The organism is Pseudomonadota bacterium (assembly GCA_036339585.1).
Lineage (GTDB): Bacteria > Pseudomonadota > Alphaproteobacteria > UBA8366 > UBA8366 > UBA8366.
In genome coordinates this window covers 460,511-516,374 of the sequence record JAYZAS010000004.1, presented here as the reverse complement: position 1 = coordinate 516,374, position 55,864 = coordinate 460,511, and the positions used below count along the sequence as shown (strand labels likewise).

58 protein-coding genes and 2 tRNA genes (1 of these 60 only partly in view) are annotated in these 55,864 nt (G+C 45.4%); 29 read left to right on the top strand and 31 right to left on the bottom strand.

Annotated elements, in window-relative coordinates; all coding sequences use genetic code 11:
* On the top strand, positions 1-364 hold a 364-nt coding region (locus VX941_05425), incomplete at its 5' end, for an aconitase family protein (GenBank protein ID MEE2932848.1).
* A gap of 8 nt (positions 365-372) precedes the next feature.
* On the opposite strand, the gene VX941_05420 is transcribed toward VX941_05425, so the two are convergent.
* Positions 373-642, bottom strand: a complete 270-nt coding sequence (locus VX941_05420) for a hypothetical protein (GenBank protein MEE2932847.1) — start codon at positions 640-642, stop codon at positions 373-375.
* An 81-nt stretch (positions 643-723) separates the two neighbouring features.
* Between VX941_05420 and VX941_05415 the strand changes: the two genes are divergently transcribed.
* The 12 genes from VX941_05415 (at position 724) to VX941_05360 (ending at position 11,561) form a co-directional block, all read left to right on the top strand.
* Entirely contained in the window at positions 724-1,740 is a 1,017-nt protein-coding gene (locus VX941_05415) for a TauD/TfdA family dioxygenase (protein MEE2932846.1), read from the top strand.
* Between the two features lie 287 nt (positions 1,741-2,027).
* The gene (ccmA, locus tag VX941_05410; GenBank protein MEE2932845.1) at positions 2,028-2,678 is read left to right on the top strand and encodes a heme ABC exporter ATP-binding protein CcmA; all 651 of its coding nucleotides are present in this window, start codon (positions 2,028-2,030) and stop codon (positions 2,676-2,678) included.
* Positions 2,675-3,340, top strand: coding sequence for a heme exporter protein CcmB (ccmB, locus tag VX941_05405; protein ID MEE2932844.1), 666 nt, complete (start codon positions 2,675-2,677; stop codon positions 3,338-3,340). Before ccmA ends, ccmB begins: the two co-directional genes overlap by 4 nt.
* Positions 3,341-3,489: 149 nt before the next feature.
* Complete coding sequence (locus VX941_05400; protein MEE2932843.1) at positions 3,490-4,155, top strand: heme ABC transporter permease; 666 nt, start codon at positions 3,490-3,492, stop codon at positions 4,153-4,155.
* A complete protein-coding gene (gene ccmD / locus VX941_05395; protein MEE2932842.1) occupies positions 4,142-4,321 on the top strand; it encodes a heme exporter protein CcmD in 180 nt (59 codons plus the stop codon). Before VX941_05400 ends, ccmD begins: the two co-directional genes overlap by 14 nt.
* Positions 4,314-4,814, top strand: a complete 501-nt coding sequence (gene ccmE / locus VX941_05390) for a cytochrome c maturation protein CcmE (GenBank protein MEE2932841.1) — start codon at positions 4,314-4,316, stop codon at positions 4,812-4,814. The genes ccmD and ccmE overlap by 8 nt, the downstream gene beginning before the upstream one ends.
* Entirely contained in the window at positions 4,811-6,790 is a 1,980-nt protein-coding gene (locus VX941_05385; GenBank protein ID MEE2932840.1) for a heme lyase CcmF/NrfE family subunit, read from the top strand. The genes ccmE and VX941_05385 overlap by 4 nt, the downstream gene beginning before the upstream one ends.
* An 8-nt stretch (positions 6,791-6,798) precedes the next feature.
* Positions 6,799-7,335, top strand: a complete 537-nt coding sequence (locus VX941_05380) for a DsbE family thiol:disulfide interchange protein (GenBank protein ID MEE2932839.1) — start codon at positions 6,799-6,801, stop codon at positions 7,333-7,335.
* Complete coding sequence (locus tag VX941_05375; protein MEE2932838.1) at positions 7,335-7,805, top strand: cytochrome c-type biogenesis protein; 471 nt, start codon at positions 7,335-7,337, stop codon at positions 7,803-7,805. The genes VX941_05380 and VX941_05375 overlap by 1 nt, the downstream gene beginning before the upstream one ends.
* The gene (gene ccmI / locus VX941_05370; protein ID MEE2932837.1) at positions 7,805-9,208 is read left to right on the top strand and encodes a c-type cytochrome biogenesis protein CcmI; all 1,404 of its coding nucleotides are present in this window, start codon (positions 7,805-7,807) and stop codon (positions 9,206-9,208) included. Before VX941_05375 ends, ccmI begins: the two co-directional genes overlap by 1 nt.
* An 80-nt stretch (positions 9,209-9,288) precedes the next feature.
* Positions 9,289-10,371, top strand: coding sequence for an amidohydrolase family protein (locus VX941_05365; GenBank protein MEE2932836.1), 1,083 nt, complete (start codon positions 9,289-9,291; stop codon positions 10,369-10,371).
* A 20-nt stretch (positions 10,372-10,391) separates the two neighbouring features.
* On the top strand, positions 10,392-11,561 hold the full coding sequence (locus VX941_05360) for an alpha/beta hydrolase (GenBank protein MEE2932835.1): 1,170 nt from the start codon (positions 10,392-10,394) through the stop codon (positions 11,559-11,561).
* Between the two features lie 3 nt (positions 11,562-11,564).
* On the opposite strand, the gene VX941_05355 is transcribed toward VX941_05360, so the two are convergent.
* Genes VX941_05355 through mce form a run of 5 tightly spaced genes read right to left on the bottom strand, consistent with a single transcriptional unit; the run spans position 11,565 to position 15,745 of the window.
* On the bottom strand, positions 11,565-12,302 hold the full coding sequence (locus VX941_05355) for a CoA-transferase (protein MEE2932834.1): 738 nt from the start codon (positions 12,300-12,302) through the stop codon (positions 11,565-11,567).
* Positions 12,299-13,189, bottom strand: a complete 891-nt coding sequence (locus VX941_05350) for a CoA-transferase (GenBank protein ID MEE2932833.1) — start codon at positions 13,187-13,189, stop codon at positions 12,299-12,301. The genes VX941_05355 and VX941_05350 overlap by 4 nt, the downstream gene beginning before the upstream one ends.
* A complete protein-coding gene (locus VX941_05345; protein ID MEE2932832.1) occupies positions 13,190-14,395 on the bottom strand; it encodes a CoA transferase in 1,206 nt (401 codons plus the stop codon).
* Positions 14,396-14,400: 5 nt separating this feature from the next.
* The gene (locus VX941_05340; protein ID MEE2932831.1) at positions 14,401-15,270 is read right to left on the bottom strand and encodes an enoyl-CoA hydratase-related protein; all 870 of its coding nucleotides are present in this window, start codon (positions 15,268-15,270) and stop codon (positions 14,401-14,403) included.
* Between the two features lie 40 nt (positions 15,271-15,310).
* Positions 15,311-15,745, bottom strand: coding sequence for a methylmalonyl-CoA epimerase (mce, locus tag VX941_05335; protein MEE2932830.1), 435 nt, complete (start codon positions 15,743-15,745; stop codon positions 15,311-15,313).
* Positions 15,746-15,903: 158 nt separating this feature from the next.
* On the opposite strand from mce, the gene VX941_05330 reads away from it, so the two are divergent.
* Complete coding sequence (locus tag VX941_05330) at positions 15,904-17,088, top strand: M24 family metallopeptidase (protein ID MEE2932829.1); 1,185 nt, start codon at positions 15,904-15,906, stop codon at positions 17,086-17,088.
* 665 nt (positions 17,089-17,753) lie between these two features.
* Here VX941_05330 and VX941_05325 read toward each other — a convergent pair.
* Complete coding sequence (locus VX941_05325; protein ID MEE2932828.1) at positions 17,754-18,824, bottom strand: Gfo/Idh/MocA family oxidoreductase; 1,071 nt, start codon at positions 18,822-18,824, stop codon at positions 17,754-17,756.
* Between the two features lie 332 nt (positions 18,825-19,156).
* Here VX941_05325 and VX941_05320 point away from each other — a divergent pair, with 332 nt between their 5' ends.
* Positions 19,157-19,720, top strand: coding sequence for a flavin reductase family protein (locus VX941_05320; GenBank protein MEE2932827.1), 564 nt, complete (start codon positions 19,157-19,159; stop codon positions 19,718-19,720).
* Here the strand turns inward: VX941_05320 and VX941_05315 are convergent, their stop codons facing one another.
* Positions 19,721-20,842, bottom strand: coding sequence for a MaoC family dehydratase N-terminal domain-containing protein (locus tag VX941_05315; protein ID MEE2932826.1), 1,122 nt, complete (start codon positions 20,840-20,842; stop codon positions 19,721-19,723).
* Complete coding sequence (locus VX941_05310; GenBank protein MEE2932825.1) at positions 20,839-22,050, bottom strand: CaiB/BaiF CoA-transferase family protein; 1,212 nt, start codon at positions 22,048-22,050, stop codon at positions 20,839-20,841. Before VX941_05310 ends, VX941_05315 begins: the two co-directional genes overlap by 4 nt.
* A 253-nt stretch (positions 22,051-22,303) precedes the next feature.
* Between VX941_05310 and VX941_05305 the strand changes: the two genes are divergently transcribed.
* Both VX941_05305 and VX941_05300 read left to right on the top strand, forming a co-directional pair.
* Positions 22,304-22,447, top strand: coding sequence for a hypothetical protein (locus VX941_05305; GenBank protein ID MEE2932824.1), 144 nt, complete (start codon positions 22,304-22,306; stop codon positions 22,445-22,447).
* A gap of 9 nt (positions 22,448-22,456) precedes the next feature.
* Positions 22,457-23,194: a hypothetical protein gene (locus tag VX941_05300; GenBank protein MEE2932823.1), complete on the top strand. Its 738-nt coding sequence runs from the start codon at positions 22,457-22,459 to the stop codon at positions 23,192-23,194.
* A 434-nt stretch (positions 23,195-23,628) separates the two neighbouring features.
* Here the strand turns inward: VX941_05300 and VX941_05295 are convergent, their stop codons facing one another.
* The 5 genes from VX941_05295 to VX941_05275 form a co-directional block, all read right to left on the bottom strand.
* Positions 23,629-24,843 (bottom strand): hypothetical protein, encoded by a 1,215-nt coding sequence (locus tag VX941_05295; GenBank protein ID MEE2932822.1) that lies wholly within the window; start codon positions 24,841-24,843, stop codon positions 23,629-23,631.
* Positions 24,844-24,882: 39 nt separating this feature from the next.
* Positions 24,883-25,947, bottom strand: coding sequence for a GTP-binding protein (locus VX941_05290; GenBank protein MEE2932821.1), 1,065 nt, complete (start codon positions 25,945-25,947; stop codon positions 24,883-24,885).
* Positions 25,948-26,261: 314 nt separating this feature from the next.
* Positions 26,262-27,464 carry an acyl-CoA dehydrogenase family protein gene (locus VX941_05285; protein MEE2932820.1) on the bottom strand — a complete coding sequence of 401 codons (1,203 nt, stop codon included), beginning with the start codon at positions 27,462-27,464 and terminating at the stop codon, positions 26,262-26,264.
* A gap of 128 nt (positions 27,465-27,592) precedes the next feature.
* A complete protein-coding gene (locus VX941_05280) occupies positions 27,593-28,735 on the bottom strand; it encodes an alpha-hydroxy acid oxidase (protein ID MEE2932819.1) in 1,143 nt (380 codons plus the stop codon).
* A 145-nt stretch (positions 28,736-28,880) separates the two neighbouring features.
* A tRNA-Ala gene (locus tag VX941_05275) sits at positions 28,881-28,956 on the bottom strand.
* Positions 28,957-29,119: 163 nt separating this feature from the next.
* On the opposite strand from VX941_05275, the gene VX941_05270 reads away from it, so the two are divergent.
* Both VX941_05270 and folD read left to right on the top strand, forming a co-directional pair.
* Positions 29,120-29,410 (top strand): YggT family protein, encoded by a 291-nt coding sequence (locus VX941_05270; protein ID MEE2932818.1) that lies wholly within the window; start codon positions 29,120-29,122, stop codon positions 29,408-29,410.
* 46 nt (positions 29,411-29,456) lie between these two features.
* Positions 29,457-30,344 carry a bifunctional methylenetetrahydrofolate dehydrogenase/methenyltetrahydrofolate cyclohydrolase FolD gene (gene folD / locus VX941_05265; GenBank protein MEE2932817.1) on the top strand — a complete coding sequence of 296 codons (888 nt, stop codon included), beginning with the start codon at positions 29,457-29,459 and terminating at the stop codon, positions 30,342-30,344.
* A gap of 8 nt (positions 30,345-30,352) precedes the next feature.
* Here the strand turns inward: folD and VX941_05260 are convergent, their stop codons facing one another.
* The 8 genes from VX941_05260 to VX941_05225 all read right to left on the bottom strand — a co-directional run bounded on the left by VX941_05260 (position 30,353) and on the right by VX941_05225 (position 38,785).
* The gene (locus VX941_05260; protein ID MEE2932816.1) at positions 30,353-31,513 is read right to left on the bottom strand and encodes a YbfB/YjiJ family MFS transporter; all 1,161 of its coding nucleotides are present in this window, start codon (positions 31,511-31,513) and stop codon (positions 30,353-30,355) included.
* Positions 31,506-31,823 (bottom strand): DUF3253 domain-containing protein, encoded by a 318-nt coding sequence (locus VX941_05255; GenBank protein ID MEE2932815.1) that lies wholly within the window; start codon positions 31,821-31,823, stop codon positions 31,506-31,508. Before VX941_05255 ends, VX941_05260 begins: the two co-directional genes overlap by 8 nt.
* Before the next feature lie 29 nt (positions 31,824-31,852).
* Positions 31,853-33,067, bottom strand: coding sequence for an argininosuccinate synthase (locus tag VX941_05250; protein ID MEE2932814.1), 1,215 nt, complete (start codon positions 33,065-33,067; stop codon positions 31,853-31,855).
* Positions 33,068-33,330: 263 nt separating this feature from the next.
* Complete coding sequence (gene rlmN / locus VX941_05245; protein ID MEE2932813.1) at positions 33,331-34,461, bottom strand: 23S rRNA (adenine(2503)-C(2))-methyltransferase RlmN; 1,131 nt, start codon at positions 34,459-34,461, stop codon at positions 33,331-33,333.
* A gap of 12 nt (positions 34,462-34,473) precedes the next feature.
* The gene (locus tag VX941_05240) at positions 34,474-35,061 is read right to left on the bottom strand and encodes an invasion associated locus B family protein (GenBank protein MEE2932812.1); all 588 of its coding nucleotides are present in this window, start codon (positions 35,059-35,061) and stop codon (positions 34,474-34,476) included.
* Positions 35,061-35,585, bottom strand: a complete 525-nt coding sequence (locus VX941_05235) for an RNA methyltransferase (GenBank protein MEE2932811.1) — start codon at positions 35,583-35,585, stop codon at positions 35,061-35,063. Before VX941_05235 ends, VX941_05240 begins: the two co-directional genes overlap by 1 nt.
* A gap of 57 nt (positions 35,586-35,642) precedes the next feature.
* Positions 35,643-36,827 carry a pyridoxal phosphate-dependent aminotransferase gene (locus VX941_05230; GenBank protein ID MEE2932810.1) on the bottom strand — a complete coding sequence of 395 codons (1,185 nt, stop codon included), beginning with the start codon at positions 36,825-36,827 and terminating at the stop codon, positions 35,643-35,645.
* Positions 36,827-38,785, bottom strand: coding sequence for an acetoacetate--CoA ligase (locus tag VX941_05225; GenBank protein MEE2932809.1), 1,959 nt, complete (start codon positions 38,783-38,785; stop codon positions 36,827-36,829). Before VX941_05225 ends, VX941_05230 begins: the two co-directional genes overlap by 1 nt.
* A gap of 165 nt (positions 38,786-38,950) precedes the next feature.
* Here VX941_05225 and VX941_05220 point away from each other — a divergent pair, with 165 nt between their 5' ends.
* Positions 38,951-39,877, top strand: a complete 927-nt coding sequence (locus tag VX941_05220) for a DMT family transporter (GenBank protein ID MEE2932808.1) — start codon at positions 38,951-38,953, stop codon at positions 39,875-39,877.
* A 10-nt stretch (positions 39,878-39,887) separates the two neighbouring features.
* Here VX941_05220 and VX941_05215 read toward each other — a convergent pair whose 3' ends face one another.
* Together VX941_05215 and VX941_05210 are read right to left on the bottom strand one after the other, a co-directional pair.
* Complete coding sequence (locus VX941_05215) at positions 39,888-40,487, bottom strand: tetratricopeptide repeat protein (GenBank protein MEE2932807.1); 600 nt, start codon at positions 40,485-40,487, stop codon at positions 39,888-39,890.
* Entirely contained in the window at positions 40,480-40,803 is a 324-nt protein-coding gene (locus VX941_05210; protein MEE2932806.1) for a 4a-hydroxytetrahydrobiopterin dehydratase, read from the bottom strand. Before VX941_05210 ends, VX941_05215 begins: the two co-directional genes overlap by 8 nt.
* A 270-nt stretch (positions 40,804-41,073) precedes the next feature.
* On the opposite strand from VX941_05210, the gene VX941_05205 reads away from it, so the two are divergent.
* Positions 41,074-41,934: a TauD/TfdA family dioxygenase gene (locus tag VX941_05205; protein MEE2932805.1), complete on the top strand. Its 861-nt coding sequence runs from the start codon at positions 41,074-41,076 to the stop codon at positions 41,932-41,934.
* Positions 41,935-42,086: 152 nt separating this feature from the next.
* On the opposite strand, the gene VX941_05200 is transcribed toward VX941_05205, so the two are convergent.
* Positions 42,087-43,217, bottom strand: a complete 1,131-nt coding sequence (locus tag VX941_05200) for an FIST C-terminal domain-containing protein (GenBank protein MEE2932804.1) — start codon at positions 43,215-43,217, stop codon at positions 42,087-42,089.
* Positions 43,214-43,789, bottom strand: a complete 576-nt coding sequence (locus VX941_05195) for an arylesterase (GenBank protein ID MEE2932803.1) — start codon at positions 43,787-43,789, stop codon at positions 43,214-43,216. Before VX941_05195 ends, VX941_05200 begins: the two co-directional genes overlap by 4 nt.
* Before the next feature lie 133 nt (positions 43,790-43,922).
* Between VX941_05195 and VX941_05190 the strand changes: the two genes are divergently transcribed.
* The 4 genes from VX941_05190 (at position 43,923) to VX941_05175 (ending at position 48,509) form a co-directional block, all read left to right on the top strand.
* The gene (locus VX941_05190; protein MEE2932802.1) at positions 43,923-44,621 is read left to right on the top strand and encodes an ATP-binding cassette domain-containing protein; all 699 of its coding nucleotides are present in this window, start codon (positions 43,923-43,925) and stop codon (positions 44,619-44,621) included.
* A gap of 7 nt (positions 44,622-44,628) precedes the next feature.
* Entirely contained in the window at positions 44,629-47,178 is a 2,550-nt protein-coding gene (locus tag VX941_05185; GenBank protein ID MEE2932801.1) for an FtsX-like permease family protein, read from the top strand.
* A gap of 126 nt (positions 47,179-47,304) precedes the next feature.
* Positions 47,305-48,030 carry a Bax inhibitor-1/YccA family protein gene (locus VX941_05180; protein ID MEE2932800.1) on the top strand — a complete coding sequence of 242 codons (726 nt, stop codon included), beginning with the start codon at positions 47,305-47,307 and terminating at the stop codon, positions 48,028-48,030.
* A 119-nt stretch (positions 48,031-48,149) separates the two neighbouring features.
* Positions 48,150-48,509 (top strand): cyclic nucleotide-binding domain-containing protein, encoded by a 360-nt coding sequence (locus VX941_05175; protein ID MEE2932799.1) that lies wholly within the window; start codon positions 48,150-48,152, stop codon positions 48,507-48,509.
* Between the two features lie 17 nt (positions 48,510-48,526).
* Here VX941_05175 and VX941_05170 read toward each other — a convergent pair.
* The 5 genes from VX941_05170 to hemC form a co-directional block, all read right to left on the bottom strand.
* Positions 48,527-48,602 (bottom strand) — tRNA-Thr (locus VX941_05170).
* Positions 48,603-48,877: 275 nt separating this feature from the next.
* Entirely contained in the window at positions 48,878-50,212 is a 1,335-nt protein-coding gene (locus VX941_05165) for a heme biosynthesis HemY N-terminal domain-containing protein (GenBank protein MEE2932798.1), read from the bottom strand.
* 16 nt (positions 50,213-50,228) lie between these two features.
* Positions 50,229-51,677, bottom strand: a complete 1,449-nt coding sequence (locus VX941_05160) for a hypothetical protein (GenBank protein ID MEE2932797.1) — start codon at positions 51,675-51,677, stop codon at positions 50,229-50,231.
* A 6-nt stretch (positions 51,678-51,683) separates the two neighbouring features.
* Entirely contained in the window at positions 51,684-52,436 is a 753-nt protein-coding gene (locus VX941_05155; GenBank protein ID MEE2932796.1) for a uroporphyrinogen-III synthase, read from the bottom strand.
* On the bottom strand, positions 52,429-53,370 hold the full coding sequence (hemC, locus tag VX941_05150; protein MEE2932795.1) for a hydroxymethylbilane synthase: 942 nt from the start codon (positions 53,368-53,370) through the stop codon (positions 52,429-52,431). The genes VX941_05155 and hemC overlap by 8 nt, the downstream gene beginning before the upstream one ends.
* 74 nt (positions 53,371-53,444) lie before the next feature.
* Here hemC and tsaD point away from each other — a divergent pair, with 74 nt between their 5' ends.
* The 4 genes in view from tsaD to VX941_05130 are tightly spaced (at most 56 nt apart) and all read left to right on the top strand, a layout consistent with a single transcriptional unit that may run on beyond the window.
* Positions 53,445-54,485 carry a tRNA (adenosine(37)-N6)-threonylcarbamoyltransferase complex transferase subunit TsaD gene (gene tsaD / locus VX941_05145; GenBank protein ID MEE2932794.1) on the top strand — a complete coding sequence of 347 codons (1,041 nt, stop codon included), beginning with the start codon at positions 53,445-53,447 and terminating at the stop codon, positions 54,483-54,485.
* Between the two features lie 3 nt (positions 54,486-54,488).
* Positions 54,489-55,493 (top strand): NAD(P)H-dependent glycerol-3-phosphate dehydrogenase, encoded by a 1,005-nt coding sequence (locus tag VX941_05140; protein ID MEE2932793.1) that lies wholly within the window; start codon positions 54,489-54,491, stop codon positions 55,491-55,493.
* A 56-nt stretch (positions 55,494-55,549) separates the two neighbouring features.
* Positions 55,550-55,852, top strand: a complete 303-nt coding sequence (locus VX941_05135; GenBank protein ID MEE2932792.1) for a YciI family protein — start codon at positions 55,550-55,552, stop codon at positions 55,850-55,852.
* 3 nt (positions 55,853-55,855) lie between these two features.
* Positions 55,856-55,864, top strand: partial view of a YciI family protein gene (locus VX941_05130; protein ID MEE2932791.1) — the 5' portion only. The gene runs 606 nt beyond the window's last position; only the first 9 of its 615 coding nucleotides appear in the window; the start codon lies at positions 55,856-55,858; its stop codon lies beyond the right edge, outside the window.

Genomic DNA, 55,864 nt, shown 5'->3' with positions numbered 1-55,864 from the left:
GTTGAAGGAAGAGGGGGATTGGAGCATCCTGCAGAAATATGCAGGCTTTATATTTGACGATGATGCGCCGAAAGAGGCCAATCGTGTTAAATATGACAACATACTGTATTTGGAGCGACCCGGCTGCAACCTGTGTATGGGCAATCAAGAAAAAGCAGAGAAAGGTGACACAGTTATGGCAACATCGACGCGCCTATTCGAAGGCAGAGTAGTCGAAGATGCCGATGACAAAAAAGGCGAGTCTCTTTTGGCATCAACACCTGTGGTCGTGCTTTCTACGATTCTAGGGCGCACGCCAAGTATTGAGGAATATAAGTCGGCTGTAGACGGGATTGATTTGACTAAATTTGCTCCGCCAACGTAAATCAAAAATTAAATACCAACGGCCGGCTTACAACCCAAACACACTTGTGATTTGAGGCTTAGGTCCTTTCCCTCCACAATCCTCAGAAGCGTGACCGAAGCCACGAATAAATAAAAAAAGGCCGAAGTTATCTTTATTGCAAGATCAAAAAGAGTTGAACGATAGGGTTCCCCACGGAAGGTGCTAAGTGCAAGATCAATAATGACTGCTCCATAAAAAAAGACAACATAAATCCCGCGTTTCTCACCGTCAGCAGGTCGTTCGTCATTTTGATGCATTCATGATCCTCAAAACTAGGCTAATTGTGATATCAAGTGTAAACTATGATCACATAAAAGATTAAACAGTATTTACGTAATATGTCCAAACTCTCAACTTCTAAACTCGAAAATGATCCCGCTGCTTGGCGTGGACAAGATATGATGGGGCGCGATGATTGGCGCGTACCAATCAATGCTATGCATCGTAAAGAGTTAAATTCTGCTATCGAGCATGCAAAAGGGCTTGAAAAAAATATCGTTGCTTTAACACAAAGTGATTTCCAGTTACCTACCCTTGGTCCCCTCCTTTCTGCACTCAACAACGAACTTGAGGGCGGCCGCGGTTTTGTAGTTATAGAGGGGGTGCCAGCACTGGAACTAGATGAAGAAACCGGGAAGATCGCACTCTGGGGGATAGGGCAATATTTAGGTTTACCCGCCAAACAAGATGGTGCGGGTAGTTTGATACATTCAGTTCGGGATATTGGGGCATCAGTTGAAAGCACTTATAATATTCGTTCGTATCAAACGGCTGACCCTATTTCATGGCACAATGATGGCGCAGACATATTTATGCTCTATTGCTTGCGCACTGGGAAATCAGGAGGCGAGAGTAGGCTTGTGAGTGCTGTTGAAATCTTCAACGAAATAGTTCGTCGGCGTCCCGATCTTGCAGCAACATTGGAGAGGGATTTCTGGTTTGACACACGAGGGCAACGCCAGGACGGTGCGCGTGTCGAAGTAATGCCTGTGTATAACCGCCATAACGGCTTGCTTACTGCAAATATGAAATACCGTTATATCCATACTGCTCAGCGATTTGCGGATGTGCCGAGACTTACCAAACGTCAGCGCCAATCTCTTCAATTGGCCCAAGATATTGCAAACGAGCCAGGCATGGCGATGGAATTCCCGCTAGCACCGGGAGATATTTTGATTGCCAATAACTATGTCACCTTCCATGGTCGCAAGGCTTTTGAAGACTGGAAGAAACTGGAAGACAAACGGCATATGCTTAGACTCTGGCTTACCATTCCAAATGGAAGGCCGTTACCCAGTTGTTTCAAGGACTCCAGGATTTATGGCGAAGCCTATGAGCGACGCACGAGGAATTGATATTCAAAGGAGCGGGGTAACAAGTCCAAAAGCACTGCCGTAATATTGCCTCAATTTAAGCAAATGATTGCCATAGTTAAGTAAGATTTTTCAAAATCTGAGACATCCCCTCTCAGTCGAGGCTATGTACGTTTGGCCTCAACGAACGACACGTGTCGTTTCAAAAACTAGGCGGCTGCCGGCCACCCTCGGCAGTCGTCTTTTTATGTAAATAATCATACAAATAAACAAAACCAATTACGTCTATGCTATATATGCAAACTTGTGTGAACTCTGAAATTGTTCTTATGACTAACTATTTTCAAGCAAAGAACATCTCCTGTAATCGAGGGGGAAAATGTGTTTTTAAAGGACTTTCATTCTCACTTCAAAGCGGGGGTGCATTGATACTGCGCGGTCCAAATGGAAGCGGCAAGTCGAGTTTATTACGAATGATGGCTGGCCTGAGTGCTCCAGCGGCAGGGGAGTTACTTTGGAATAAAGAGAGTATCTCGCAAGACCCCTTTTTCCATAGAGATCGCATTCATTACCTAGGGCATTTTGATGCGGTCAAACCTGCACTTACCGTCAGGGAAAATCTTGCAGTTTGGCAAAAATTAAGAAGTTATGGTTTATCAGGCAAGCAGGGAGAAAAAAAAGCTCTAGAGCGTGCTTTAGTAGCATTCAATATGCTTCACCTAGTGGACCTTCCAGCACGGTTTTTATCGTCTGGCGAGTCGCGAAGATTAGCTCTAGCACGTCTATTAGCAAACAAAGCAGCTTTGTGGCTATTGGATGAACCAGCAAATGGACTTGATGACAGCTCTCGGCATGCTTTAGAGGAAATCGTGTCGGAGCATCAAGTAGCTGGTGGTATGGTAGTAATATCAGTACACGGGCCATCAAATCTGAAAAATACACACACCTTAAACCTCTCTTTGAATGCTAGTCTAAAATGAGAGTGTTCTTGGCATTGTTGGGCAGAGACCTTCGTTTAGCCGTGCGACAAAGCAGCGATGGAGTTACGGTTTTATCTTTTTACATTATCACAATAGTCCTTTTCCCGTTAGGCCTTGGTCCAACCCCCCAAACACTTGCGTCACTTGCGCCGGGACTTTTGTGTGTCGCTGCACTACTAGCTGCAATATTGTCTCTTGAAGGGCTTTTCCGTTCAGATTACGAAGATGGTTCGCTAGACCTTATGGCCATCAGTCCAAACGACCTAGCCATTCAAGTATTCGCAAAAATTACGGCACATTGGATAACCACGGGACTTCCTTTGATTTTGGCTACGCCATTTTTAGCATTGCTACTTAACTTACCCATACAAGCTTATTTTACCCTGATGCTTGCTATGGTGTTAGCCACACCAAGCCTGAGTCTAATCGGTGCGGTGGGAGCGAGTCTTACTGTCGGCGCCCGGCGAAGCGGCGTGTTAATATCAGTACTCGTTCTTCCACTTTATATTCCCGTACTTATATTCGCTGTGTCAGCTATTGATGCAGCACTATTAACACACTCTCCAAAACCTCACCTAATGTTGCTAGGAGCTATTTTTGCAGCAGCTCTGCCGTTGTGTACAATAGCTTCTACGATAGCGTTGCGGCAGGCACTTGAGTGAATAGGACTAATGGTCACAGTTTTTTTGATTGGGTAAGCCAAAGCAAGCCCTATATAAATAAGTAAGGATTATTTTTTATGCACCGTTATGCAAACCCTAGCCGATTTATTAGGATTGCCGACACCATTTTCCCGTGGGCGGGGGGGATAATGGTCGCGACGTTTGTGATCGGGTTATATCTGGCTCTTCTCAACTCTCCTGCAGATTACCAACAAAGCGAAATGGTGCGGATAATGTATGTACATGTACCAGCCGCGTGGATGGCACTTTTCACATACGCATGTATAGCGCTTTCATCCGCCGCCGCATTGATTTGGAAGCATCCACTAGCGCTTTTGACTGCAAAGGCTGCAGCTCCCATAGGGGCCTCTTTCACGGTGATATGCCTAGCGACTGGTTCACTATGGGGGAAACCTATGTGGGGAACATGGTGGGTATGGGATGCGCGGTTAACCTCGGTTCTTATATTACTGTTCTTGTATCTTGGTTATATCGCACTTATGAATGCCTTCGATGAAACAGAGAGGGGAGGTAAAGCGGCATCTTTGCTTGCATTAGTTGGCGCGGTAAACCTACCCATTATAAAATATTCGGTAGATTGGTGGAACACACTTCACCAACCCGCCAGCGTATTTCGTCTAGAGGGCCCTACCATACATCCCGATATGCTTTGGCCACTTATCATTATGGCCATAGCTTTTAAAATGTTCCTCCTCACCACCCTTATTATTCGAATAAAAAGCGAATTAATTGCTGCGCGAGTGCGAAATATTCAACACAGTCTGCATGGAAATTTAGCTGATGGCAGAGGTTGAAGCCTATTTGGGAATGGAGGGGTATGGGTCCTTCATTTGGGCTGCATATTTGCTGGCCACATTGATTTTAGTTGGATTATTAGCACAATCACGCCGTGTGCTAAGAAAACGAAAGGCCTTGCTTCTTCGTCTAAGGTCTATGCGGCGAGGCAACAGTGATGACTGATTCGCTTGGTCTCAAACGCACCCGTCGACAAAAGAGCCAAAGGTTTTACACACTGCTTATTGGGCTCACGATGCTTGGGCTTGCCACGGCTCTTGTATTGAACGCACTCGAAGATAGCATCGTTTTCTTTTACAGCCCAAGCGATCTGAGGGAACGGAATATTTCTTCGGAACAGCGTATCCGGATCGGTGGGCTCGTTGAATTGGGTAGTTGGAAAAAAACTAAAAGCGAAACAGCACATGAATTTACCGTTACTGATGGGAAAAATAAAATTACAGCTATGTTTTATGGAATTCTTCCAGATCTTTTTCGTGAAGGACAAGGGGTAATAGCCGAGGGCCGACTAAAAAATGAGGGGTTATTTATAGCTGATGAAGTGTTAGCCAAACACGATGAAAAATATATGCCTCGTGAGGTCGCTGACGCTCTTAAAAAGTCAGGGCACTGGAGTCAAAACGCTGGATCAAGCAGGAGTCCGGAGGAACCTAAATGATAGTAGAATTAGGACATTTTACGCTAATTCTTGCGTTTGTTTTTTCAATAACGCAGGCTGCTTTCGGCTTTGCGGGTGCTGCTGCCCAGCGGATTGATTGGATTAGTGCCGCTAAAATCGCTGCACTAGTGCAATTTTTATTTACTGCCTTGGCTTTTGCGGCATTAACTTACGCATATGTGATCAGTGATTTCTCAGTTCGAAATGTCTTCGAAAATTCACACACATTAAAACCGTTGATCTACAAAATTTCCGGGGTGTGGGGTAATCACGAGGGGTCTATGCTGCTCTGGGTTCTGGTCTTAGCACTGTTTGGAGCTGCGGTTGCTAGATTTGGGAGTAACCTACCTTCAACCTTACGTGCCCGAGTTCTTGGCGTTCAAGCACTTATTGGCATAGCATTTCTTGCCTTTATTTTAGCAACCTCAAACCCTTTCGAGCGTATAGTTCCTGCACCAGCAGATGGTCAGGGCCTTAACCCACTTCTTCAAGACCCCGGCCTTGCGCTACATCCTCCAATTTTATACGTGGGCTATGTAGGATTTTCAGTTGCGTTCTCTTTCGCTATCGCAGCTCTGATTGAGGGAAATATAGATGCATCTTGGGCAAGGTGGGTGCGCCCTTGGACACTTTTAGCTTGGTCATTTCTCACGGGAGGCATTGCACTTGGAAGCTGGTGGGCTTATTACGAACTTGGATGGGGAGGATGGTGGTACTGGGACCCGGTAGAGAATGCTTCCTTGATGCCTTGGCTAATCGGCACTGCGCTTTTGCACAGTTCAATAGTGGTAGAGAAACGCAATAGCCTGAAAAGCTGGACAATTTTGTTATCAATACTTACCTTTGCCCTAAGTTTGATAGGCACCTTCCTAGTACGGTCTGGTGTTCTGACATCTGTCCACACTTTTGCCACTGACCCTGATCGTGGAGTTTTTATTCTCGGTATTTTGTGCCTCGCGATTGGTGGTGGTCTTACTTTATACGCTTGGAGAGCTCCGCACCTAAAGGGAGGTAGGTTATTTCACCCAATTAGTCGCGAGGGAGGGGTGTTGCTAAACAATTTGCTGCTTACAACAGCAGCTGCAACTGTATTTCTTGGCACGATTTACCCGCTCGTGCTTGAGGTTTTCAATGGCTCAAAAATCTCTGTTGGGCCTCCCTACTTCAATGCTACGTTTGTTCCGCTTATGGCACCATTAGTGGCTGCACTAGCAGTAGGGCCATTACTTGGATGGAAGCGAGGAGATATTGCTGGAGCGTTGTCCCGTTTAAAGGCTACAGCTGTTACAGCAATAACGGTATTTATTTTTATAGCATGGACAGCAGGCCAGAACAGTGTTTGGGCAGCACTCGGAATTTTTCTGGCGGTTTGGCTTGCTGGCGGCGTGATTACAGAATTAGGCAAAAAAATCAGCTTGGGCCGGAGGTCACCCATGGAAAGTTGGCGGCGCTTAATTAAAATTCCACGAAGTTCGTGGGGCATGTCTCTAGCGCATTTTGGGCTCGCGGTATTTATAATAGGCGCGACTGGTCTATCCTTTTGGAAAGAAGAGAAAATCGTTTTAATGCAGGCATCTGAAACTACTGAAATAGGGGATTATAGGGTCACATTCAATGGCTTACGAGATCAAAAAGGGCCTAATTATATTGCACGACAAGCCCTTTTTACCGTGCAGCATAAAGATAAAGAAAAATTCAATATGACAGCAGAAAAACGTCGATATTCGGTTTCCCAACAAGAAACAACTGAGGCCGGAATAAAAAATGGCTGGCTTGGGGATTTGTATGTCGTGATCGGCACTAATGATGATAAAAACGGCCAAACGGTTCGCATCTACCTTATGCCTTTAGTGGGGTGGATCTGGATGGGTGTCCTTATGATGGTATTTGGAGGGCTCTTTTCACTAACAGATCGGCGCTTTCGGATAGGTGTCCCAGAGAGTCGAAAGATTGCTGAACCATCCCCAGCCGAGTAAGTATCCATATGCGCCAGTTATTATTTCTCTTGCCATTATCCACCTTTATCTTACTAGCAGCATACTTCGGACTAGGACTTACAAAGGATCCAAGATTAATACCGTCTGCACTAATCGGCAAGCCAGCCCCAACGTTTGATCTGCCTTCATTAATACCAGGAGAAAAGGATATCAATGAGCATGATTTCAAAGGGAAGATATCAATTGTAAATATTTTTGCATCATGGTGCGTACCTTGTCTTGCTGAGCATCCTATTTGGATGCGAATTTATAATAACACATCGATACCGATATACGGGATTGCGTGGAAAGACAAACGAGAATCTGCAATGCGTTGGTTGGAAAAACACGGGAATCCTTATACCAAGATAGGTTACGATCCTCTAAATGTCTTTGGCATAGAATGGGGAGTTTACGGCGCACCTGAAACCTACATAGTCGACAAAAATGGTCGGGTTAGGTTTAAGCATGTTGGGCCTATTTTCCCAAAATTATGGCAATCGGAAATCTTCCCTTTGGTCAAAAAAATAAGGGCAGAAAAATAATGAAGTTCGCTCTGTTACCCTTAATTTTAATAATGCTATTTACTGTGTCTGCTAAAGCGGTTGAGCCTGATGAGTTATTGGAAGATCCACATCTTGAAGCTCGTGCTAGGGCCTTATCTATAGATATTAGATGTCTTGTTTGTCAGAACCAATCGATCGATGACTCCGATGCCGATCTGGCCAAAGACCTTCGTAGGCTTGTGCGCAAAAAATTAAAAGAAGGCGCCTCTGATGAGGATATAAGAAAATATCTTGTAGCCAGGTATGGCGAATTCGTATTACTACGCCCTCGCATCAAGAGCGACACCTACATCTTGTGGTTTGGACCCGTTATAATCTTATTAGCTGGTGTCATTGGTATATTTATATTCTTCCTGCGACATTCCAAAAACAACTCCATACAACCCTCACTAATTTTGAGTGAAGATGAAGAGAAACGGATTTCAGAACTAACTAACAACAGAGGCTAATAAAGATTTTCTGGTTATTTGCATCGATACTACTAGGCATTGGCCTCGGCGCCATGCTGTGGCCACTTTTAAGCTTGCATTCAGCAAAAAGCGATTTTCTCAGAGATGATAAGAAAGTTTACATGGCACAGCTTAACAAGCTTGAGCGTGATCATAGAGAAGGCAGATTAAGCGATATTGAAGCAAAAGCAGCCCGAACTCATTTCGCGCGCCGACTCTTGGGTTCTACCAGCCACGCCGAAGATGACATAGAACCCCGCTTTTCAAACAAACTGCGGGATATTATTCTCGTAACTACGGTAATCCTGGTTCCTGTGGTTTCATTTGGACTTTATATTGCCATTGGTAAGCCTAGCCTAGTTGATCAAAGATTTACCATACACCCAAAGGCTGAGACCCAAGCAGGTTCCGCTAGTTCGAATAATCTCGAGGCTATGGCCCAAGGCTTGTTGCAGCAGTTACAAATTGAATCAAAAAACACTCGCGGCTGGGTAATGCTGGCACGCTATTACATAAATCTTGGAAAGTACGAAAAAGCTGTGCGTTCCGCAGAGAGGGCTATTAAAACCAACAAACGAGACTCAGAAGCCCATTCTGTTTATGGGGAAACTCTTTATTTTGCTGCTGGCAAGATATTTACACCTATCGTTCGATCCACATTTGTAACCGTTTTAGAAAATGAGCCCGCAGAACCAAGAGCGCGCTACTACCTAGCCTTAGCCGATGCAGCCGACGGTAAAGAACCAGAGGCTTACTCAGCACTACAAACCTTGATCGACGAGAGCCCTATTCAGGCACCATATCTACCAATCCTTTTCTACACTGCGGATACTATTGCAAAAAAGATTGGGCTGAAGCCTATACTGTCCGCTCAAGCAATGCGCCTAATGCGAGAATTACTGAAAAGTTCACCGGCATGGTGGATAACCAAGAAAGATCTCAGCGCTGCCACCGTAATATCCGAAGCAGACCAGAACCGGGTGGTTAGATATATAGTCGGACGACTGGAACACAAGCTTCGTAAAAATCAAGATGATTTGAATGGCTGGGTAAAAGCTGCAGATGCATATCGAGTACTAGGTGAAGTTTCCAAAGAAGCGGAAGCTTTGCGACAAGCAGCTTACATTGCCCCAAAAAACGTAGAAATCCTCCTACGCTATGGACGCCTATTACGCAAGGTTTCGGAGAACAAACAGACTAAAGAATCTGTCGCGTTGATGCGTCAAGTTCTGACAGTTGACCCAGATAATCTTGAAGCACTATTTCTCGTAGGGCGCGCAGAAGCTGCAGCGGGTCACATTGATATCGGAAAAGCATTCATGATGAAAGCGCTCCGTAAGATTCCCAAAGACACCAAAGAGTACATTGCGCTTAAAAACCAAATCGACTCCATTACTAAATAAACTCGAGACCGTACGGCTTGCACCTCTGTGAGAGCTCAGTTAGCTTGCTCGGCAGGAATTTGTAAAAAGGAGGGACAATGATGTCCGAAAGCGTCGAATATTTCGGCTGTGAGCTAACCTATCGTTCCGATGCACCGTGTTTTGAAAGAAACCCGTCGACGCTGACATCTGAAACACCACGCCCTATTACCGTCAACGGTAAGAAACAACTTGTCATCGATATGCATGCGCATTGCCAATTTCCCGAAATCATGCCCCTAATCAAAGATAGGCCAGAGTTAGGTGGCAAAGATCCGTTTAGCCACGGCGGATGGGGAAAGGAACAGGAAATCGAAAGGCGCTTGAACGCCATGAACGCCATGGGCGTTGACATCCAAGTATTGTCGATAAGCGTTTTTCATCATCATCATTGGGCGGAGTACAACCTAGCCGAAGATTTGTGCCGAATTCAAAACGAGAAAATGACAGAAATTTGCACACTTTATCCTAACCGCTTTGTGCCACTCTCGATAGTAGCACTGCAACACCCCAAACTTGCAGCGACTCAACTCGAGTATAATGTAAAGCAAATGGGGCACCGGGGAGCAATGATTACTGCTGCGCTTGATGGCGAAGAGTTATCGGATGAACGTTTCCACCCCTTCTGGGCCAAAGCAGAAGAATTGGATGTTCCTATCTTTATCCATCCTCGTCACTTCCGAGAAGGTGCTCCGCGTTTCAAGGGGCAAGGTTTCCTTTCAAATATAATCGGTAACCCGCTTGACACCACCGTCGCATTAGCACACTTAATTTATGAAGGCACGCTAGATAAATTCCCAAAACTTAAAATCGTCGCCGCCCATGGCGGAGGGTTTTTAGCCTCCAATATAGGTCGCTTTGACCATGGTCATAACAGTGACGATCGCGGTGGGCGAGGTGCTGAAAAAAAAGCACCAAGCGAATATCTTAATCAACTTTATTTCGACACAGTAGTCTTTGGCAGCGAAAATCTAAACCATCTCATTCGTGAATGCGGTGCCGGTCAACTAGTCCTCGGTACTGACTACCCCGCCGGAATGAGCAATATCAATCCAGTTGCCCATTTGCTGAGTGTCGAGGGCTTGAGCGACGAGGATATAGAAGCCATCCTAAGCGGTACAGTTAAGAAACTTTTAAAAATATAGAAAACTTTAGGGATACCAAAATGAAAAACCCGATCCGCGCTCGTGATGGTCAACAGTGGATATATGACTATGTGCTCAATACTTCCGGCCGGGCCGTTCACTACGAGTACGACGTACGTGATATGCCTAAACAGGCAAAATCGATTCGCATGGTATCGAAATACTTGCTGAAAGAAGCACAACACTCTGAGAAAATCGCCCGCGGAGCAGATGCGGCCGGGGATACACTCAATGCACGAAAGCTGTACGAGATAGCTGCCGAGCATTATAAGGAAGCACAGCATTTTTTTATTCCACCAACGGACCCCAAACGTTGGGAAATTCTTGGCCGTGCCCATGATTGTGCCCGACGTGCATTTGCCCTAGCTGATTACAAAATCGAACTAGTGGAAATTCCTTACCGTGATTCAACTATTCCCGGTGTTTTACATTTAGCGCCGGGACACGGGGAAAAACCAACAGTACTGTTTATTCCTGGGATGGATAACACAAAGGAAAACTATCCGAAAATCGATAGCAATCCATTCATTGCACGCGGCATGAATCTGCTATGCATTGATGGGCCAGGCCAGGGCGAAGCACTGATGCAGGGAATCCATGTCCATCCTGGTGATCACTCAATAGCTGCATCTAGTGCTTTCAACTTTCTTAAAAAGCGTGATGACGTCGATGAAACACGGATTGGCATTTCGGGACGCAGCTTTGGCACCTATTGGTCACTGCGAGCGGCTGCCGAGGACGGTCGTTTCGCATGTGCTGCTGGCGCTGTGGCTTGTTACTTCTGGGATAGCATGGTTATTTTTCAGGAGGTTACCATTCGCTTCAAGCAGGTCTTCATGGCTATGGCGGGTACTGAAGATGAAGAGGCTTTTGATGAAGAAATTAAAGGGTACACCCTAAAAGGGTTTGCGGACAAAGTGAAATGTCCTGTCCTGATGGGGATTGGGGAATTTGATCCATTAAACCCCCTCGAAGATGCTGAGAAAGTTTACAACGCACTGAGCTGCCCTAAGGAAATGTGGGTATTCGAGGATGAATTCCACCGCATTCGTGCACCAAAAAACCTCGGAGGCGGTGTCACCTTTGATTTGATCGCGCAGTGGATGCTAAATGCCATGAATGGCAACTTCGCAGCAGGTTATAACAAAAAACGGTTCATAAAGCTAAATGGCGACGGATTCTACGATTGAAAATTACTTGCAGAGATACTTAAGGCACGATCTTGCCGCTACCAGCTCTTTATTTCCAAATTTTTTTATCAACTTAAAGTCCGGTGTTTTTTTTACTTCCCACGATAGGCCCTCGACCGCGTCTTCTTCACCGTAACCCGGCATAATTGCAGAGAGCGCTGCCGTGCCACTTTCAAAAGAGAATCTAGCCCTCTCGGTGATTAGCGAAACCGGCCCCGGGGGTAGCTTCAGGCCAGAACGCAAGTCTGACAAGCCAGGACTAGTAATAAAGTCTACTTTTTCTTTAAACCTCCTCGGGTCATGCGGCATCAGAATAACGAGCCGATTCACAAGACAGGCAATATCATGCGCACCTCCTGACCCGACCATGCGAATCTTCGGGCTGTGATATGAGCCGATCACCGTACTATTAAGATTTCCGCACGGGTCGACCTGTGCAGCCGACAACAGCCCCACGTCGATGCGACCAGCTTGTAATTCAGAGAAAACTGCAAGTCCATCAGCAATCATCTTGGCTCCTTGAGAAACTGATGGGCTCCCAGTGGAAAGTGGCGGTTTCGAAATCGGGTCGGAGTCGACAACGCCGGATTCGTAGATCAGGGTCATCTCCGGGGCGTGACTGTGCTTAGCGAGCAAAGCAGCATCGGACGGATTACCAATCCCAACGAAACAGATCTCGCCATCTACAAGTTCTCGCGCAGCAGCAAGTGCCAGTCTGATGGCTACGGGGAGATCGTTCATGCGATTTTCCTACTGCTCGATTGTGCCCTTAGCTCAGCGAGCCGTTTCTTGCCGACCGTCTCGATATAAGCCGCATGATCGGCGCAGTTATAGACATAGCGCCTAATATAATCGGCCAGACCTTTTTCCATCCGAGCCTCACGGTCATACGCACGGAAATGATCATCGTCACGGCCGTAAGCCCCTTCAACATAGGAAGGATAGGCCCCCCAAGCTTGCTTCGCCACACCAGTCGTGCGGTATCCGGGTATACGAGTCACTTCCGGCATTTTTTCAACTTCCGCGGTCTCAACAAACTGTTCTACCGTCACGAGAATTTTAACTGAAGCCATCGCTCCGGTAACCGTGTCACCATCAACACCAATCATCTGAATATTGCCGGCCTTGTCTGCTTGCTGAGCATGAACCAACGCAACGTCGGGCTTAAGTGCCGGGATACAAGCAAGTTTCTCGCCGGTATACGGGCAATTGACCGTCCTCACATCAATAGACGCGCCAGCTATATCGCCGAGCTGAAGAATGCGCGACGGCAGAAAGGGTACCCCTTGGCGAGCCGCCTCAAGCCTCAGGATCATTGCCATATTTGTCCAGTCTTCATAAGCAAGCGTGCCTGCCTCGACGGCGCGACGAAAGGCGTGCCCTATTCCAATACCAGGATTGCCGAGATAACCGAATACCACTTTCGAAGTAACGCCGGCGCCGATCAAAATATCAAACAAGATATCAGTACCGGAGCGGCAGAGGGTCAGATTCTTCTTCCCCTGTCGAATAATTTCAAAGCCCAGCGCAAAGGGCACACAATGGCCAAAACCGCCTATAAAGATAGTATCGCCGTCTTTAATATGCTCCTCGACGAGCGCACTAATCCCAGCGGATTTATCGATCATCTATATTACACCGTCTTTCTTGAGTGTATCCAATTCACAGGCAGTAACACCGGCCAGTTTGAACAGTACCGCTTCGTTGTCGGCGCCAAGTTCTGGAGGCGGCTTAGAAATGCCAGCCGGCGTGTCAGAGAAGCGATAGGGGATGCCAAGCATGCGAATAAGACCGGCAGTCGGGTGAACGATCTCCTCGATCATATTGTTAGCCCTGGTCTGCTCGCTCTCGAGCGCATCGCCTACTGAATTAACTACGCTGCAGGGAATACCTTCTTCCTCAAAAAGCGCAATCCACTCGCCTGCACTCCTCAATCTAAGAGCCTCACTTACCATGGTGTCCACTTCTAGGCGGTTGGAAACTCGGTTTGGATTAGTTTGATAGCGCTCATCATCACTCCACTCCGGGTGCCCCACAAGCCTAGCGAGCTTAGCAAATTGAGTATCGTTGCCGACGGCAAGTGCTATCTCACCCTCGCCACACCGGAAATCTCGGTAGGGCACGATATTAGGATGGCCATTGCCATAGCGCCCCGCCCTCTCACCACTAATGAGGTAGTTCGACGCCACGTTCACCAGCACAGAGAGTGCTGTATCGTAGAGTGTAATGGAGGTTTTCTGACCTTTGCCGGTGCGTGCCCGTGCATTTAGCGCACCCAAAATGCTCATCGCCGCATACATGCCGGTGCATACATCAACGATAGCTACACCGAGTTTCATCGAAGAACCATTTTCCTCACCAGTGATCGCCATCAGTCCAGATTCTGCCTGCAAAAGAAAATCATAACCCGGCATACCTGCCTTTGGCCCCTTCTCACCGTACCCCGTGATCTGGGTATGAATTACTTGCGAAGCATTTTCCTCCATCCAATTACGAGTCAGACCCCATTTCTCCAGCGTGCCCACCTTAAAATTCTCAATCAGCACATCAGCGCCCTGTATAAGCGTCTTTAAAATTTCAAGCCCGCGAGGATCCTTTAAATTTAGCGTAATACTTTTCTTGTTGCGATTTATACCGAGAAAATATGCTGCCTCCGAGCCCGCAAATGGTGGACCCCATGCGCGCGTGTCATCGCCCTTACCGAGTTGTTCTATTTTTATAATCTCAGCCCCCATATCACCAAGATTCATGGTGCAAAAAGGCCCAGCAAGGATCCGTGTCATGTCAATAACTCGGAGGCCCGTCAGTGGTCTTTCAACAAAATTACCTGCCATCGCCTTTACTCCTTCGGCGGGCGCATATTTTCGTCATTGGCGAGACCCTCAAGGTAGTTGTCCATAACGTCTTTGTTACGCTGGCGGAACTTACCAAAATCAGGCTTTCTTTTTTCCATAAACGCATTCATGCCTTCTAGGCTTTCTTCCGAACCCCAAACGTGGGCTAAGAGCTCCATACCATGTTGCCATGAAGCATATAGTTGGTCGGATTCAAAATTCAGGGATCGCTTTGTCTGCCTTATAGTTTGCGCACTATAGCCCTTTATGCGCTCACAATATTCCTCAACAGTCTGACGTAATTTGTCCTTTGGCACTGAACGATTTATTAAACCAACTGCTTCGGCTTCTGGTCCTTTAAAAGTACGGCAGCCAAAAATCATATCCCGCGCAAGGCGTTCTCCAATTAGGCGCGGAATATATTGGGTCGCACCTACTGTTGGACAGGCCCCCACACGAGCGCCAGTTTGACCAAGAGTTGCATCATCCGACGCTATTGCTAAGTCACACCAAAGTGCTAGCTCGTGGCCACCTCCCATGCACCAGCCATTAATCATGGCTATCACAGGAATATGCAGCCCGCGAATTGCCATAGCGCATCCGAGCATACGATCATTCCACTGGGCAGCATTCTGCCAATTCAATCGCATCATAGCGTGAAAATCACCGCCTGCTGAAAACGCTGTGTCACCGGCACCAGTCACAACAGCAACAGCAATAGTTGGGTCGTGGCGTGTTGATTGAAAAGCGTCTATCAACTCATCTAGAGTTTGCTCTCGGAAAGCATTCTGCACTTCTGGCCTATTAATAGTGATCCATGCAACTCCATCTTTAACTTCATATATTATTTCTTTGAACTTTGCGTCTTCGCCCATATCTCAAATCTCCATGTCTGTATGATGAAAATAAAAGTTTTTATTCGATCTCAATTAAAGTTCCTAGGGTATCTTTAGGGTGCATAAAAAACAAATCCTGTCCCTCGTGTCCTTTAGACAGTTTATCGGCTCCAAGTCTCCGTATCCCTACTTGAGATGCACCCTCGGCAGCTGCCGCAACGTCAGGCACTTTTAGGCATATATGGTGAATACCTCCCTGAGGATTGCGTTCTAAAAATTTAGAAATCGGAGATCCTTCGCCCAGAGGTTCCATAAGCTCTAGTTTTGCATTGCCTAAATATACATAGGCCATGCGAATGTTCTGCGTCCCTACGATAAATGGTTTTGAGGTTTCACAGCCAAATTTTCCCTCATAGAACTTCATCGCAATCTCCAAATCGGGTACAGCAATGGCTACGTGGTCGAAACCGTTTACTGGTATCGGTGCATCTTCATTTTGTTCTGTATTGACCATTTTCGTCTGCTCTTACAAAATTATAAAGTAACCAAACCTTTATAAGTTTGGCATACACCAGGATAGGCACAAACGACAACTGTGCCGAGAATTATTAAATACCTAACCGCACATTGGAATGGAGAAAATCTCGAAATTTTCAACAAAAGGCCGGCATTATGGTGAAATTTTTACAAGATTTGCAGCACATAACCACCCAGGACTACCCAAGGTTCAGTGATACAGAACTTTTACGTAGGAGATCTGTTTTTGAACAAAAAATGGCAGAGAGGGAGGTCTCATTTGCGCTAATTCGCGGATTCCTCCGTATTGGCCCAGCAATCCCATATTTTACGGGCTGGCATACCACTCATGATGCAGTGCTTCTTATGATGCTAGATGAAAAGCCAGTACTATTTGTTAACCACTTTAATCATCTACCAATGGCACAGATGATTGCAAGGCTCACAGATGTTCGTTGGGGAGGCGTTTCGGCTCTAGGTTCAGCATTGGACGAGTTAAGAAAAAGAGGTGGGGCTTCAAATAAAGTTGGCATTATTGGGAATTTTACTGTCAACCAACACAATCAGCTCAATGCCAACACTAGTAGCTTGATCGACATGGGCGAGGATTTCACCCAAATGAGATTAATCAAAAGTAAAGAAGAGCATAATTGGATGAAAATTGGCGCTATTTTATCAGATGCAGGGATCGGGGCTATACCAGAAGGCCTTCAAATTGGAATGTCGGAATACCAGCTCGGAGACCTAGTAGAGCGCTCTTTCGTAAAGCATGGCGCAATCAGCCAGACCCACTATTTTATGATAAACGATATGAATAATCCTGACCATTGTGTGCCACGCCAATTTCTTTCAAATCGCAAGGTCAAAAAAGGCGCTGTAATTTCAACTGAATTAAGTGCTCAGTACTGGGGTTATGCGGGCCAGATCTTACGAACGATAACAGTTGGCGCGGATGCCACCCCACTTTTCAAAGACCTTCATGATGTAGCTATGGAGGCCTTTGACAATATTTGTGCCATGCTAAAGCCGGGTACGCGGCCTGAGGAAATTATTGAAGCTGCAACAGTAATTGAGGATGGAGGCTTTACTATTTGGGACGATTTGGTTCATGGGTTTGGTGGGGGCTACCTGCCTCCTATCTTAGGCTCCCAGAGCCGTAATATCTTTCCTATCCCTGACATGGAGCTAAAAGAAGGGATGTACCTAGTGGTCCAGCCAAATGTAGTGACCAAAGACAAGAAAGCAGGAGTTCAAACTGGTGAGATGGTTAGGATAACTGCCAAAGGTTGCACATCAGTTCATAGATACCCAAGAGGCATAAAGCGTGTGGACCTTAATTAGAATATTTTCAATCCTTACTTCCAGTTCTAAAAGTGTTTACATTAAGTCGTTACGTTTCGTGCCGAACTACCGGAGGTTTGAGCAACCGGTGGACTTTTGACCCCCAATAAGTTGGCAGACCTCTATGCAAACTGAAAATCCCATAAACCAATACCCATGAGAGCTCTGCCTACAACAATCTGCCTAATCTTTGCGATGTTTATTACAAATGGCTTTGCGCAAACTTTGTTTTTGCAGGCTCATGGCTCATAAGAACCATCTACCTTGATCAAGGATAAGCTTAGCTAGTTTGATGGCAGCGCATTTGAAACACCAGATTTTAGTCACCGAGATTTTGGCCTGCATATAACACAAGTCTATGATGCAATTCTTAGAAACACGTGTTTCGCTTTCACATACACAGAGACGAGAACAGCGATCGGTGCATATTGTTTGATCGTTAACGGACAGAAATAAAAGTGAATGCTAAGTCACCAGATTGAATGAAGACAACAGAACCAAGTAGCTTCAATTACAAATGGAAATTTAAAGTTGATCAAAAGTTTCAACCATCAAAAAAGTCTACCCACACTTTTCAATTGAAGGGTGCAAATAGCGCTTATGGGATGCCGTTATTAAGGTTGAGAGCTAGAAAAGGCCCATGCGGTGCTCTTTAACAAGACCTTCTAAAGTTTGATTGATTTACCGGTTTGCGCCGACTCCTCAATTGCCAGTGTAACCTCGAGTGTGCGCCTCCCATCAAGCGCTGTTGGATGAGGTGTAGAGCAGCCGGTTACCAAATGATCAAGCCACGATCGAGTTTCATTCGCAATAGGACCCCAATAGTCTCCCTGCGCCCAGTCACCAGACGAATTAGTCTGCATAAAGAGCATCGACGTTTTATGATCTGGCACATAAGCATGCTCAGCACCATTATCAGTATAAAGAAGACTGTCTTTATTATCCGCGTCTAACAGGATAACGCCCTGATCTCCAAGAACTTCAAATCTGGGGCTCTGCCCAAAGGTGGGATACTTGGATGGCAGTGCGTAAAAAATGCCAAGATTAACGATGCAACCAGTTTCGAATGTCACGATTGCCCAAGTTGCTTCATTGATGTTGTGTCCAAGCTCGCGATATACTTTGCCATGACTGCGTGCGACCACTTCGACCGGCTTTATACCCTCTAAAAACCAACAAGCCATGTCGACATAATAAGTGAGAACATCAAGCACCGGTGTCGCCTCCGGCGACCGTTTTAAAATCTGAAGCATCTGGGCACGTGAGTTATAAACCCGCTGCTGGATAGCTAGCACCTCCCCGAGGCGGCCGTCCTCGATTTGTTGTTTTGCCATCATCCACCGACGATCATGCCGACGCGAATAACCAATAACGACTTCTGTCTTAGATTTTTGAATCGTCTCGATAATCTTATTGGCTTCGTTCAGCGTCAATGCAATTGGCTTCTCTATAAATACTGGCTTTCCAAAGGACAAAGCTTGCAAGACTGCTTCCGTATGATCGTGTTCCGGAGTAGAGACAAAAACTGCGTCTACATTCTCATTTGAAATCACCTCGTAATTTTTAGATGAAACAAGATCAGCGCCGGTCTGCTGTGCTAATATTTTTGCCTTGTTCTCATCTCGGTCAGACAAAGCCAAAAAATTCACGGAAGGGTGCCGCGCAGCCAAATTCGCCCGCAAGGTCCCAATTCGGCCAGATCCGACGACCGCTATCCCAATTTCTTTCTTATCCATCATCCTCTTCTTTGGTGTCAGGGGAATACTCCCCAATTTACAAAATAAATCGATCCAAACATTAGCGGATTAAACCAATGCCGTGAAGACACGGCTCAATGCTGTGTCAATTTATAGCTAGAAAACTATTCACTTTTCATTGTAAGTGTATGATGGCTGGTTGAGTCTCCTTATGTAAAATCATGAATCATTGTTTGGTGTTGTTTCTCTCAAGGCAAAATTCATTAAAAGGATTGATACAAATTAACCTGTACTATCCGGGTTGATTATTGCGCCAAACCGACAAATGTGTTGGTTTGGTCTGGAGAATTAAGTAATTGGATTCGAGGTTAATGGCCAAAAAAATTACATCATCGGAAACCGGCCAAATTGATCAACGCGAGCTACGAAATGCGTTAGGTCGCTTTGCAACTGGGATCACGGTCGTCACTACGACTACCGTCGAAGGTGTCAATGAGGCACTTACGGCCAACTCTTTTGCAGCTCTATCGCTAGACCCACCACTTGTGCTCTGGAGTTTGACAAATGAGTCCCCCTCGCGAGTGGGTTTTCTATCTGCGGGTCGCTTCGCAATTAATGTGTTAGGTGCTCATCAACGCTCAATTTCAAATCAATTTGCCCAAAGTGCGCAGGACAAATTTGATGGAATTACTTGGCATCGCGGTAAAGTCGGATGCCCGATACTTGACGATCATTTGGCAGCTTTTGAATGCATTACCGAACGCACTATCGAAAGTGGAGATCATTTATTATTCATAGGCCGCGTTGAAAGCTTGAGTTATCGGGAAGGGGCTGCACTTATCTATAGCGCTGGAAAATATTGTATAGCTGCCGAATTGCCTGACGATAAAACTACTGGCGAAACTGCTTTCACTGATGTCCTGCGGTGGAGCTAATTATTGAGGTTTATATGGCAGAAGGACTGTTGCCCAACCCTTTGCAGTGGTTTGATTACGTTGGTCCTTTGCCAATACATTTAGTCTAATTCGACCCAAATCTTCGTTGCTCTTTTCTTTATGTGCTACCTGCGCCTCACCAAAAGTGACATCACCTACCAAGTTGAACCGTCTAATTTCACAATAGAATTCCTCTAAAAACCCAGAATCACCTATCCAGTTAGTTAGCATAGTAGCTAACCAAGAAATTCTTTCTGGACCGTAGTCATAAGCTTCAGGAACACCAACTGACTTAGCCAAGAGAGAATCCCAATGAACTGCTTCTGGCGGTTCTGGTACACCATAAGCGTTGGATATTCCGGCCGCAGGATGACGTTTGAGATAATCGAACCAATACGAATGCGCCTTTATGAACAGCCCGCCCCAAGCCTGTTCGAAACAAACAGCAACTGTAGGTGAATACGGTCCACGCACAATTCCTGGTATGAATTCAGACTCCCTTACATCGTCCCAATAAAGAGGTTTTTTCCCTCTTGGGATCTCTTCGTCATAGGCCGCGGCTACATCCTTCAACTGATTCTGGGTAACAAACTCCGGCTCGAGTTTTTTATATTTTCCTTTCTTGCGTGCCTTCACCCGCTCAGTACGCATTCCCCAACTATCGGAGTTAGCCACCTCTACTCCCATTTCATCTTTATATTTAATATGAGAAGACTGTTTGAACATTCTTCCAGCAAAACGGCTAGGATATTCTGTTAATTCTTTAAACGTTACCTCTGCGGAGATATGTGCACCTAAGAGTATGGGCTTCTTCCAGCGCCAATGAGTGCCACCAAACATTGAATGAACGCCCGGCAGTCCCCCACGATAACCGATTGACATCTTACTGAACCCGTATAGCATACATGGTGGTGCGCTTATTTTTCCAATAGGTGAAGCCTCGGCGTGTTCGTTATCAAGGTAAAGAGGGTTTCGGTCGCCAGTTGCCCATGCCCAATGTCGGATTGCATCTCGTGTCACCTCTGTTAAGTAAGGCGGCTCTGAAATTTCAACCCGCTCACCGATTTTTCCACGCAGCCGGGCTAACTCCTCATCCGTAGCGGATCCGTATGTATCATTCATTGTATAATACCGTCATTTTTCAGCCTTAATAGTTCCTCTTCTTCATAGCCTAGTATTTCAGACAAAATGGCGTTGGTATGTTGACCAAGCGTAGCTGAGGAAGCATACGGCTCATTTTCAAACGCTCCTCTAAATTGGATAGGGCTCCCAACAACATCTATAGCTCCCGCTTTAGGGTTATTTATCGCCTTTACCAAACCCCGATGAGTGATGGAGGCTTGGCTTAATGCCTCACCGATATCAAGTACCGGTCCACTCGGAATGTCGGCAGCACTGAAAAGATCACACCATTCGTCTGACGTTTTTTTTGAAAGAATTTCCAAAACTATAGATTCTAAAGCGACCCTATTCTTCTGTCTATCGGCCGTTGTCTTAAACCTTGTATCTTTCAAAAGATCAAGACGCTCAACTGCATGACAAAACTTTCTCCAGAAAGGTCCTACATGTAGAGCGAGAACTATATGCCCATCCTTAACTGGGTAACGACCATAAGGAACAATGGAATGATGTCCACTGCCTACTCTTCCCGGGCTTTTTCCTGTAATGAGAAAGATCTCGGCTAAATAGCCCAAGAGTGCAACAAGGCCGTCCAGTAAACTCAGATCTACATGTAGCCCCTCGCCTGTTGTGTTTCGATGCTGCAGTGCCGCCAACACTGCAATTGCCGCCCACAAACCTCCGCCCACATCTCCCATCGGGATACCCATTTTAGTGGGCGGACCATCCTTCTCACCGTTAATACTCATTATGCCACTGAGTGCCTGTGTGACCAGATCGAAAGACGGTGCATGAGCCATCGGACCATCCTGGCCAAAGCCAGTGATTGAACAAATGATAAGCTCAGGATTATTAATTTGTATTTTTTCATAAGAAAGTCCAAGGCGTTCCATAACGCCTGGGCGGAAGTTTTCGATTAGTATATCCGATGCGCCAATGAGTGACAGAGCTATCTCACGACCCTCATCGCTTTTAAGGTCAACAACTATGCTTTTCTTGTTCCGGTTTATAGCCATAAAATAATGGCTCTCACCATTCACCAAGGGTGGAACAGTTCGAGTCTGATCTCCCAACCCAGGCTCTTCAAGTTTTATAACCTCTGCGCCTAGGTCAGCCAGAACCATTGTGCAAAAGGGTCCAGTAAGCACTCGACTAAGGTCGAGCACACGAAGCCCACTCAAAGGGCCCTTCGGGAACGCTTGTTCGGCCATATCCCGATTATAAAAAAAAATGCCCTGAATAACCAACAATGAATTATACTGTAGACTTGGAAAACTTTTGTATTTCAACTGAAATGCATTTTCGAAATTAATTTTTGTTCAGATTTACGTTTTTGGCTTTTTTATTTAGAAGATGGACGTGATTACTCCGTAAAACTGGGGCTTAGGAAAAAAGTTTTCCGAAATAGATTTAGACTTTTTAACAGTGCATACTCACTTGAAGGGTAGTTAGCGTATAGAGACTTTGCAGGAAGATAGAGAATGTGCGCGCCCTGCTGACCGCCATCTTAACGCAGGGATGGCTTGGAAAGATGAAATACTAAGGAAGCATTCGATGGCGTTATCAGCAAAAGACATTGTGCTAGCGGTCAATGCCGCCATAGATTAATAGGTGGTGATGGCCGAACCTCCCCATAATTTAATCATACCTTTTGGAACCGCTGACCCCGAAAGGTTAAAATCAATAGGGTCGCAAAGAGAAGCTGAGAGTGGGTCGGTACCAACTAATTTGTTCAGGCTCAACACTTCTGCAACTCCAGCGCTCAGACTGCACCACGGGCCTTATGATTTTCGTGTCTCCCGCGATCTCGGCACACAGAGCGACGCCTTCACTAGCCTTGCAGCACTGCAAAACTATTCTCATGCACTCTGCGACCTTTGGAGAAAAACTCAGCATGTATTTGTCGAAGCCTATTTCGATTTCATCAGACTCTCGCTGGAGAAAGAACAGGTCAGCCTCACTAAAGATTTAGCGCCCTACGATGGCATTTATACTTATGAGGATTGGTCATTTTCCGCCCTGCGTCCTTTGCCTCGTGCTCACTTGGCAACCAAAACGAAGACTTTCATTCCCATGGATTTCATTTTTTGGACAGGGAAAACTCTAATAGCAGTGGACATAATCGATTTTCAGACACAGACAAGAGCCCGCCAAGCTGAGCTAGAGGCATTAAACAAAAACGGCGTTGTAATAATATCCGCCGAAAGTGCGAAGCTCATCAGAGATCGCAGTGCTTACTTGGCATTAATTCTACCTAAACCTTTCCATTTATTCTGGTATGACGAAGTGCTTCCAAAAAGTCCTTTCAAACCAGAAATTTCAAAAATCCTGTGTTCCCGTCATCTTGATTTTTAATCGATATATCCACCAACAAAATATGCAAACCAGCAGAAACCCGTTCTGTCCCTCAAAAAACCTAGCGCTCGTCAATGTAAAAACATTTATTTGGATTTTGCCCACACGCAATTCTTCGGGGGATTCTAATACCGAATAAGCAATAGTATTCAGTTCAAATGTGTTAGATCTGACATGCTGATAAAGAGGTTCGGTTTGCAAAACCATTTTCGGATTATTGCTTTTTATTACATCGATAATGGGTAAAATTTAGGGGGTTTCATTACCCAACCAGATCGTACGTATTCCTTCGGCAGTGACTTCCATTGAAATCCCTTCATCCATATTACCCAGACCATTCGATGTGCGCTGGGCTATGAGACGCATATTTTTGGATTAAGCCTTGCTCATTGTGTTTCTCCATCTCTTGAACTTATATTGCTACTGCAAATGATCTAAATATCCATTTCAAGAATGTAGAGCCCTCCGCCGAAACGATCCATTGCATAAACGATCTGATTCTCATCAACATAAACGTCGTTAATCTGAATTTCTCCGACACGTGAGTTTTCAGGGTCTTCCGGAACATAGAAGGCCACTTCCTCAGGCCGAAACGGATTAGATATGTCATGGACTCTAATCCCGGCATTAAAGTAGTTGCCAATCACAAGAGTTTCGGAACGGAATGAGGGACCCGGGCGATTTTCATGCAAATTATGGGCACCAAAGCGGCCCGGGCGACCGCCAAATTGTTCGAATGGAGGTAATGGTAAAATCGCAAGGGGAACGGGATTTGACTCATGGCGATTGTCTAGTACCCATGTAACCTTTGGCCAGTCCTCTGCGCCGAGCTTATTACATTCATGACTTACAACCAAAAGCTCCCGTTCAAACATTGGCATTACTGTATGAATAAATCCGGGAAAGGGCGGTGACGGATTCCAATTGGCAATCATTTTTGGATTCGCCATATCAGTAATATCTAACGTTACAGCACCACCGTCTATGTACCCTATAAAAGCCCTATCCGGCCGTTCAGGGTAAACATTCGTGTTATGGGGCCGCCAGCCAGCGTTATATTTCGGCTCCCGCAAATTAGGTGGCTCCTCGTCACTTTCACATTGACCTGGCATCCACCAACGACCTACTTCTTTCATATTCGTAGGGTCTTTTGCATCTATGATTTGGTAAAATTGATAATCTTTTTCTGGCAAGCGTGCGTTGAAGTATGGGTCAGCGCCAGCACAATGAATGAATTCGCCATCAACATACCAGACCTGGTGTACTCCCTTAGACATTGGACCTGACGTATCAAAAAATCCAATGCTTTTTGGTTCGTCAGGGACCGAAATATCAAACATTTCAATTCCTGCAGGCTGCTCGCCTAGCTTATTCGTTTGGTAAGCAACAGCCATAGTGTCTCCGCATACTTCTAGCGAATTTGACCGGACACTTTGATGTGGTAATTCAGTTTGACAGATAAGTTTGGGGTTCTTTATGTCCGTAACGTCAACAGCAGAAAAATTTTTTGGCGCTGATACATGTGCCATCCACATTATACGCCTTGCGTCTCTAGTAACCTGAATCGACATGCCTTCACCCATGCCACCAAACCCATTTAACAAATGATGCGAGACCAAATTCATGTTCTTGGACAGTGCTTTTTTCATTCTAACCTCAGAATAATTAGAATCTAAAACTGCATCGCTTTAATCCAACATTGAATTTTGTTCATTTAAACAGAATGTGGTAAGCGATTTTTCCAGACCCCTCTCGGATATATTACGAGTAATGAAAACGATCCTAGTGGAATGGTCTTTGTCAGGCCAATCATTCAGCCGGATCGGCGGATGGAAAACATGCTGAACGCCATGAATAACAACAGGTGTGTCATACTCAGCGATATTTATAACACCTTTAACGCGGAGCAGGTTCTCGCCGCATAAGGAAACGATAGACTCTAACCAAGCTTTAACCCCTTCCCATGGCAAGGGATCGGTGCGTTTCAAACAAAAAGTTGAGATATCCGAGGTGTGGCGATTGAGATTCTGGTCATCGTTGGGGTGGCTATGATTATGATGGTCATGTTCATGAATCATCTCATGGGCTTCAGAGAGCCATTTCGTTACTGAGTCTGATTTCCCGCCCACCTTATATAGTCCGAGACCAAAAATGAGCTCTGGTGAGACCGACCCATTTACAACATGCTCTAATGGAGCATTCGGATTTAAAAGAGCCAAATGCTTCTCCATATTTGCTACAGTTTTATTATCTGTGATATCGGTCTTAGTTAATAATAATCTATCAGAGACAGCAGCCTGCTTGACAGCTTCTGAGTACGTTTCAAAGGTACCTTTACCATTAACAGCATCGACCGTAGCGACCACACCACTCAAACAATATTTATCCACCAACAATGGTTCAGACATCACCGTTTGTAATATGGGTGCTGGGTCCGCTAAACCTGTGGTTTCGACCAACACTCTGCTAAAATCGGGTAAATCGCCATTTTTATTTCGAGCCTCAAGATCAGCCAGCGTGTCAACAAGGTCACCGCGAATAGTGCAACAAATGCATCCCGACTGCATTACAACAATCTCATCTTCCTCGAAGGAAGTATCAACTAACAGATGATCAATACCGACCTCGCCAAATTCATTAATTATTACCGCAGTGTCTGAAAAATTTTCATTGCTCAACAAATGGTTCAAGACTGAGGTCTTGCCACTACCAAGAAAGCCCGTGATTATAGTGATTGGTTTCTTTGTGCTCATACTAAATAAGAAATTTGCATCTCAATTTCCTGTTAGCCTAAAAAATTGTGGGCGGACGCTTTTTCCACAACCTATATTTAATCCGCAACTCACTTAATCAAAGCGAGTTTCGGTTAGCCCTTCTGAGAAGATAAATGCTGAAGGTCGAAATTGCAGGACCCTGGCAGTGGGGCTAACGTACCATACACACGATCAATTGCAGTTCAAAGCTTGTATTAGCTCTTGCTGTCAGAGTTAATTTTTGAGAAGGGAATAATATAGTTGCTGAACATGGGATCAGTGTTAGCATTCTTTTAATGAAAAGTATAAATCCTCTACATTGCCGACAACTCTGGCTCATGCCCTAAAAGATACGACCCAACGGTTTGATAGTGCACTTTATGGCCCTGTGTTTGTTGAGTCACAGCATGAAGATCACGATAACGTCGCTCATAGTTTTGAGCAGCAAAAATCGCGGTAGCACCGGCCGAATGATAAGCAATATCGGCAGCTGCCTTTGCCTCCTGAATAGCAAAAGTACTAGCGAGGCGAATCCGCACCCGCTGGTCAGGTGTTAGCGCACCTCCAGTTAATACATCGTTGTATATGCCGTTAAATTCGCTTTCGATGTACGCCGTCGCAGAACGTATTCTTGCCTCGGCCAGTGAGGCATCCGCTTGAGCAACCGCATTATCCATCAGTAGTGTCTTGCCATATTTACCCTTCTTTTCTGCTGCCAATTCCTTAAATTCCTCGAGAATTCCTCTTGCAAGTCCTAGAGCGACGCCGGCAAAGCTAGCGGCGTAAAGATTCTTAGCCCGAAAAGCATAGAGTGGGCTTTTTATCCTAACATCCACTATTCGATCACGCTTGACCGAGTAACCTCTTGGGACATAGACATCTTCGACAGTAAATGCATCACTGGCAGTACCCCTCAGGCCTATCACATTCCAGATATCCTTCCATTGAACCTTGTTCGCCGGAATAAGAAATGTACGAGTTATAAGCTTATTGTCTTTATCAAACTGTTCATTACCATTCTCGTCTAGGACTGCTGTTGTTTGAGCGCCTAACCAACTGCAATGCCGCCTGCCACTTGCAAACATCCAGCTGCCATTTATCCGGTAGCCGTCACCGTCGGGCATGGCAGTGCCTTTTCCGGGGCCCCAGGCTAGAGCTCCGACTGGGTCATTGCCCCAGATTTCATTAGCAACTTCCGGCTTAACTGCCGCAGCTATTGTTGAGCATCCATTCTGCTGACCTACGCACCAACCAACAGATCCATCACACGCAGCAAGCGCCATCACCGTCTTGAAAAAAGTTACGGGGTGTACTTCACCGCCCCCATAGCATTTAGGTAGGAGCATTTTAAATAGTCCTGCCGAATGGAGTTTATTTATTAATGATTGGGGTATTCCTCTTTCCGCCTCTATTTGGGGCGAATAGGATACAATCTCATCTCTCAAGTTACGAACCCGGCTTGCGTAATCAGTCGCCTCATCCGTACCGACGGGGAGCTTCAATACCTGTAAACCCATCCCTCTCCCTCTCTCTCCAGAACACCTCTTAAGTATAAAACACTGCGGCCATCATAAATAAAATAGAGTGGTGAACAACGTCATAAAATATACACAATTGGTGCCGTTGGTTGTCGTGTCACAAAACCTCACTGGTATTGATGCAAAATTGATTTATCAACATCTGCTAAATTCTTTAATCCGCAAAGTCCCATAGTTAGGTCAAGTTCTTTTCTGAGAATCTCTAATGTCTGGCAGACTCCATTTTGCCCACTAGCGCCAAGACCATACAAAAAGGCTCTGCCGATAAGAGTGCCTGTGGCACCCAAGGCTACGGCACGAAGTATGTCTTGCCCACTGCGTATGCCGCCATCCATCCACACCTCACATTTGTTACCCACCACATCTAAAATTCTAGGCAGAGCATCTATTGATGAAATTGTGCCATCCAATTGGCGTCCGCCATGGTTCGAAACAACAATCGCGTCGGCTCCGGCCTGAACAGCAGCTATTGCATCCTCTCTATCCATTATTCCCTTGAGAATTAGTTTTCCATCCCAAATACTACGTATTTCAGACACATCCTTCCAATCCAAACTTGGGTCGAATTGGCTAGTTACCCAATCAGATAATGAAGACATATCATCAATACCTTTGACGTGCCCGAAAATGTTTCCAAAGTTTCTTCTTTTAGTTTTGAGCATTTGAAAACACCAATTAGGTTTTGTGCAAATATTCAAAAAATTTTTTAAATTGAGCTTTGGCGGCGCGCTGAGACCATTCTGAACATCTTTGTGGCGTTGTGCTAATATCTGCAGATCAAGCGTTACCATGAGGGCGGAACATTGTGCTGCCTCTGCTCTACTGATCAACCTTTTCATGAATGCACGATCGCGCATCACATATAGCTGAAACCAAAATGGCATCGACGTATTCGATGCTACATCTTCAATCGAACAAATTGACATGGTCGAGAGTGTAAACGGTATCCCAAAGTCCTCTGCTGCCTTCGCTGAGAGTATCTCTCCATCTGGGTACTGCATGCCTGCCATACCAATCGGAGCTAGGGCCGTTGGCATCGGAAGGTCTTGCCCTAACATCGTCATCCGGGTGCTTCGACTACTAACGTCAATTCCAACTCTCTGACGAAATCTAATTTTCTCAAAATCTTTTTCATTTAGATTGTATGTACTCTCTGTCCACGAACCCGTGTCAGCGTAGTCATAGAACATTTTTGGAACCTTGCGCTTAGCAATCTGCCGCTGGTCCTCAACACAAGTAATCAGTGCCATATAGAAACCTCACAGTCCGACCAAATTTTTATCAAGTTTCATGAAGAAAACCGGCCGGAGCCCCACACCGCCTTCCATCGAATTAAAGCCAAAAAGCTCTGTCTATGCAGCTGGCCCGAAAACCCTTCCTTTTATCAAAAACCTTTGGTGGAGCCGAGGGGAATCGAACCCCTGACCTTCTGATTGCGAACCAGACGCTCTCCCAACTGAGCTACGGCCCCTTCCTTACGTACGCCACACATGTATACGCTTGTTAGCAAACTATGAGGTGGCTGACTTTCACTGTCAAGCTGAGTGGTGAAAATCGATCGCATTTCTTGCCTCAACCGTCGGGGGCGGTTAGTTTGGTACAACAATTTCACATCGCGAGCAGGCTGGCCCCTAATGCAATATGGCAATCCGTTTCTTGATCTAATTCTTGTTGTCCTCAAGCTATATTCATGGGCGCTAATAATATCTGTTATTCTGAGCTGGTTAGTAGCTTTTAATGTTGTAAACACACATAGCCCCCTCGTCAGCGCTATTGGGCGTTTTTTGTATCGGCTCACCGAGCCCCTGCTAAAACCTATTCGTCAATTTTTACCTGACTTTGGTGGTATCGACATATCACCAGTAGTATTGCTTTTACTAATTTGGTTCGTCGAAAACTTGTTAATTACCTATTGGCCATTTTAGCTGCCTAATAGCGTTGATAGAAATTTACTTTCAAGAAGGTAAAACCATGGGTAACGCAAAAATAATCGATGGGAAGGCCCACGCAGAAAGGCTACGGTCTCAAATAGCTGAAGCCGTTTTTCAGTTAAAAGTCACGCATAATATAACTCCGGGCTTGGCCGTTGTCCTAGTGGGAGATGATCCTGCTAGCCAAGTGTACGTCCGCAACAAAGAGAAGCAAACAGCTGAAGCGGGGATGGCGAGCTTCGAAAACAAACTGAGTGCTAACATAGACGAAAATGATCTATTATCACTAATAGACAATCTCAATAAAGATACCGCAGTGCATGGCATCTTAGTGCAATTACCTCTACCTGATCATATTGACTCCGGGAAAATAATAAATGCTATCAACCCTGACAAGGATGTCGATGGCTTTCATGCTATAAATGTAGGCCGCCTCACTACTGGAAATAAAGGCATGGTGCCATGCACCCCTTTGGGTTGTTTAATGTTACTCAAAGATCAGTTTTGCGACCTCCAAGGCAAACACGCCGTCATCGTTGGGCGTTCTAATATTGTCGGAAAACCTATGGGTGCGCTTTTGCTTCAAGAAAGCTGCACAGTCACCATTGCCCATTCCAAAACCAAAAATCTTCGAGAACTCTGTCAATCTGCCGATATCTTAGTTGCGGCCGCAGGGCGCCCACAAATGGTAGGAACCGATTGGATAAAGCCTGGAGCCACAGTAATTGACGTTGGCATAAATCGGGTGCCCAAAGAAGGGGAGCCCGGTAATTTTCGGCTAGTCGGTGATGTTGATTTTTCTGCAGCTGCAAAAGTAGCGGCTGCAATTACACCGGTACCGGGCGGCGTAGGCCCAATGACGATAGCTTGCTTGCTGAAAAACACCTTGACAAGTGCGTGTAAGATTCACAGCGTGGAAGAACCATAAATTACGAGTTAGGCAGATTTCAAAAAAGAGTCCCATGGCACTGACAAAGCTGCTCCCAGTCCCATAAACCCGCCAGCAAGCCAGAACAACGACCCGTAGGTTGCGTTCTGTTCGAAAAAAACAGGCAAGCAAACCCCTGCAATAGCGGCAGCAATACCGTTTATTAAAATCAATTGACGCATCAACAAAGGAAGCACGTTGAGGCAACCTACGTCTCTAGCGCGAGCTGCAATTAAAGCTGAGACACCAGGTTGAGCGCCGAAAGTCATGCTAGAAATTAGAAGGACCGAGGCATTGGTTTGGAAGCCTGGTGCAGAAATACCCACAGCAAGAATACCAAACAGTAGGACTAAAGCCCAAGCAGTACCTACCTGTCGCGCCAGTATGAAAGCGACAGCAGGCCCCATCAGTGAACACACTCCAACTACACCCCAGTGATCGCCAGCTACGTTTAAGCCTAGCCCTAACTCCCGAGCGATGAAATCAACCCAATATATAGTGTGCGGTACTAAACCAATGGCGAAACAGGCGTGGGCCAAAAGAAGCATTATCCAAGCTCGCGAAAACTCTGTCTTTGTATGATTGCTATTGAAAAAGCATTTTACATCTTCAAGATTACGCCATCCCCATATCGCTAGACCTGCAGCGCCAACACCAAGACCTGTTATGCCAAGCCATGGGATTAAATTTCCCTTTGATGCGACAAGAGGGATCGTGAAGCCAGAAAGAAAAATTCCAAGCCCAACTCCTGCAAAAATAAGGGACGTAGCCAGTGATCTGAATGCTATTGGGGTCACTGCAGTAGTGATCGCAAGACCCAAAACCATGATTATGCCTACTGCCAAACCAAGAACACCTCGCCAGATAGCGAGCCACCAGAACCCAGCCTCGTATGCAGAGGCAGCTAATGCTGCAACCGAAATAAATATCAGAGTTCTCAAAATAAGCGGCACGTTCCAGCGCCGCCGCACCTGTTCAGTAATTAAAACACCGACGATAAAGCCGCATAGGTTCGAAGCACCAACGTACCAAGCCTCAAATTCGGTTAATTCGCCACGCTGGACTAACAACGGCACCATAATTGTGTATGAAAAACGACCGAATCCCATAGCCAAACACATTGCCGCCGAAACACCGATTGCTATATGCAACCAACCTCGTTCACTCATTAGTGGTGGGCTCAACCAACTGATAATAAACCAAACCTTTAACGGTGTTTGGGTCAGCCGGCTTACCCCTTCGTATTATAAGGATGCGACCATTCCGAGCCAAAAATTTAGCTTGATTGCGAACTGCTGGCAAATAACGGCGCCATAGACCGGATACGTTGGCGCGATTTTTACGCTTTTCTACAATATATTTCGCAATCTCAATCGGCTTCACGACACTTTTTGGATCCCGTAAGCACAAGAAATCCAGAATTGCTTGCGCAATCGGATCCAATTCTTGCGGAGGAGGTTTTACGTCTGTGGAATTCATGAGGCCCGCCTGTCAGTTTCAAAACAGCCTTAGCTGCCGTCATTTGTTCTTGCGGCGAGACGCAACCGCAAGGCGTTCAGCTTGATAAAGCCCTCCGCATCTTTTTGATTATAAACCTCATCTTCCTCAAATGTAACGTGAGCCTCGCTGTAAAGACTATTCTCACTCTCACGGCCCAATGTCAAAATGTTACCTTTGTAAAGCTTAAGTCTCACAGAACCGCAAACATTGTGCTGAGAGTCGTCTATTGCAGCTTGCAACATTTTCCGTTCGGGTGAAAACCATAACCCATTGTAAATGAGTTCTGCATATTTGGGCATCAGCTCGTCTTTAAGGTGAGCTGCGCCGCGGTCTAAAGTTATCGATTCAATAGCTCTATGCGCGGCCAGCAGAACGGTTCCTCCCGGGGTTTCATAGACCCCTCGCGACTTCATCCCAATAAAACGATTCTCTACAATATCCACTCGGCCAATACCGTGTTCACCTGCCAAGTGGTTTAGCTTTGTCAACAGTGCCGCAGGACTAAGTGTCTTGCCATCAACAGACACAGGGTCACCATTTTCAAAGCTAATTTCCACCTCAACACCTTCGCCGGGGGCCGATTCCGGATTAACGGTCCGCGAGAACACATATTCTGGAGCGGGCATCGCTGGGTCCTCAAGCACTTTTCCTTCCGCAGAAATATGCAAAAGATTTGCATCAGTTGAAAATGGAGCTTCGCCACGCTTATCCTGTGGAACCGGAATTTGATTCCGTTCTGCATAGGCAATCAGCGCTTCCCGCGAGTTCAAGTCCCATTCTCGCCACGGTGATATCACGTGAATGTCGGGAGCCAGACCATAATACCCAAGTTCAAAACGGATCTGATCATTACCCTTCCCGGTAGCGCCGTGGGCAACTGCGTCCGCGCCGGTTTGACGAGCAATCTCAATTTGCCGTTTGGCAATTAAAGGACGAGCTATTGACGTTCCAAGTAAATAAGTGCCCTCATATAACGCATTCGCCCGAAACATGGGGAAAACATAATCACGGACAAACTCCTCACGAAGGTCCTCAATGAATATTTCCTCAACACCCAGCATTTTTGCTTTATCTCGAGCTGACTCTATCTCATCACCCTGCCCTAAATCAGCCGTAAATGTGACCACTTCGCAATCGTACTCATCCTGCAACCATTTCAATATCACCGAGGTATCAAGCCCTCCAGAATAGGCCAACACAACTTTTTTTACATTGCTCGACATAATCTCTCGCCAAAATTATAATTTTCCACTTGCGCGCGGAGTATAGGTATCGCAAATCAACCCGCAAGCTACATTCCCATAACACAAGTAAACCACAGAAGACTTATTACTTTTTTTGTCGCAACTGAAGATATCGACATGCCCGCCTCTAGTCAAAAGGCTCTATATTTTTTCAGAATAATATAGCCCAAGTATGGTCAGTCATTTGTGCCGCTTGAAAAGAGAAAAATATGATTTTGAACACTTTAGGGAACCAAGAATATTCATTGGTCCAATTTGGCTTGCTTTCGACGTACACTTTGGCTTTTGAGTTGGCCACAAGCAGCTAAGATATCGCGCCCACGGGGTCTCCTGATGACAGAAGTTATTCCGGCATCGTTAATGATTTCATTAAAGTCTCGGATGACGTCTTCGGAAGAACATTCGTAATTGGCACCAGGCCATGGATTGAAGGGTATCAAATTTACCTTAGATGGAATATTTCGTAGAAGTTGAGTGAGCTCACGCGCCTCTTCTAACGAGTCGTTGAAATTTTTTAGCATAACATACTCAAATGTTATTCGACGCGCATTACGCCCACCCGGATAATGTCGACACGCATCCAGCAGTTCTGCTATGGGCCATTTTTTGTTTATTGGTACTAAAATGTCACGGAGTTCATCACGAACAGCATGCAGTGAAATCGCAAGCTGAACTCCAATCTCGCGACCCACTCTTTCGATCATTGGCACCACACCAGACGTCGATAAAGTGATTTTACGTTTGGAAATGCTGAGGCCCTCATTATCAATGGCAATAAGCAACGCCTTTTTGACATTATCAAAATTATAAAGAGGCTCTCCCATACCCATCATGACCAGGTTACTGACTTTCCTGTTAAAGTCAGGAGCCGGCCATTCGCCAAAATCATCCCGCACCAACATTAATTGTCCTAAAATCTCAGATGGCTCAAGGTTCCGCACCATTCTTTGAGTGCCCGTATGACAAAAGCTACAATTCAGCGTACAGCCCACCTGGCTTGAAACACACAACGTGCCCCTCTCAGCTTCTGGTATATGGACACATTCGGCCTCTTGGGCATCATCAAATCGAAGTAGCCATTTTTGTGTTCCATCATCAGACTTTTGGTGTTGACTGATTGCTGGCCGAGCAAGCGAGAAATTATTGGCCAATTCGGATTGAAGATTTTTCGATATATTTGTCATTTCACTGAAATCTGAGACACCTTGATTATATATCCAGCGAAAAATTTGCTGAGCACGAAATGGCTTCACACCCAGTGGCTCAATAACTCTGGCTAAGTCAACCCGATCAAGCCCGATCAATGAGAGGGGTTCTCCGCTTTCAATGGCCGGTGATTGTAAGGCCGAAGGGTTGGAAGCCAATTTGGTCATAATACAGGGACCCTATTTTATCCCACAAGCCTTGCTAATTGCGTTGTGGGCAGCAGAAAATCCGACAAGTGAATATATGTCCGTGGTCCTAGTCGACCGGGAAGAAAGGCCGTCTAATGTCATTGTTCTACCCCTCCGCATTGCATTGACAAGCGCCCTATCCTGTTCAGCAGTTTGTAACCATGCTACATCTTTTTCTGTAAAAAAAAGAAATTTCGCCCCGCCTATCAGTGCCCTTGGCTCGCTATCTTTTTTGTAGGTATAGCCCGCGAGTACACTCACCTGATTTTTTACCTTTGACCACGGTCGGTGGGTCACATACAGCGCGACGTCGCCACGCTTTCGATATTTTCCCTTCTTTTTAATTGGCCTAGACCATATGTGACATGTTTTCTTATTTTTATTTTCAACGTAAGTTTCTGCATTCCAATTGCAAATCAAGCTGCGGTCTACTTCCCGACAATTTCCGAATCCACCTAGTTGGTTTACCTTGGTTCCAGCATAAGCTTCGTTCAAGCCTTCGGTATTTAAAAGCATAACAAGAAGCAAAATAAATTTTATGTAAGGCAAAATCATTAGCGAACCCCGATCCTCTGACACTAGTGGCGTACCATCCTACCACCATGCACATGGGGAGCCAATTCCTCAACCGGGCCTCCTACCGCTTCGGGCCGCGGCGCAAATCTACCGCGGGTTATCAACCGGTCATACATCAGAATTGCACCTGCAATGCCGACATTAACACAAAATTTTGTTGGTATTTTCACTACGAAATCGCATCGGGAATTTACTTCAGGAGATAAGCTTCCTTTTTCAGGCCCGAGAATATAAGCAGCACGTTCAGGGTGGTTAAAGCTCGGCAGATCTACTGCCTCTTCCATCAGTTCGACACCGACCAACTGACAATCGCGAGGCAACACAAGTTTTGAAGCTTCTGGAAACTCGTAAAGAGGAAGATGCTTAACGGTACGAGACGTATCTGCCTTTTGAATCTCCTTAAGATCAACTGCAGGCGCAATAGCAAAAATAAAATCCGCTCCAAAAGCGTGAGCTGATCGAAAAAGGTTTCCCACGTTCATCGGTTTAGAGATATGTTCAACTCCTATACCAAAATAACCTCGCATCCTAGCCCTTCCACTTTAATTTTCACAACGTCACATAAATGACTCTAAATATAAAAATTAAGCAAATACGTTTGCCAGCCTGTCCATTGCAGTTGATAATTCACCACTATCACGGGCAAAACAAAGCCTCAGCCAACCATCGCTTTCCCGACCGAATGCTGTACCCGGCGCAAGCCCAACACCCACATCAAGTACTACTTGCTTTGCAAACTTTAGTGAGTTTTCCATCCCATCCAGAGCGAAAAATGCATAAAAAGCTGCCTCGGGCGCTCGATACCGAACCCGGGGCCATTCAGACATTGCGGTGCCTACAATATCTCGACCTTCCCTACACAGGTCTACCATGTCAGCAATAACATGCTCCCCATCCTTTAAAGCAGTTATACACGCTTTCTGCAGAAAAGCTGGAGTGCCACTGGTATTGAATTCGATCAAATCTGAAAATGGCTTGGCGAATGAAGGAGGGTGGGTCAGCCATCCCAACCGCCATCCAGTCATCGCCCAATTTTTTGAGAAGCTATTAACTACTAGCACTGAATCTTCTGGTTCAATTATCTCGAGAAAAGAGGGAGCTGCAGGTCGGTCATATACAATCCGATTATATACTTCGTCAGCTATAATCCAAATATTACGCAGACGGCAAAACTCAAGAATTTCTTTTTGTTCTCGATTTGACATCATCCAGCCTGTAGGGTTTCCTGGCGAATTAATAAATATTGCACGCGTATTTTCAGTGCACATAGCAAAAAGGTGTTCTATGTCTAAATGCCAACTTTGTGCGTCATCGTCCTCGTATCGGAGTGAGTGTTGACAGACCTCACCACCCATAATGTTTACTGCCGCCTCAGCATTCGGCCAAACGGGCCCAACCAAAATCACTCTATCACCAGGGTCTATTACAACCTGCATAGCGATCATAATTGCAGTCATACCAGAGGATGTAACAGTAATTCTATCAACACCAACCGGCAGGCCATATAAGCGTTGGCTATAATCAGCCAACGCTTCCCGCAACTCAGGCAATCCCCTTTTATGAGTATAAAAGGTATAACCCTCGCCCATAGCAGTTGCAGCTGCATCACAAATAAAGGCAGGTGTTTTTACATCAGATTCTCCATACCAAAGAGGTATCACATCAGGATTATCCAATGCCATTTCTGAAACCTGCATGATCTCTTGGGTTTTAAGTGCTTTAATTGCGGATCGAATGTTGGCCCTAGGATGTCTTTGATTTTTTACCACTATGATTTCAATTCTATGATATTTTGAAAATTTTCAAGCGCTTCCGGATTTTCAAGCGCCTCCTTATTTTTCACAGGCAATCCATGAACCACGTTGCGCACGGCTAACTCAGTTATTTTTCCAGATCGCGTACGAGGAATATCGGCGACTGCGATAACTTTCGCGGGAATGTGGCGGGGTGAGCAATTTTTGCGGACACGCTCCCGAATTCTAGCCACCAAACTTTCGTCGAGCTCTTTACCTTTTGCCATCCTGACGAAAAGTATAATTCTTGTATCATTATCCCAATCTTGACCAATACAGATTGCTTCCTCAATATTTACGAAAGTTTCAACTTGACGGTAAATTTCCGCAGTTCCGATTCTCACGCCTCCTGGATTAAGCGTCGCATCCGAGCGCCCATAAATTATCATACCTCCATTTTTGGTTATCTCAACAAAATCACCATGGCACCAAACGTTTGGGAAACGTTCAAAGTATGCCGCATAATAACGGCTTCCATCTGGATCATTCCAAAACCCAATTGGGAGCGAGGGGAAAGATTCAGTGCAAACCAATTCTCCTTTTCTACCCCTCACGGGCCTGCCATTGCTATCAAATACATTCGTGGCCATTCCTAAAGCTAGTGCTTGTATCTCTCCCCGATAAACAGGGGCTGTCGGATTTCCACAAACAAAACATCCGAGAATATCGGTGCCTCCAGAAATCGATGACAGGCAAATATCACTTTTAACGTTTTTATAAATGTAGTCGAAACCCGCAGGCGCCAGTGGTGAACCGGTCGAAGCAAATGTACGAAGTGCTCCAAGATCGTGACTTTGAGAAGGCTGAACTCCACGTTTGACCAAGGTGTCGATATATTTAGCTGAGGTCCCAAAGAACGTCATCTTTTCTTCTGATGCAAAATCAAAAAGTATGTCATCTTTGGCTGCAAAGGGTGATCCATCATAAAGAAGCAGTGTTGCTTCTGAAGCCAATGCACTCACTAACCAATTCCACATCATCCAACCGCAGGTAGTGAAGTAGAAAACACGATCATTAGGCTTTATGTCACAATGTAGCTGATGTTCCTTAAGATGCTGCAGCAATGCACCCCCTGCACTGTGCACGATACATTTTGGGACCCCAGTGGTCCCAGACGAATACATGATAAACAGGGGGTGGTTGAAGGGCCTGTGCTCAAAACTTATCTGATCTTCGGTCCGATCTATTTTGAAATCGCTCCACAAAACTGAATTTTTAATCGGTTTTATATCTGGCACTGATTCTGAAAATGGAACCACTACAACCTGCTCCACACTTGATAATTCGGCTAATATATCCTTCACGCGCGGCAGGCTGGCATGCCATTTTTGATCATAAATATATCCATCAGTAGTAAACAAAACCTTAGGCGTCACCTGTCCGAATCTATCCAGAACACCCCTAGTCCCGAAGTCAGGCGAACATGAAGTCCAAATTGCTCCAAGGCTCGCTGTAGCCAACATGGCAACAACTGCTTCAGGACTGTTCGGTAAAAATCCGGCACAACGGTCTCCGGGCTCAACTCCAGCCATTTTAAGGGCCGCTGCAATTCTCGAAACCTCTTCATATAGTTCGCGCCAACTTAATCGTCTCTCTATTTGATCCTCTGCGCGAAACACTAGAGCTTCTCCATCATCTCGACGGCGCAAAAGATTTTCTGCAAAGTTTAGTTTAGCATCTGGAAAAAATTGTGCGTCTAGCATGCTGTCTCCATCGACTAGCACACGATCACCTTTAGTTTCAGCTATGACACCAGTAAACTGCCACACAGCAGCCCAAAATTCCTCTTGCCTAGAGACCGAGAATTGATGCAGTTGTGAATAACTACTGAGAGATACTTCGTACTCTTCTTCTAACCAGTTCCGGAATGCGGTCATATTTGCATTTTTTTTACGGCTACAGTCGGGTCGCCATAGTGGTTCTGCCACGCACATCGCTCCTTCTCAATTCTATCCCATCAAAATTCTTATCTGTCACAAAGAGCTCACCAAAAATCCTCGTATAGATATAAAAGCCGAAACAGCATATTCTAAGTTGCCGTGACCAAATCTTATTTTTTGCCCCACAGAATTCGAGTAAGCAGAAAAAATAAACAGAAAATGATGATTTTGCCAGTCAATCTAAAAAGTCGTTGGGATCGTACGCCAGAGAATCTCCGCGGCGCAATGTGGATGCTATTTATGGCAATTTTTTTTGTAGCTGCAGACAGCATAATCAAAATATTAAGCCGTCGCCTAGATCCTATAGAAATAGTATTTTTTCGAAATATTTTCAGCATCCTCTGGCTTATACCCGCAATCGCAAATGCGGGGGGGTTCAAAGCTTTTCAGACTAATTATCCTTGGCTTCAGCTAACCCGAGCTACGCTCGGTGGCATTGCCATGATCTGTATCTTTTACAGTCTTAAATTATTACCACTCGCTGATGCTACAGCCGTAATGTTTTCAAGGGCAATTTGGATGATCCCATGCGCTGTTTTATTATTAGGTGAAACTGTTCAGTGGCGTCGTTGGACTGCAACCATTGTGGGGTTTATTGGCGTAATATTAATGGTTCAGCCAACCGAGCTTCTAGATTTTAATAGTATTAAAATAGGTATGATTTTCGCACTAACCAATGCATTTCTCGCTGCAGTTATTTTTACCTTAATTAAGATTTTAAAAGGTAGGGGAGAATCAAATCTTACGATATTATTGTGGCATGCCTCGATTTCAATTTTAATGACATCCATTCCGACATGGTTTCTGTGGATTACGCCGACGCCATTTGAAATTTTATTACTAATTGCGCTGGGTCTCATTGTCACTTTGGCTCACTCGTGTTTGATTCAAGCGCTAGCAGTCGGCGAAGCGACTGCAGTCACACCATTTGAGTATTCACGGGTGTTATTTGCCGGTTTAGTGGGTTTTATTTTTTTCTCAGAGGTACCCTCAATATGGAGTTTCGTGGGTACACTGCTGTTAATTGCTAGTGCTTTGTATATTGCAAGACGCGAGTCATTGGCCGACAAAAATCAGAAAGGCTAAAAAACTGATCTCAATCTTTATTAGCAGCTCGCCACATCGCGGTGCGTTTTTTCGCATCAATAATTTGATCAGAAGACATTTCTTCTTCTATCGCCAAACGATTTTTCATAACCATTTCACGGCCCTCACCTTCAAGGTGATCGGCTGCTAAGGATAGCCATTTCCAAGCCTCTACAATATCCTGTTTTACACCAACACCGGCATAAAAGAATGTACTGAGGTTATTTTGGGCTTTTCCATGTCCATTATTAGCTGCGCGCTGAAGCCATTGAGCCGCTTTCGATGCATCTTTCGGCACACCTTTTCCAAACTGGTAAAATATGCCGAGATTGAATTGTGCAGAGGGATTATTGCCATTAGCTGCTTTTTCAAACCAATAAGCGGCCGCGTTCAGATCAGAGGGACGGCCAAGTCCTTGTTCATATATTGTCCCCAACATGAACTGAGCCCGCACATTACCTGATTGGGCTAAACTATGAAACAATTGCGAAGACTTGAAATATTTCTTTTGCAGATGCATGCGCATGCCATCCGAAAAACTATCTGCCAAACTTGGTAACGACCATAAAAGTATAGCGACTGACATAAACGGCACTACAATACTACGCATGTTCTTTCTCCTGGTTCGTTGTCATTTCGTGCACAGTAGCATCTATAAATCTTGCTAGGATAATATCCCTTTCGCTGAGGCCATCGCACTCATGAGTCGTTAGTGTGACCTCAACTTTTCCATAAATATTTAGCCACTCGGGATGATGATTAATCCGTTCAGCCTCCAATGCTATCCGCGTCATGAACCCCCACGCTTGATTGAAATTATCAAACTTAATAACTCTCTTGATAGCGTCACTTTCTTCCAGTTTCGTCCAGGCCGGTAATTCTGATAACATCAAGGCCTCAGCATCGGCTGGTATTTTTTCAACCATCTTCATTATTCCTCGGAATCTTCATTTTCAAAACTTTACGTTAACCAAACACCAGCATCACGGCTAGGTGATGCTACGATTCTTGAGCACGACAAACGCTTTTTTGTTTGCTACATTATTTGAGGTACCTCACCACATTTATGTTTACCTATCGTTAGTCTAGTGTACAAATTCAATACCTTAAATAGCAGCTCAAAGAATGCAGGTGGCCTAAACCAAACCGTGTTCATGAGTATTATAAATCGTAACAATTATTTCAGGTGAGAATGAATGAAAATCATACCCCTCGGTAAAAAATTGGGGGCGGAGGTTATAGGCATAGATGCTAGCAAGCCGATCACACAACGCCGCGCTGAACAGCTTCGCGAAGCTCTTCAAAAATACTTGGTCCTTTTGTTAAGAAACCAAACATTACCTGTTAGCGAGCATGTTATTTTTGCTCAAGTCTTTGGCGACCTTGGAAAGATAGCTGATACTCTTCTCGGTCTTGGAAAACGGAAATATCCAGAGGATGATATCCCTGATTGTGTCAGCGTTATTTCGAACATTAAAGTCAATAATGAGCCAATTGGAAGTCTGGGTGACGGTGAATGTTTCTGGCATTCTGATAGCTGTTTTTCTGACACCCCGCCTTCTGCAAGCACTTTATATTCAGTTGAAATACCAGATAACGGAGGCAACACAGCCTTCCTTAATATGGTGGATGCGTTAGAAACTTTGCCTAGTGACATTCGAGCTCAGGTTGACGATTTGTCAATACGACACTCACAAGTCTATGACAGCACGGGAACCAAGCGCCCAGAGTTTGATGAGGCCAGCGATATTACTAAAAATCCGGGTCCAACTCACCCAATCGTCCGAACTCTACCCGAAGAAAATAGGCAAGTTCTGTACCTAGGGCGGCGGCTTGGCGCTTACATTCCTGGTCTAACGGTGAAAGATAGTGAAGATCTTCTGGACGTACTTTGGGCGCATACAATTCGGGAATGCCGCACATGGTCACATCAGTGGTGCCTCGGAGATCTCTTGGTCTGGGACAACCGAACTACTATGCATCATCGAGATTCTTTTGACCCAAGCCAGCGGCGCCGTCTGCACAAAGTTCAAGTTGCTGGAGAACGGCCCATATGAAGATACACTGTTTGGCATGATAATTCTTTGAGCAAGCCTCACTAAGCAATGAGCATAGATAAACTTTTATTTTTGATTAATTGGGGCCGTGAAATTATTAATCGAATGCCTCCTGGTTGATCCGCTTACTTAAAGGCCGAGAAATCAGGAATCTAAAGAAAAACTGTGAGGACACCCGTATAACCATATAAGCGATTGTTACTTATCTCTCCATTCGCAAAAAAACCAACTAACGGGAAGTCGCCCAATTCGGACGATATTATTTTTAGTTCCTCGCTATCAGACCCGAATTGATTCGGCCCTCTAGCACAACACGAAAAATATAATCCTCCTCTAATCGCACCAATCTCAGTTCGAGACTTTATGTCACTAAGCATACGTTTCATATCGTTGATTGCACTATCATGGTCGCGACGACAAAACATTATTTGGTCGCCAGCGGTGACGTAGTCGCCAATCGCCACAACACCAGTTTCAGAATCGACTCCCACAAGATTGCGAACGAGGTAGTCACCCGTGTCACTGCCCGTAACTGGCAATGCAACAAAAATATAACCAGCTGCGCGCTTCAAATCGCGGGCCAAAACTTCTCCAACATCTTTCTTAAACACATCGAGTGCTGGCTTTCCATCAAGTTCAATCAGGAGATTTTGATCTGCAGCGGTAATTCTATGTGGGCTACTGATCAGCGAGCAACCCTGCGTCACTCCTACCTGCGCCGGTATTTCGTCTAATGCAAGCATGGCACCCGAGAGACCTCCCTCGCTTACGTCATCCGCCAGCTGAAAGAAGTTTTGTTGAGACGCCGTTAGTCCCCCGACTAGGAACCCCTCGGTTTCGGAGGATATTTTCTCAATGAGATCATTAATGTTTTGATTCCTCGGATCTCCATGGACCACCGTTAAAGGCGATAAAATATTACTAAGCCAAGATGCATGCTCATCGGTAATGGCTGTAATACTATCGGACACATTATCGAAGATGCGGAACGCTGAGTCGCGCGCAGGTATGATCATTGCCACCATTGCGGGTTCGTCAAAGTATTCTTTGCTCGTAGTACAAACCCCAAGCCCTACTGTTCCAACCCAATGATCAACTCCAATTCTATCTTTAAAGAAGTTCGATATATCACGTAAGTTGGCACTAAAATGATCCGTAACGTAAAGGAAGCCCAGTCTATGTTCAGGGCCAGCGGACTTCAGCTGGGTCGCGCAGTCTTGCGCTACTGACTGCCAATCCGGCCCCGAACCATGTGCGCTAATAAACGGTGCTGAGTTACTCATCGTATTTTCTCCAGTGAACGTTTGACTGTAGACAAAATTCCTTCAACAATAACCTTAATGCCACTTTTGTTCGGATGGATTCCGTCAACAAGATTGAGCTCAGGTTTTGAAGCAACCCCGTCAAGAAAAAAAGGGTAGAAATCGAGCTTGTGGATACTTGCAAGATCGGGAAAGATATTGTCGAAAGCTGCTCCATAATCGACCCCTAGATTTGGAGGAGCCCGCATCCCAGCAAGCAGGACAACTGCTCCTTTCGCTTGTATCCGGCGAATGATTTTTGACAAATTATTTTTCGTTACCTTTGGGTCGAGTCCGCGCAATCCATCATTAGCACCAAGTTCTAGAATTACAAGATCGGGATTGACTCGCATGACCCAATCAACGCGCGCAACTCCCCCGGCAGTGGTATCTCCTGAAACCCCAGCGTTAATGACGATGACATGATAGCCGTCTCGTTTTAATGAGCGAGATAATTGTTCTGAGAAATCATCGTACTTTTGAAGCCCTAGACCAGCGATTAAGCTATCCCCAAAAGCTAATATTTTTATAGGTGCGCGACTAGGTTCAGACAACGCAGGTCTATCTGTTAGCGATGACAAGACCAAAAAAAATAACAGTACTGCATTGAAATAAAAATGACGTGATGCATATGAATTTGTGATTTCACCGTACCTCCATAGAAAAAATTATTGTAGACTTTTAGATATGTCACAGGCAAAAAAGATCGAGCCACTTGTAGAACTTGAGATGGTAAACCTTGTACTGGGTGGCCCTGCAAGCCAGGTAAAAATTTTAAAATCTGTAAATTTAAATATCTTAAATAATACAACAGTTAGCGTTGTTGGGTCGTCAGGATCAGGCAAAACGTCTTTGCTACTATTAATAGCCGGACTAGAAAAGGTTACTAGCGGTCGCATCAGAGTCAACGGAGAAGATATCTCTGCGCTATCGGAAGATGCACTCGCTTCATTCCGGCGCGATAATATTGGCATAGTTTTTCAATCTTTTCACCTAATCCCGACAATGACAGCGTTAGAAAATGTAGCAATTCCCCTTGAACTAGGTGGGAATATGAATTCATTCTCAACGGCTGAGCTCGAGCTCTCCCATGTTGGACTCGAGGACCGTCTTGCTCACTATCCGAGCGAATTATCTGGTGGAGAGCAGCAACGCGTGGCTATTGCTCGGGCTTTGGCTCCTAAACCAAAATTAATTTTAGCTGATGAGCCAACCGGCAATCTTGACGGCGAAACGGGGTCTCAAATTATTGATTTATTATTTTCGCGCACTGATGAATGCCAATCAACATTGATATTCGTAACGCATGATAACGGGTTAGCAAATCAGGCCGACCGTATGATCCGGCTCCACGACGGTAAAATCGAGACTGATAGCAACGGCTAACAGCAATATGTGTAAATCTAAAACATTACGGATGGCATGGAGATTGGCCAGAAGAGAGTGCCGAAGCGGTATTCGTGGTTTCAAGATATTCGTAATGTGTTTAATGCTAGGTGTCGCATCTATAGCCGCTGTCGGTTCAGTATCTGAAGGTATAAAGGCAGCAATAGACAATGATGGACGACTTCTACTTGGCGGCGACGTAGATATCCGTCTTACACATAACCCAGCCACAAAAAAACAGTTGGTTTGGTTAAGGCAAAATTCATTATCGCTATCGCACGTGGTCCAGATGCGCGTTATGACGCAATCGTTAGACAAGATGCAAAATATTCTTGCGGAACTTAAAGCAGTAGACAGGTTTTACCCACTGTTTGGGGGCTTCCACTTAAAAGGGGCTGTGTCCCTACCAACGGCATTATCATCAAAAGAGGGAAAATATGGGGTTGCCGTTGAACAACAAGTTCTGAACAAACTCAACCTAGTCGTTGGTGATAAAATCTGGATCGGCGCTGAAGAATTTGTTATTCGAGCAATTATTGATCGGGAGCCCGACCGCAGCTCTCAGGTCTTCCGACTAGGCCCTCGCGTAATAATGTCGATTGGAGGATTGAAAGCGACTGGTTTGATAAAACCCGGAAGCTTAGTCAGATTTCATTACAGAGTCGGGCTTAATAAAAAATCGGTGCATGCGCAATGGGTTCGACGCCTAAATGCAAAATTTCCAGAGGCGGGGTGGCGTATCCAGACGATTGAAAATGCAGCACCCAACGTGCAGCGCTTTACAGAACGTGTGGCACTTTTCCTCAATCTGGTTGGCTTGACCACATTACTTATCGGCGGAATTGGGATCGCTATTGGGGTGAGAAGTTTCATAGAGTCCCGCTTCACCACTGTGGCTACACTTAAATCGCTCGGAGCATCGGGTAATCTAATATTTGCGGTTTACCTCATCCAAATTCTTGCAATTGCGAGTATCGGAACCATCGCAGGCCTTGCGCTAGGTATAGCATCGCCCCTAGTATTAGGCCCCTTTTTGGAGAAATATTTAGGGGTGTTTAGTGCCTTTGGTATCTACCCAAACGCCCTTTCAAAGGCAGCCCTATTTGGCTTTTTGACTTCTCTCATTTTTTCTATATGGCAGCTGGCCCGCGCTCGAGAGGTGGCGGCAAGTTCATTATTCCGACACGCAATAAACTCTCCTAATGGTCGGCCGACAATAGGGATAATCGTTTCACTAATTCTGTTATCAGCACTGCTGACGTTTATAGCCATTATAACAGCGGAACCGATGTCTGCCGGTCTTTGGTTCGTTCTGGGAACCCTACTTGTTTTGTCGACTTTCCATTTTTTGGCAAAGTTTCTTGTCATGTTACTGCGTCAGTTAAAGTTCCGTACAAAGCTTATTAGCACTGTTGCATTAAATAATTTATGCCGGCCCGAAACTCAAACGCCTGCCGTCATACTGGCATTAGGCATGAGCCTCTCGGTGATAACTATAATTGTTTTAATCGAAGAAAACATCAGGCTCCAAATCGATAATACTATTCCCAAAGCTGCGCCTGCTTACTATTTTATAGATATACAAAGTGATCAAAAAAATGCGTTTGCAGAAATCGCTGAAAACCACCCCAGCGTATCCAAGATTAATAAAGTGCCAATGCTGCGTGGCCGGATAATAAAATTAGCTGGTGTGCCAGTGGAAAGGATTAAACCCTCACCAGAAGTAGCCTGGGTACTGCGCGGAGATCGGGGTATCACTTGGTCTAACCGCCCGCCTGAAGAGGGAAGCACCGTAGTAAAAGGCGCTTGGTGGCCGGTGGGTTATGAGGGTCCGCCGCTAGTTTCCTTTGATAAAGCTAAGGCCGAAGCTTTCGGCTTAGACATAGGCGACACGCTAACAGTCAACCTTTTAGGGATCCCGTTAACGGCTCGCATAGCTAATCTCAGAGATATTAAGTGGAATAGTTTGTCGATTAATTTTCTTATGATCTTTTCCCCTAATGCTGTCAAAGAAATACCTCTATCCTACGTTGCAACCGCGCATTTTTTGCCTCACTCATCAGAGTTTGAAGAATTGGCACTGGCAAAAAAAATCACGCAAGCACTTCCCAATGTTTCAGCAATTCGAGTTAAGGACGTGCTTGCTGATATTAAAAATATGATTGGAGATATTGGGGTCGCCGTTCGCGTTATAGGTATGATCGCTGTGTGTATAAGCGTGCTCGTACTCTCCAGTGCCATCGCCGCCAACCACAATCGCCGCGTTTATGAAGCTGTAATCCTAAAGGTTTTGGGCGCATCACGGCTTCAAATCGTAAGAATTTTTGCTTTTGAATTCATTTTCCTAGGAATAATTACAGCTGCACTCTCGGCATTGGTTGCAACTGGTGTGAGTTGGGGCCTAGTGGTACACGTCATGCGCGCAGACTGGACATTTTTGCCAGGTACTCTAGTTGTTACGCTAATGTTGAGTCTTACATTCACCATCACTGGTGGGCTATTAGCGACCTGGCTAGCACTGAACGATAGATCAACTAAATATTTACGAAATGAATAATTATCGGTGTCGTGTTAAAATTAAATGAAATTATTCAGTTTGTTACAAAATACCCTATTGAAATTAAGTGTCATTTTCCAATATGCTATATATAGTTAATCATTGTCTTTATGGACGGAGTCACAAATGAGTTACGATCCGCAACATTCACAGCACGCTCAAACGTTGGGTGTCACGGCTACGCGAGATGAAATCGATGCTGGCCTTCGAGCATACATGCTCCGCGTTTACAATTATATGGCGCTTGGAGTGGCATTTACGGGCATAGTCGCTCTGGTGGTAGCCTCTTCACCAGCCCTTATGCAAACTATTGCGTTGGGCCCGTTTAAATGGGTGTTGTTTATTGGTATTCTAGGTTTAGGCTGGTTTGCACCAAAAGTCATTCTAACTGGAAGCTCTGTAGCTGGCCATGCTGCCTTTTGGGCATATGCCGCGATGTGGGGCGCGCTTATTGCACCAATGTTCTACGTCTACACTGAAGCTAGTATAGCACGCGTATTTTTCATCACGTCAGGGGCTTTCGCAGGCCTCAGCCTTTATGGGTACACGACGAAGAGAGATTTGGCACCCATGGGTCGGTTCCTTGCGATGGCTTCAATAGGCATACTCATAGCATTAGTGGTCAACATGTTTCTTGAAAGCAGTGGTTTTCAGACTGTACTGTCCATTGTGGTTGTTCTAGTTTTTGCCGGGCTGACTGCCTACGAAACACAAGCAATTAAAGAGTCTTATTTTCAAGACGACTCTCACGACATACAATCCAAAAAAGCAGTTTTTGGTGCTTTTATCTTGTACGGCTGCTTCATAACATTATTCATATGGATGCTACACCTTTTCGGCAACCGCGAATAACAGTCAATCATTGAACCTAAAAAGCCGCCCCTAACGGTGCGGCTTTTTTTGTTCACCATCGACCAAAAAAATTTTAATATCTAAGCCTCCGCAATAGCCTTGGGATAGGCAACATAAATATGGCTTCCCAGAAAACACCTGCTGTCCTCGACCGCAAACCAGTCCCATCAGGAACCGTGGTATTCCGAGAAGGCGAAACTGGTAGTACCGCTTTTATCGTTGAATCCGGAAAAGTTGAAATTTGGAAAGGAAATGAAACAGAGCGACACCGCTTAGGCATAATCTCAAAAGGAGGCATCTTTGGAGAGATGACCTTGATAGATGGGGAACCTCGCATGGCATCGGCGACTACTCTCACAGATTGTGTCCTAGTTTCCGTTTCCGAGAGCATGTTCCAAGAAAAGCTTGATCAATCTGACCCATTTGTCGTAGCCCTTCTACGCATATTCGCGCACAATATACGGACCATAACAAAATAAAATCGTCAAACTCGAAATGGTGCCGCTTGCGTGACTCGAACACGCGACCCCCGCATTACGAATGCGATGCTCTACCAACTGAGCTAAAGCGGCCTCAAATCTAAGTGACAAGATAAGCCTAGCTAACGACGGGTACAATACACTTAGAGATTTGGCGTCAAAAAAATTGCAAAGTGGTCTGAGCACGGAAGCACAAAAATTTTTTAATTCACTCATTGAATATGCTGAAGTGTGGGATTAATTGAAGCTTATTTCCATTAAAACTGTCTGTTCGTAGGTGCTCTTGTTTAAGCCTTGATAGGCATGAAACCCATAGGAACCTGGCTAAATTTTAGCATTCGAGTTGCACATAATACAAAATTCGATAGTTAGCTACTTGGATCTTGATTATCCGGAAGACGCACAACACGCAGAGGGCGCGCCCATAAAAGCGTATCAAAATCACCACAATTTTTGCAACATGCCTGCCAAACAGCTGCCTCGGATCCACAATTATCGCAAAGCCAAGCTTCATCAAGTTCAGCAGATGCAACCCTATCTAACCAATAGCGGGATTGGTCGATATTCCCGAACTCACCTTCTTCGATTTCGGCCATTAAGCGACAAACTCGGCGAGTGGGATCACTTTGGTCTAAGAGAATCTTTAATTGTGCTCGAGCCTCCCCCCAAAGTTTAGCACCAATTGCAGCTTCGGTAATTGCTAAACAGCTCTCAAAATGTCCTGGATTTTTTGAAGCCAATACCTCAAAGCGTTTGACCTGCATGAGAGGATCTAAATCAGACTTTATTGAACGATAAGCAGCAGCTAAAGAAGGGTGGGGCTTTTTTGACCACAACTTCTCTACCAGCTTATCAGCCTTTTTTACTTTGCCCTCAAGACCCAGAAGCTCCGCTAATTTGACTGTTGCGATGATAAAGCCAGGCTCTAGCTTAACTGCCTCATTAAGAAGGGATAGCTGAAGATCCTTTTCACTGTTCCTCTCAGCTATACATGCCCTCTCGTACAATATGGCTGCATGCTGCCTATTGCCGGTCTTCAAACTAAGCTGTTTGCGGTTAATAGCTTCGACAATTGATTCTCCAGCATCAAACCAAAGACCATTCTTTATTTGCAAGTCTAATCTTTGCAACCAAAGTCCCTCAGCATTGGGATTAATGCGATAGGTTTCATTGGCTAACCTAAGCGCCTCAGAATGGTTGCCTATGCGAAGTGCCTCATTCATCAAGCCCCTTAAACCAAGTAAAGCTGTCTCAGGCTCTTGCCTTAAAGACTGATAAGTTTCCTGAACTTTTGCCGTATCGCCTGCAAGCTGAGCAGCTTGGGCCGCTAAAAGCTCAGCGCTTGCAGGGGAGTCTAGCAATGCGCTAGCTTTTTTTGCATGCCTCATTGCATCATCAGAGTTGCCAGATGCTAGTGAGATCAGACTCGCACTTAGTGCCTCATGACCGCGGCGCTGTTTGCCCAAAAAATTACGATGCCGTATCTGCTGCGGCATCCGCTTCGCTGCAACCCATGCCCTATAAACAAATGCCGATAGTAAACAGAATATTATGAAAACATGTAAAAATAAGGCCGCACTTGTATCAATGCGATGATCACCCCAAAAAATTGTTACTGACCCTGGGTTAGTAGCTAGCCATACCTCAGCTACAATCACAGTAGTTGCGACGATCAAGAAAATACAAATGCGAAAAACAGTCATGCTGCCCCGCTCTTTATTAATTGGCCTCGGGCTTAGCACCGAGTAATGCGCTCACATGCCAACGTAATTTTTCTATATGCTGTTTTACCTGAATATGCGCTCGAACATCCTCAATCCACGAACTAAAACTATCGAAATACACGTCTTCTCTCGATAGCAACTCCAAATGGTCGGCGGCACTCGCAAAATCTCCATTTGCTACTGCCACCTCCGCCATACTGAAAGGGGGTAATTTACCAGACCCACCGACCCTGCGAATAGAGAATAATCCTGTTAATTCAGATTTGAGTCGTTCCATGATGCTTTCGCTGCTGGACTTTTTTAAGTCCATAGTACGGTTTTTATGCGCCCTTTGGATTGCCAAATTATTAAAACTTGTGACAAGCATTAGAGGAGTTGGTACCCCTTGGTCTGCTCTTCTGGCAAGAACCTCAAATATTTGCTTTGGAACAGGTGCCGCCAAAGATTTTCGGAGGGACTGAAGCCGATTTTGATAAGGCCTACCGGCGAAAATTTCATTCTCCAGCTGCCCAAGCAATAGCGTTTGCAATGCTACACCCTTGGCTCCCTGCCGCCTTTCAAAAGACAGATTCTTTATTTTATTTTCCATCTTATTTATTTTGTCATTAATTTGACTAACTTGGCCCGCAAATTGGCTAAGCGCATAGTTGTTCTCTTTAGCTGAACTAAGTATCGATCCGTTTATTTTTTCAAGCCTCCGCTGGAAAAGATCAAGCCGAAGTTCGATATTTTCAATCTTGACCTCAAGTGGTTCGCGTGTCATTTCCTGCTCTATTTTAACAGGCACGTTATTTTCTGGCATTTTTGTCTCCTCACTGGATTTTGAAACAATCGGTTTTATGACCTTGACCCCCGATTCTGTTTCTTGACCCCCCAATGCGGGAACTTTTTTAATGGGATGAACTTGCCCACTGCCAGAAAAATACGACTGAATCCAATTACTTTCGGATAAAACAAACCATCCGCTCCAAGTAACAGCTGCAGCAGCCAAAAGTATCAAACCTCCGCTGCGCCAGTAACTTCGATTCTTTTCATTGGTCCTCGAAGCATCATGTGTGTCCGTTGATGGAGATGCTGGATTGTTTTTCTTTCTTACATCATTAATAGGATTGGTCTTTGGCCCTTCTAAACTCTCCTCAAATTGGCCAGAAGCCGAACCTGTCTCGTTACCAGAGTCTGGAGTGGATGTAAGCGTTACGGGCTCTCGATCAAGCTCTCGCAACACAGCATCTGATAAATTGACATTGTGTTTACGGGCCGCCTCTAAAATAGGCTTTCGCCTATTTAACGGTATGTGGCCACGCGATTTCCAGCCTTGAACAGTCGTTACTGGAATACCGAGCTTTGCGGCCATTGGTCTTATGCCACCGAAATCTTTGATTATCGCCTCAGCGCTGAAATTGTTAGACCGGCTAAAACCAGGCTTAGGCATTGACTCATTCATATGCTTTTAAACTCCGTTACTCAATTGTAGCGAAACATTTTCTAGGGCATCTAACAGCGCAGACTGTGTGGGAGCTGGCGCTGTTATGATCTGCCGCCATGGTAATTTCTCCAACTTTTCAGCTATAGCCTCACTTAAACATAGAGCCACGGAAGTCTCGAATTCCTTGCCAAAACCAGCTGAAAGGGCCAAATCAACAAACTGTACGGCGGTGCGCGGAGAGAAGAAAAGAGCAAAATCCATTTTACAGCCAGCCAGCGTTTCTTGACAACGCTCATTCAACACCCCTAATTCCTCAGCTTTATACAGCACCTCGCGCTTGTATTTGTATCCAGCTAACGACAATCTCCTTCCAAGGTCGCCAGCTAAGTGGCTTCCAGCAATATGAAGGAGATCGCCGCCCTGAGGGTCACATCTTGAAATCAATAAATTTGCAAGCTTGTTCACATCACCACCAGCACTTACAGTTTGCACGCAGCCACAGGCGCGTGCTGCAGCTGCGGTAACTTCACCGACTGCATAGGCAGGCAATGATGTATCTTTAGTTCGAGAAAAAAAAGAATGCACTCCATTTGCTGATGTGAATATCAGTGCCTGCACTCCGTCCAAAGAAGGTACAACACCTTCAAAATATGTTATTTTTAACATCGGAGATAACAAAGGGGAAAACCCTCGTTCTCTGAGTTCTGACTCAAGCACTATGGCGTCTTGTTGAGGTCGGGTTACTAATACAATCGGGGGTTTTTTGCGATCAATCATTAAAAACCTTTTCACCACGGGATTCGACAACTAGCGCTCGTAACTCCTTCCCCATTTTCCTCCCCAACAATTCAGCATCGCTGGCCTGTGCCGTACTTTCCATGCGATGAAGCCACTCGCCGTTTGGGTCGGCTATTAGAGCCCTGAGACGCATCTTTCCTCCAGGAATGTGTTCTGCTAAAGCACCAATTGGGGTGTAGCAGGAGCCACCGAGCTCCTGAAGCAAAGTTCGCTCTGCCAAGGTGGCTTGCATTGTTTCGAAATGGCATATTGGCGCAAGCAGGTCTGCAATTTTCTCGTCCCCTACGCGACTTTCAATCCCGATAGTCCCTTGGGCTGCAGATGGAAGCATTATCTCCGGCCCTAGTACTTCCATATCTTGGGAAGATAGTCTTAGCCTTTTCAATCCCGCCAGAGCTAGTAAGATTGCATCTACGTTACCATCCCTTAGTTTTTTAAGGCGTGTCTCAACGTTCCCTCGAAGCGAGACAATGTCTAATTCAGGAAAAGAATTTAGAATTTGAGCACGTCTGCGCGGCGATGTAGTTCCGACTACACTACCTGCAGGCAAAGTAGATAGCGAATTCCCTCTTGAGGATAAAAAAACATCGCGGGGGTCCTCACGCGGTAATACCGCCGCTAGGGTAAGGGCAGCCGGCAAATGGGTTTCCATATCTTTCGCAGAATGCACAGCAATATCGATTCTACATTCAAGAAGGGCCGCCTCAATTTCTTTAGTGAAGAGGCCCTTTCCGCCAATTGACGTAAGGGGTTTATCCAGCACAGTGTCGCCTGTGGTTTTTATCATTATGATCTCTGTGACGATTCCCGGATGTGCAATTTCCAAAGCTTCTATAACCAGTCTTGTCTGCGCCTGGGCCAGAGGTGACTCACGACTGCCAATTATTAGTTTTTCAATGCTTACCTTTTTCATAACCAATTAATACCCGATTGTGCTCAACAAGATAAGCATTTGCCGAAACCGACTCAAAAGCAGTACAAAGAGTAATGCGAGTACTAGGTATTGAAAGCTCTTGCGACGAGACCGCCGTGGCCATCGTTGATAGTGATAGGCAGATACTTAGTAATCAAGTACTGTCACAAGGCACTGAACACGAGGAATATGGAGGCGTTGTCCCTGAAATAGCAGCTCGCAGCCATCTCAGCCACATTGATCGTTTAATTAAAAAAGCCTTAACGGAAGCAAAAATAGATTTCCGAGACCTTAACGGAATTGCTGCTACCGCAGGACCCGGCCTCATCGGTGGTGTGCTAGTTGGGATAATGACCGCCAAAGGACTATCCATTGCAACAGGTTTACCATTTATAGCGGTCAACCATATGGAAGGGCACGCGTTAACTGCTCGACTAACTGGGACACTGGACTTTCCATATTTAGCTCTTTTAATTTCAGGTGGTCATTCGCAATTTGTTTCCATTGCTGGGATTAGCAAATATCATATTCTAGGTACTACAATAGATGATGCAGTAGGAGAGGCTTTTGATAAAACTGCTAAACTTCTTGGTTTAGGCTTTCCGGGGGGGGCAGCATTGGAAATAGCAGCAAAATCTGGAGACCCGACTCGATTTTCCTTACCAAGACCGATGCTAGGCCGACCCAATTGTGACTTGTCGTTCTCAGGCCTCAAAACAGCCGTCCGAAATGTTGTTGAAAAATATAAGGGAAAGCTGGATAACGAAGCCATATCAGACCTATCGGCAAGCTTCCAAAATGCTGTTGCCGATTGTCTTATTGATAGATGTACTAAGGCTGTGGGAGACTTTCGAGGAACGTACTCCACCGGTAATACTTTCGTGATCGGTGGGGGTGTGGCAGCAAATGCGTATATTCGTGAAAAACTCAAAAATTGTGTTCATGATCTTGGCTTTAGGTTCATTGCTCCACCAACTAACTTATGTGGAGATAATGGAGCGATGATCGCTTGGGCTGGCATTGAACGACTTCGCCTCGGCCTCATTAATAAACTAGATTTTCCGGCGCGACCACGATGGCCACTTGACGCACCGCATTCAGACGCCCATAGCTAGATTATGATTAAAATATCAATTATTGGAGCGGGTGCTTGGGGTACGGCGTTGGCCTGCATTGCACGTCGGGCAAACCACGAGGTTATGCTTTGGGCACTAGAGGATGAAGTTGTTCATTCAATAAATGCCGAAAAAGGTAATCCCATGTATTTGCCTGGAGTGAACCTTGACAAGGGTATAGTTGCGACGGGGGATATCTCCGAAGCTATCGCGCAAAGCCAAGTTGTCTTTTCTGTTGTTCCATCACAGTTCTTTCGATCCGTAGCAGAAAAAATTGCGGTAAGTATAGATCCTAGAACTCCTCTGGTAATTTGCTCAAAAGGGATTGAGGTGGAAACCGGCGCGCTAATGACAGAAATTGCTGGTGAAATAATACAAAAAAACCCGGTCTTGGTCTTATCTGGTCCATCTTTTGCCCACGAAGCAATCGCTGCCTCGCCCACAGCTGTCGCCCTTGCCAGCACACATCTTAAAGAGGCAGAAATTATCACCGGCTTGATAGGGACCAGCTGTTTTCGGCCTTATCCGATGGATGACCCAATTGGCGCCGAGGTAGGCGGCGCAGCAAAAAATGTACTCGCTATCGCATGTGGCATAGTCGTCGGCCGCGAAATGGGCGACAACACCCGTGCAGCTCTCATAACCCGCGGCTTATTCGAGATGGCTATGCTCGGTGTAGCAAAGGGCGCGAAGGCACGAACATTTATGGGACTTTCTGGTCTTGGTGACCTCACTCTCACTTGCAATGGCCTAAATTCACGCAACATGTCACTCGGAGTGGAACTTGGTAAGGGGAATCCCTTAGCTGACATATTGGCTAACCGCAATTCGATTGCAGAAGGCGTTGAGACTGCACGAGGCATCATAGCATTAGCACGAGAACTTAATGTCGAGCTACCTATTATGGAAGCTGTATACCGTATTTTGCATCACCAAGCGGACATAACCCAAGCTATAGACAATCTCTTAGATCGACCATTTACTCCTGAATTCAAAGGCCTAGATTGACCGCATTTCTACCCTGAGTTAGCATTCAATTTTTAACGTTTATTGGGAGATTTATTATGCTTTGGTGCATTACGTGCGTAGACAAGCCTGGAGACTCGACTGCACGATTATCTGTCTTGGAAACTCATCGTGCATATCTCAAAACACAAGATGATAAAATAGTTATGTCAGGCGCCACTCTGTCGGATGACGGGGAAACTATGACGGGCAGCTGTTTTATAATCTCAGCTAATAGTCGTTCAGAAGCTGAGGCTTTTTCAAACGGTGATCCTTTCACAGCGGCCGGCGTATTCGAAAGCGTTAATATCACTCGAATGAAAAAGAGTTCGTTTTATCCTGATAATTATGAAAAGGCATAAATAATGCTGTTC

Coding starts and splice junctions, on each gene's coding strand:
- folD (MEE2932817.1), top strand. CDS start 29,457: ATGGGTAACGCAAAAATAATCGATGGGAAGGCCCACGCAGAAAGGCTA.
- VX941_05385 (MEE2932840.1), top strand. CDS start 4,811: ATGATAGTAGAATTAGGACATTTTACGCTAATTCTTGCGTTTGTTTTT.
- VX941_05320 (MEE2932827.1), top strand. CDS start 19,157: ATGGCCAAAAAAATTACATCATCGGAAACCGGCCAAATTGATCAACGC.
- VX941_05190 (MEE2932802.1), top strand. CDS start 43,923: ATGTCACAGGCAAAAAAGATCGAGCCACTTGTAGAACTTGAGATGGTA.
- VX941_05330 (MEE2932829.1), top strand. CDS start 15,904: ATGGTGAAATTTTTACAAGATTTGCAGCACATAACCACCCAGGACTAC.
- VX941_05235 (MEE2932811.1), bottom strand. CDS start 35,585: ATGCGAGGTTATTTTGGTATAGGAGTTGAACATATCTCTAAACCGATG.
- ccmA (MEE2932845.1), top strand. CDS start 2,028: ATGACTAACTATTTTCAAGCAAAGAACATCTCCTGTAATCGAGGGGGA.
- VX941_05420 (MEE2932847.1), bottom strand. CDS start 642: ATGCATCAAAATGACGAACGACCTGCTGACGGTGAGAAACGCGGGATT.
- VX941_05340 (MEE2932831.1), bottom strand. CDS start 15,270: ATGGGCGAAGACGCAAAGTTCAAAGAAATAATATATGAAGTTAAAGAT.
- VX941_05180 (MEE2932800.1), top strand. CDS start 47,305: ATGAGTTACGATCCGCAACATTCACAGCACGCTCAAACGTTGGGTGTC.
- VX941_05160 (MEE2932797.1), bottom strand. CDS start 51,677: ATGAATGAGTCAATGCCTAAGCCTGGTTTTAGCCGGTCTAACAATTTC.
- VX941_05175 (MEE2932799.1), top strand. CDS start 48,150: ATGGCTTCCCAGAAAACACCTGCTGTCCTCGACCGCAAACCAGTCCCA.
- VX941_05210 (MEE2932806.1), bottom strand. CDS start 40,803: ATGGTTGAAAAAATACCAGCCGATGCTGAGGCCTTGATGTTATCAGAA.
- VX941_05165 (MEE2932798.1), bottom strand. CDS start 50,212: ATGACTGTTTTTCGCATTTGTATTTTCTTGATCGTCGCAACTACTGTG.
- VX941_05415 (MEE2932846.1), top strand. CDS start 724: ATGTCCAAACTCTCAACTTCTAAACTCGAAAATGATCCCGCTGCTTGG.
- VX941_05375 (MEE2932838.1), top strand. CDS start 7,335: ATGAAGTTCGCTCTGTTACCCTTAATTTTAATAATGCTATTTACTGTG.
- VX941_05270 (MEE2932818.1), top strand. CDS start 29,120: ATGCAATATGGCAATCCGTTTCTTGATCTAATTCTTGTTGTCCTCAAG.
- VX941_05185 (MEE2932801.1), top strand. CDS start 44,629: ATGTGTAAATCTAAAACATTACGGATGGCATGGAGATTGGCCAGAAGA.
- VX941_05300 (MEE2932823.1), top strand. CDS start 22,457: ATGGCCGAACCTCCCCATAATTTAATCATACCTTTTGGAACCGCTGAC.
- VX941_05140 (MEE2932793.1), top strand. CDS start 54,489: ATGATTAAAATATCAATTATTGGAGCGGGTGCTTGGGGTACGGCGTTG.
- ccmB (MEE2932844.1), top strand. CDS start 2,675: ATGAGAGTGTTCTTGGCATTGTTGGGCAGAGACCTTCGTTTAGCCGTG.
- VX941_05325 (MEE2932828.1), bottom strand. CDS start 18,824: ATGGATAAGAAAGAAATTGGGATAGCGGTCGTCGGATCTGGCCGAATT.
- VX941_05365 (MEE2932836.1), top strand. CDS start 9,289: ATGTCCGAAAGCGTCGAATATTTCGGCTGTGAGCTAACCTATCGTTCC.
- VX941_05225 (MEE2932809.1), bottom strand. CDS start 38,785: ATGTGCGTGGCAGAACCACTATGGCGACCCGACTGTAGCCGTAAAAAA.
- hemC (MEE2932795.1), bottom strand. CDS start 53,370: ATGAAAAAGGTAAGCATTGAAAAACTAATAATTGGCAGTCGTGAGTCA.
- VX941_05315 (MEE2932826.1), bottom strand. CDS start 20,842: ATGAATGATACATACGGATCCGCTACGGATGAGGAGTTAGCCCGGCTG.
- VX941_05215 (MEE2932807.1), bottom strand. CDS start 40,487: ATGCGTAGTATTGTAGTGCCGTTTATGTCAGTCGCTATACTTTTATGG.
- VX941_05400 (MEE2932843.1), top strand. CDS start 3,490: ATGGTCGCGACGTTTGTGATCGGGTTATATCTGGCTCTTCTCAACTCT.
- VX941_05260 (MEE2932816.1), bottom strand. CDS start 31,513: ATGAGTGAACGAGGTTGGTTGCATATAGCAATCGGTGTTTCGGCGGCA.
- VX941_05350 (MEE2932833.1), bottom strand. CDS start 13,189: ATGATCGATAAATCCGCTGGGATTAGTGCGCTCGTCGAGGAGCATATT.
- VX941_05310 (MEE2932825.1), bottom strand. CDS start 22,050: ATGGCCGAACAAGCGTTCCCGAAGGGCCCTTTGAGTGGGCTTCGTGTG.
- VX941_05280 (MEE2932819.1), bottom strand. CDS start 28,735: ATGGCACTGATTACTTGTGTTGAGGACCAGCGGCAGATTGCTAAGCGC.
- VX941_05205 (MEE2932805.1), top strand. CDS start 41,074: ATGAAAATCATACCCCTCGGTAAAAAATTGGGGGCGGAGGTTATAGGC.
- VX941_05345 (MEE2932832.1), bottom strand. CDS start 14,395: ATGGCAGGTAATTTTGTTGAAAGACCACTGACGGGCCTCCGAGTTATT.
- VX941_05355 (MEE2932834.1), bottom strand. CDS start 12,302: ATGAACGATCTCCCCGTAGCCATCAGACTGGCACTTGCTGCTGCGCGA.
- tsaD (MEE2932794.1), top strand. CDS start 53,445: ATGCGAGTACTAGGTATTGAAAGCTCTTGCGACGAGACCGCCGTGGCC.
- mce (MEE2932830.1), bottom strand. CDS start 15,745: ATGGTCAATACAGAACAAAATGAAGATGCACCGATACCAGTAAACGGT.
- VX941_05295 (MEE2932822.1), bottom strand. CDS start 24,843: ATGAAAAAAGCACTGTCCAAGAACATGAATTTGGTCTCGCATCATTTG.
- ccmD (MEE2932842.1), top strand. CDS start 4,142: ATGGCAGAGGTTGAAGCCTATTTGGGAATGGAGGGGTATGGGTCCTTC.
- rlmN (MEE2932813.1), bottom strand. CDS start 34,461: ATGACCAAATTGGCTTCCAACCCTTCGGCCTTACAATCACCGGCCATT.
- VX941_05155 (MEE2932796.1), bottom strand. CDS start 52,436: ATGATTGATCGCAAAAAACCCCCGATTGTATTAGTAACCCGACCTCAA.
- VX941_05250 (MEE2932814.1), bottom strand. CDS start 33,067: ATGTCGAGCAATGTAAAAAAAGTTGTGTTGGCCTATTCTGGAGGGCTT.
- VX941_05200 (MEE2932804.1), bottom strand. CDS start 43,217: ATGAGTAACTCAGCACCGTTTATTAGCGCACATGGTTCGGGGCCGGAT.
- VX941_05380 (MEE2932839.1), top strand. CDS start 6,799: ATGCGCCAGTTATTATTTCTCTTGCCATTATCCACCTTTATCTTACTA.
- VX941_05290 (MEE2932821.1), bottom strand. CDS start 25,947: ATGAGCACAAAGAAACCAATCACTATAATCACGGGCTTTCTTGGTAGT.
- VX941_05285 (MEE2932820.1), bottom strand. CDS start 27,464: ATGGGTTTACAGGTATTGAAGCTCCCCGTCGGTACGGATGAGGCGACT.
- VX941_05360 (MEE2932835.1), top strand. CDS start 10,392: ATGAAAAACCCGATCCGCGCTCGTGATGGTCAACAGTGGATATATGAC.
- VX941_05220 (MEE2932808.1), top strand. CDS start 38,951: ATGATGATTTTGCCAGTCAATCTAAAAAGTCGTTGGGATCGTACGCCA.
- ccmE (MEE2932841.1), top strand. CDS start 4,314: ATGACTGATTCGCTTGGTCTCAAACGCACCCGTCGACAAAAGAGCCAA.
- VX941_05135 (MEE2932792.1), top strand. CDS start 55,550: ATGCTTTGGTGCATTACGTGCGTAGACAAGCCTGGAGACTCGACTGCA.
- VX941_05255 (MEE2932815.1), bottom strand. CDS start 31,823: ATGAATTCCACAGACGTAAAACCTCCTCCGCAAGAATTGGATCCGATT.